The organism is Acinetobacter sp. AOR34_HL, from assembly GCF_027854795.1.
GTDB classification, from domain to species: Bacteria; Pseudomonadota; Gammaproteobacteria; order Pseudomonadales; family Moraxellaceae; genus Acinetobacter; species Acinetobacter junii.
Genome location: NZ_JAKTID010000034.1, coordinates 1 through 53,868, shown reverse-complemented (window position 1 = coordinate 53,868; position 53,868 = coordinate 1). Strand labels below are relative to the sequence as shown.

The following is a 53,868-nucleotide window of genomic DNA, read 5'->3' as shown; positions in this document are numbered from 1 at the left end:
TGGTGATTCATACGATAATGCTTTGGCTGAAACAGTGAATGGCTTATACAAAACAGAGGTGATTGAATATTTAAAAGCAGATTGGCAAGGTTTAGCGGATGTACAGCTTGCGACACTAAACTGGGTAGATTGGTTCAACAAAAAGCGTGTACACAGTGCACTGGGTTATGTATCGCCTTTTGAGTTTGAAGCAATGTACTATGATAAGATTAACCCGTTAGGTCAGGTGGCCTAACTTAAATAAAAAGTCTCCGACAAACCCGGTACGGTTCATTAGATAGAGAAATTAGTGCTTTCATCGGCCAAGAGGCTATGCATTCAAAAGAACATCATGCTTTTCGTATTAGCGCTCAACAACATGGCCTGAACCCTGAATCTTTGGAAAAAGTTACTGGTATTGTTCTCAAAGGTCTTGAAAAAATATTTAGTAAAAAGTGGAATTTACTTGTTACTGTAGGTTTAGAGCATTACACAGCTGTACTAGTCGTAAGTATGATGGAAACTGTAAATGAGTATATGACGGATAAAACTATACGAGATTTATGGTTATGGCATAGTGTTGAAGAAACTGAGCATAAAGCAGTAGCTTTTGATTTATATGAATATTTATATGGAAATGGATTAAATGCTTACCTTCCTCGGGTCACAATTTTCACTTTAAGCCTGATTCTTATTACTGGACTTTCAACAATCTACCAAATAGTTTTAATGAAACGAGATAAACAATTATCAAATCTTAAAACATGGCAAAACTTCTTTAATTTTGCAGCTAAGCAATATAAAACATTTATTCCCAAATTCTTTGAATACTATAGATATGACTTTCACCCTAACCAGACTAATGAAAAAAATTTAGTTGCAACCACGAAAATAAAACTTGGAATAAAAGATACACCTGCTTTGGTATCTTAAAATAAAAAAAGCCCATTCACACTTGGGCTTTATTCCTTAAATTCCTTAGCTTGAACGCTGAACAAGAAAATAATCTGAAATAAGTCGTGCTGACCAAGATGAAGTTTGCCAGCCTTCATAAAATCCACAGTGGCTTCCTTTTTTCGTTGTAATCACAGCAATATTATCCATTTGCTCTATAGCAGATTTATATGGATGAAAGTTTTTGATCGAGCACACAGGATCATCTTCAGAGTTTAGAATCATCAATGGAATTTTTATATTTTGAAAAACATATATCGGATTAATCGCTTTACAGTAGCTCTCATAATCTCTAAAACCTGCCATTTCAAAATAGACTTTTTCAAACTCTTCAAGAGTTGTTGATGCTAAAACCTTTTCTAATGAATCAAGCTGTTTCCATGTAGATTGGTAAGGATAAATAAAATGCTTAAACAATTTTTTCGTCATTAACTTTGTGTAAAACGGATGAACATTTTTGAATCCAATTTCGGTGTTATAACCAGGACACATCGCAAATGCAGCTTTAAAAGGCGTGTCTAGACCTTGTTCACCCAAATAACGCACTAATAATCCAGTTCCAGCAGAAGAACCAACAGCATACAAATCAGACTCAGGAAATATATGTTGAATATGCGCAAGTTGTTCTTTCAAATCATCTGTCGATCCAAAAAGTGAAATGCGAGGTACAGGCATTGGTAAACCAGCGTGTCCACGACGTAAACATAGCGCGATTCTCCATCCTGTGTATTGATGCAAATCTTTTACTAGTTCTCGCATACTTTCAGGTGAACCCGTAATGGTATGCATAATAACAATCGTCGGTGTTTGCTTAGGCAAGTCGTATCCATACCATGCTATTCCTGTAACACCACCATCCTGCATAGTGAGTTGTTCAATACGATCATATTGAAGCTTTATCGTCTTTTTTCTAATAACATCAAAATACAACAGATGCATGTGATTGTTAGACAACCAAGGTGTTGGGCGGTACTTCTGTTTTAGCTGAGGCAATTTCTCTAAGATATTTTTAATCTTTCCATTTGGTGAATAATATGTCTTTGGTTTCTCTGCACCAACCACAAGATCAAATAACTCTAAGCCCAAAACTTTAATTTTATTTAAAGTAGAAATACCCATAGATGACAATAGCCTTAAATTATGAGGTGAAGAATTCTCGCACTAACGACGCGACCTGTTTCCCCCAGATCTCGTAAATTTCTTTACTTGGATGAAACCCATCTATAGCCATGGGTAGATTCATCTCTTGAAAATGTTCAAGATCAAATTCAATAAACTTAAATATTGGTTCAGTTGATAAATAGCCTTGTAATTTTTTATTCATTTGTTGAGCATGTTTTCCAAATATCCAAGCAAGTGGATGAGGTAAAGCTGGAAAATGCTGCATAGGTGGAACACCAGTTACAATAATCAATTTTGGATCAAATTTCTTCCGTAATTCGGTAAACAATTGTTTTTGCTGCTTTATCCACAAGCGAGTTGAGGTAAGTTTAGTCACGTCATTTACCCCTATTGAAGTGACGATCACATCATAAACTTGCGGCTCTAAAGCATTAATTGCATCAATGACTTGTCTAGTATTATTACCAGTTTTAGCATGTAAAGCCCATGTCAGTTTATATTCATTCATAAGCTGTGAAAGCAATACGCCTGAAAGAGCTTGATGCTGATATTCAACACCAACTCCTGCAGCAGCAGAATCACCTAAAATAAGCAATGATAATGGCCGACCAAAACCTACAATTCCTTGACGTTCTCCAATTGGCTCTAGAAGTTTTGGCGTACGTTGTTTAACAACAATTCCTTGAGCAACTATGATTGGCATTAGGAATAATGTCGATATTTTTAACCACATTTTAATTCAAACTTACTTAGGCTATTTTTAATATTAAGTAGCTTGATATTGGGCGATTCTTTGACCCATTTGCTCTGCTAAGGCAGCCAAACCACTCATTGGCCGAATCATCACTTCAAAATCAATAATTTGCCCTCGATCATTGAAGCGAATCATATCGATACCTTTTAATGATTTACCACTCACATTCGCACTAAATTCTAGCACTACATTTTCACCATCTTCCGTAAAGAACTCACGATGATAAGTAAAGTCCTGAAAAACTTGGATAACATTGGTCAAAATAAAGAAAACAACCTGTTTCCCTTCATACGGTTTATAAGCGACAGGTGATCTAAATACCACTTCATCTGCTAATAAATCATTTAAGATGGACATGTCATTGTTTTCTAACATTTGATGCCATTTTTTGATTGATATTTGAGTTGTTGCAAGTGTCATTTTTATTGTCCTATTAAATTTATATGGTCTTGAAAAGGGCATTTTCTTAAAATAGAAAACACCCTTTTATTTATTATAGAATTGCCGCTAGTTCAGCACCTTGACGAATTGCACGCTTGGCATCTAACTCGCCTGCTTCTTTTGCACCACCGATAAGATGAACATTTTTACCATCAGCTTTGAGTTGATCATACATCGCTGTATATGATTCTTGGCCTGCACAAATTACAACGTTATCAACTTCTAATACTGTTGTTTTTCCATCAACAGTAATATGTAAACCTAGATCATCTACTTTGTCATAACTTGCACCTGCGATCATTTTTACATCGCGGTGTTTTAAGCCTGTGCGGTGAATCCAGCCAGTTGTTTTACCCAGACCTGCACCTACTGCCGAAGCTTTACGTTGTAATAAATAAATTTCTCGTTCAGATTTTTCAAGTTCAGGTTGTTTCAGACCACCAACATGCTCGTACGCTGTATCAATACCCCATTCTGCATAGAATTTTTCAGGGTTTAAGCTACCGCTTTCACCTTCGTGACTTAAATACTCAGCAGTATCAAAACCAATACCACCAGCACCAATAATCGCTACACGTTTTCCTACTGGTACACGCTCTTTAAGTACTTGGATATAACTTAGAACTTTTGGATGATGAATGCCTTCAAATTGTAATTGACGTGGTGTTACACCAGTAGCTACAACAATTTCATCATAGTTTGCTTTGCTTAACTCTTCATAAGTTACTGTATGGTTTAGCACCAACTCAATATTTGGTTGTAATTCGATTTGACGCTTGAAGTAGCGCAGTGTCTCGTAAAACTCTTCTTTACCGGGAATCGTTTTAGCGATATTAAACTGTCCACCAATCTGATTACTTGAATCAAAGATTTTAACTTTATGACCACGGCTAGCTGCATAAGTTGCAAAACTCAACCCTGCAGGCCCTGCACCAATTACTGCAATATTTTTTACGGCATTTGTTTCCTTGAAAATTAGTTCAGTTTCATAACATGCACGCGGATTGACTAAACATGTCGCAATCTTCATAGAGAAAATATGGTCTAAACATGCTTGGTTACAACCAATACAGGTATTGATTTCATCACTGCGATTTTCTTTAGCTTTTAATACAAATTCTGCATCCGCCAACATAGGACGAGCCATTGAAATCATATCAGCATGACCTGATGCTAAAACATGCTCAGCCATTTCAGGTGTGTTAATACGATTCGAAGTGATTAATGGAATAGATACACTTCCTTTAAGTTTTTCCGTTACCCAAGTGAATGCAGCACGAGGTACTTTTGTAGCAATCGTTGGAATACGTGCTTCATGCCAGCCGATCCCTGTATTAATAATTGTTGCACCCGCTTTTTCAATTTCTTTAGCAAGGTGAATCACTTCTTCTAAGCTAGAACCACCTTCTACCAAATCGAGCATAGATAAACGATAAATAATAATAAAGTTCTCGCCCACTAAATCACGCGTACGTTTAACAATTTCGATTGGAAAACGGATACGATTTTCGTAGCTACCACCCCACTCATCATCACGATGGTTGGTACGTGCGGCAATAAACTCATTAATCAGGTAGCCTTCTGAGCCCATGATTTCTACGCCATCATAACCTGCATATTGTGCTAATTTTGCACAATTCGCAAAGTCATCAATGGTTTGTTGAACTTCTGCAGAACTTAATGCTTTTGGCTTAATTGGGTTGATTGGAGCCTGAATTGCAGAAGGTGCAACGTTATTTGCTTGATAAGAATAGCGACCAGTATGAAGAATTTGCATAGCAATCTTACCACCTGCATCATGTACAGCTTGGGTAATCACTTTATGTTTTTCTGCTTCTTCGATTGAATCTAATTTTGTTCCATGCGCAAAAACAACACCATCATCGTTTGGAGATACACCACCTGTAACAATTAATCCAACCTCACCTTTCGCACGTTCAGCATAGAATGCTGCCATGCGTTCATAGCCTTGTGGCGCTTCTTCTAAACCAATATGCATAGACCCCATAAGCACGCGGTTTTTTAAAGTCGTAAAGCCTAAATCAAGTGGCTGAAGTAAATGTGGATAAGCTGACATAAATTCTCCTATGGCTAGCAATCTGCTTGCTAATGCAACTTGTTGCATAAAGTTATAAACAATATTTGATTTTTATGCAACATTTTGCATAATCTTCATAGTCACATTTTATTTTTGGATGTTTATGTCTCTTGCCCATGTTTTATTGACGAGTTTATTAGAAAAACCAAGCACTGGTTTCGAACTTGCTCGTCGTTTTGATCGCTCTATGGGCTTCTTTTGGAACGCGACACATCAACAAATTTATCGTGAACTCAATGGAATGCTCAAAAAAGGTTGGATATCAACCATTGAAGAAGAAACAACAAACAGTCGTAAAAAAACATATCAAGTCGAACAATTAGGTCGCATACAATTAGCTGCATGGATCGAGAAACAAAGTGAACCTGCGCAACTAAGAGATGATTTGATGGTTAGGTTGAGGGCTGAAGCACAATTAGGTGGCAATACGATATTACCTGAATTGATTCGCCACTTAGAGTTACACAAAGAGAAGTTAAAATTGTACCAAGCCATTCATGACAAAGACTTTAAAAATAACGAGCCAACAAATCGTATTTTATTTATTCATAAAATGATTCTTGAACTCGGTATTATTAAAGAAAATGAATGGATAAAATGGTTACAGAAAATGATCCCTCAGCTCAAAAAGTTTGAGGAAGCGGACAAGATTGGAGAAAAATAATGCCGTTTTACACCATGCCTGATAAAGAAAAATTATTTGTACGACGTGTTGGCGAAGGAGAACCTGTACTCGTCTTATCAGGACTTGGTATGCAAAGCTGGCAATGGCTACCTTTTTTATTTTCCAATCGCAATCAATATGAATTTATTATCCCAGATTGGAGAGGATTCGGCGGCTCTAAAAATTGTGGAATTCCATCAATGGATGCTATCTCAAGCCATTGAAATGATGTAGATGCACTCATCAAACTGCTTAATTTAGACCAGTTTATCCTGATGGGATATTCTATGGGTGCAACAACCGCTATGCATGGAATGAAACATGGTGATTTAGCTAAAAAAATTAAAGCCTACCTCCATATTGATCAAACACCCAAAATTGCTGTTGATGATACTTGGCAATATGATCTATTTGGAACAAAGTATTCTCAATTCAAAAGTTTACTTCTCGATATTCAAACACTTTTATTGGATTATAAGTCTGCAAAAAGGCTTGAAAATTTACCTAAAGACATTCGATATCAACTTGTAAGTCTTTGGGGTGCATTTATTGAGTTACAAAGCAATAATGCTTATAGTCCAAAAATCTTTAAACTGGCATTAAATCGACCAGTTTTACAAAAGTATTTACTACCTATTCAACGACTAGACTATTTACTTTGGTATGTTGAAAATTATCTGAATCATGATGAAGATTACCGTGATGCCATCAGTCAATTAGAGTGTCCAACAACCTTCTTTATTGGTCGTGACTCTACACTTTATCCTGAAACTGGACAAACTTTAGTTGCTAATAGTCTAGCAAATGCTAAAACAATCTATTTTGAACGTTCAGGGCATACTCCCTTAATTACTGAACCAAGAAAATTCTCTCAAGAAATTGGGCGTTTTCTTATTAGCAATTCATTGGATGCTGCATAAAAAATACAATAAAAAAGCCAATCAACAAGATTGGCTTTTTTATGATCAATCAGGATCTCATTTGCTCAGCGATTTCCAAGAGAACTTGTTCAGTTTTATCCCAACCTAAACAACCATCCGTTACCGACTGACCGTAAGTCATATTACATGAAATCTTTTGATTTCCATCAACCAAGTGGCTTTCGATCATCACACCACGTACTTTGGATTCTGCACGTTCTGCAATAATTTGTTTTAGTACATTTGGTTGCTGTAATGGATCTTTACCACTATTACCATGACTACAATCAATTACTAATGCAGGCAAATGTTTATGCTTGAAGTGCATCGCTTGAATTGAAGCCAAATCATAATTTGTATCATGGTTTGAACCACGCAAAATTAAATGCGGTAAAGGGTTACCATTGCTATGCAAAATAGCAGGTAAACCTTGCTGAGTCATTCCAAGGAATTGATGACCATTTAAAGCAGATTGAATTGCATCCAAAGCAATCTGAATCGAACCATCAGTACCATTTTTAAAACCAATACTATATGGCATATGGCTTGCGATCTCACGATGAATCTGAGATTCACTTGTACGTGCCCCAATAGCTCCCCAAGCCAACAAGTCATCAAAATAACCTGTTGCCATCGGACTTAAAATTTCACTCGCGATCGGCAAACCTTTTTCAATAAGCTGAATATATAGCTCACGAGATTTTTCTAATCCCAATTGTAAATCTGATGATCCATCTAGGTTTGGATCATATAAAAAACCCTTCCAGCCAACTGTTGTACGTGGTTTTTCAATATAAGCGCGCATTACAAGAAATATTTGATCTTTAACTTTTTCTTGGAGTTTTTGTAGGCGATCAGCATATTCAAGTACTGCGATAGGATCATGAATCGAGCATGGACCTGTAATCACCATAAGTCGAGGATCATGACCAGATAAAATATTCTGAATCGTTTGACGATGTTTTGAAATTTGCTGCGCTAAATTTGCAGACAATGGATACTGCGCTTTGAGTTGTGATGGCAAGCTAAGCATTGATTCTTTTATTTGCGTTTGTGATGATTGTTTCAAAGCCGTATTTAAAGCATTCATTTTCATTTCCTTTGGACTGAAATCAGCCCGAGTATTTATTTGAGCAAGAGTGATCTAAGTGATGTTGATTTTTTTGCAAAGTAAAACCAAGAAATCTTGCTAAAATATGAAATGTTTGATGTATACATGGTATTTCTCCTAAATTAATGAATCTTAAAGCATAAAAAAACCTGATCGGTGTTGCCGATCAGGTATTAACTGGTTGGGCAACCTTTTCGCTGCCCGAAACGCATCAGGCAACTAGATATATTGCCAAAAGTAAAAGTATGCGTTCGTGTTTACAGTATGCTTTAACATGTTTATTTCAAATATCTTAAAAACTGTTCCTTAGTTCTAAGTTACGCACTATTTCTGCATTTGACAAGCACTTTTTATGTTTTTTTAATTTTATCTAAAAAATAGACAGTAATTGATCTTTTAGTGATGCTCCAATAAAATAGCACAAAAATCCATCACCACGAGTATACGCCAATGAAGTAAGTCCTATTTTACATCATCAAATTCAATTTCTTTTTTGATGTGCAAAATAGACTTATCTATGGTTGAACCACTCATATTCTAAAACTGATTTCGATCTATTTTTGCATATCCTGTTTATGAGGTTTCTTATGACTCAACAGGCATGTGTCGTTTCAAATTTATCGCTAGAACTAGCACAAAGCAAACTATTTACTAATTTATCTTTCCAACTTCCAATTGGACAATTCACTGGTTTAATTGGAAGAAATGGACAAGGCAAATCTCTTCTGATGTCTATTCTTGATGGAGAAAAAACAACTCTACCCTATTCAGGTAAAATATCTTGGTTACACCCACATCAACATCTTCACCAGTTTCAACGTATCCAATCAGCGACTATTGCTGAGACACTGGAAATAGAAGACTTATATTTTTGTTTTGAACGCATTAATAATGGGACTGCAACATTGACTGATTTTGATCAAGTTGAACATCTTTGGCATTTACCTTCTGAATGGCAACAACTATTAGAAAGTGCAGACTTACCCACTGATCTAGGTAAAAGTACAAATCAATTAAGTGAAGGACAAAAGACTAAACTTGCACTATGTCGTTTATTCTTACTTAAAGATCATTATTTATTACTAGATGAACCGAGTAATCATTTGGATACGCAAGGAAGAAAATGGCTCGTTCAGCAAATGGAACTACATCCAACAGGCGGATTCATAATTAGTCATGACCGCCTACTACTCGCTCATGTAGAAGGTATTTTCAATTTAAACCACTTAGGTTTGCACTACTATGGAGGAAATTATGATCTATATCACCGACAACATCAGTTGCAAATACAAGCATTATCTCATTCAGTTCTACAAGAAAAGCGTGATTTGAAACAACTTAAAGAGCAACAACATCAAAGCCAAATGAAAGCACAAAAAAGAAAGAAAACAGGTGAGAAATTAAGAGCATCAGGATCTCAAGCGACAATATTACTTGATGCAAAAAAGGAGCAATCTGAACAATCACTTTCTCAACTAAAAAAACAACAGATCAAACAGCTTACTCAAGCGAAAGATGAGTTACAGCATAAACAACATCAACTGGAATATTACAAATCACAATCTTTTGAGTTTACACAACCTACAAAAATATCAGGAGAAATATTACGCTGTTATGAATTAAAAATAGCTTACGCCAGTACAAATCCAATTCAGCTTGCGATTAAAGCAGGAGAAAAAATACATTTGAGGGGTGTAAATGGTTGCGGTAAATCGACTTTTCTTAAAACTATTCAAGGTTTAATCAAACCTATAGCTGGAGAAATCTATTCAAATGCGAAATTAGTATATTTAGATCAGAATTTTTGTTTACTCAATCAAAATATATCCGCTTATGAGTTTCTTAAAAGTATTGACTCAAATCTATCTGAGCAACAAATACGAACAGCTTTAGGAAATCTACAAATTCGTAGAGAAAAATCATTTGCTCCAATAAGCTCTCTAAGTGGTGGTGAGCGATTAAAGATCGCTTTAGTTGCTTTGAAATTCCAAACAGTTGAACTTTTACTCTTAGATGAGCCAGACAATCATTTAGATATAGAATCACGAGAACTTTTAGCTCGTGCTATACGTTCATTTCATGGCTCCGTCATCTTAGTTTCTCATGATGAGCTCTTTGTAAAAGAATGCGGCATAGAAGAAAGTTATTTATTGAATTAATCTTAAATCAGCATGGCAAATGAATTTGTCATGCTGATGATTAGCGAACTAAACCTTGTGGTTGTAAAATAATAATTGCCGCACCACATAACACGATAAGTACACCTAAAATATCCCAACGGGATAACATCACTTGATCGACGTAACGTAACCACAACAGTGCTGTAAAAATATATATCCCGCCATATGCCGCATAAATACGACCTGAAGCTACTGGATGTAATGTAAGCAGCCATACAAAAATAGCTAAACTTAATGCTGTGGGTATCCACAACCAATGTGACTTTCCTTGATTCAAAATCAAGTATGGAAAATAGCAACCTAAAATTTCAGCAATAGCTGTAATGAAAAATAACCCAAACACTTTGAGTATTTGGGTTATAGAAGATGACAATTCAAGCATTAAGCAGGTTCAGCACTCGGATTAATATGATCTTCAAATACCTCTAGTTTCAGACCAACATCTTTACCATCTTCAGTTTTCACAGAAACGGCAACGTTACCACCATGCTCAGCAAGCTCTCCGAACAAGATCATCTCAGCAAGCGGCTTTTTCAGATGCTCTTGAATTAAACGTTGCATTGGGCGAGCACCCATGAGACGGTCATAACCATTGGTTGACAACCAATCTCGTGCACTTTGATCAACTTCAAGAACAACTTGCTTTTCATCCAACTGTGCTTGTAACTCAGTTAAGAATTTATCAACTACTGATTCAATCACAGTCGTAGGAAGTGCTTTAAACTGAATCACACCATCTAAACGGTTACGGAACTCAGGAGAAAATGCTCGTTTCATTGCATCTTGGTTGTCTGCACTGTGATCTTGCTCTGTAAAGCCGATACTTGCGCGAGAAATGCTTTCTGCACCAATATTTGTCGTGAGTACAATTATTACGTTTCTAAAATCAGACTTACGACCATTGTTATCAGTTAAAGCACCATGATCCATTACTTGTAATAACAAGTTGAATACATCTGGATGTGCTTTCTCAATTTCGTCAAGCAACAGTACACAATGTGGATTTTTATGAATCGCATCAGTCAGTAAACCACCTTGATCATAACCAACATAACCTGGAGGCGCACCGATTAAACGCGACACAGCATGACGCTCCATATATTCAGACATATCAAAGCGTACTAACTCAACACCTAGTAATTTAGCAAGTTGTTTAGTGACCTCTGTTTTACCTACACCTGTAGGCCCAGCAAATACAAAACTACCGACAGGCTTATCAGGTGCTTTTAAACCTGCGCGTGACAACTTAATTGCTGAAGCAAGTGCTGTGATCGCCTCATCTTGACCAAATACAACTCGTTTTAAATCTCGCTCTAAATTCTCTAAAACAGTCTTATCATCTTTAGAAACAGTCTTAGGTGGAATACGCGCAATCTTAGAAACAATATCTTCAATGTTTTCTACAGAAATCATTGATCCATCAGCTTCAGCTTTAAGACGACGTTGAGCACCAGCTTCATCAATTACGTCAATTGCTTTATCTGGTAAGAAACGATCATGAATAAACTTAGCTGACAACTCTACTGCTGCAACAAGAGCTTTGTCTTCGTATTCAACGTGATGAAAATCCTCAAACTTACTTTTTAAGCCACGAAGTATTTCGATTGTTTCGCCCACACTCGGCTCATTCACATCAATTTTTTGGAATCGACGTGATAATGCATGATCTTTTTCAAATACTTGACGGTATTCTTGGAATGTAGTCGAACCAATACAACGTAAACTACCATTAGCCAAAGCTGGTTTGATTAAGTTCGATGCATCCATAGTGCTACCCATACTTGAGCCTGCACCAATAATCATATGAATTTCATCAATGAATAAAATCGCGTTCGGATTCTTTTTCAAAGCATTTAACAATTGTTTTAAACGTTTTTCAAAGTCACCACGATACTTTGTACCTGCAACCAAAGCACCGATGTCTAAGCTATAAACTTCAGCGTTAGCAAGCGGTTTTGGTGCTTTACCATTCACAATCAACCATGCCAAACCTTCTGCAATAGATGTTTTACCAACACCTGGATCACCAACTAACAGCGGATTGTTTTTACGGCGACGGCATAAAATTTGTGCAGCGCGCTCAATTTCCTTCTCACGCCCAATTAATGGATCTGTTTTACCCTTTTGTGCTTCAATATTAAGATTAAGCGTATATTGTTCTAAAGGGCCAGCATTCGCAGAGGCTGCATTTTCACCTTCAATATCTTCCACTTCTTCTTCAACTTGAATCTCATCTTTGCGAGTTCCATGAGACAAGTACTGAGTTAAAGTAAGACGATTGATTTGATGGCGTTTTAATAAATAAACCGCAAAAGAGTCTCGTTCAGAATACATCGCAACGAGTACATCAGCGCCTTCTACAGTACGATCACCACCACTCGATTGCACGTGGAAAATCGCTCTTTGTAGAATACGATCAAAGCTCTCTGTTGGATGAGGAGCTTGCTCGTTATTATCACCAAGTTTTGGGGTATGTTGCTCTACATATTCCTCTAATTCTTTACGCAAAGTAACGATATCTGCACCACATGCTTTTAAAGCATTTACGGCAGAGTCATTATCTAGCAAGGCAAGCAACAAATGTTCAACTGTCAAAAACTCATGTCTCTTTTGACGAGCCATGCTAACAGCCAAACGTAACGATACTTCTAATTGACGACTGAGCATGTAACCCCCTTATCTCTTGGGCTCTTCCATTCCGAAATATATGAATTTTCATGAAAGAGCTAATTATGGATTTAATCCGCTTGAGCTGCTGTAATCGCAATGAAATTTGGCGGCTACTATACTCTTTGCTTCATAATCTACTGTTAGCATTAGTTGAGCATCTTGGTCAAGATTCAAAACAGCATATTGTTGTAAAAATTCAATTACAAACAGCATAAAAGTCAATCAACTGTTTAAATTGACAGCAAATCTATTTTTTAATTCTAAATTTATAGAAAATTATGCTTTTGGCTCAATTTGACAAAGTAATGGATGACCCTGCGATCGAGCATAATTATTTACCTGATTCGCCTTGGTTTCAGCAATATCTCTTGGATATACGCCCGCAGTGCCTTTACCTTCGTAATGAACGGTCAACATCACTTGACTCGCTTGATCAAAATCCATCCCAAAATAACTTTGTAAAATCTCAATGACAAAGTCCATTGGCGTGTAATCATCATTCAGCAAAACAACTGCGTATAAAGGTGGGCGTTTTAATTCAGGAGGAGCTGTTTGCACAACAACCTCTCCTTCATGATCCTCATGCGAGTCACTCAAACGTGGACCTAAGTGCCAATCAATTAATCCTGACTGCTGAAAAGAACTTTTCACTTCACTTAAACTCATCTGACGTTTATATCTTCGCATATTGGTTACTTGATCTACTAAATTATTGGGCATTTGCTTCGGCTTGTGGAATTTCAGAAACAAATGCAGAGCTTACATCTACTGGTTGACCACGCTGCCAACTAAATCTCTTAATCACAGGTGTAGCACCACTTGATAATCTTACTTCAATAAACTGAGGGACAAAACCTTTTGGCATTGTCCAACGGCCAGTCAATCGTTCAAAATCATCAAAATTAAAGTTCTTGTCTTCTAATGGCACTACAAGTATTTCTGTATCTTTAATCAATCGCAACTCAACTGTACCTACAGCACGACGCTTGCTTGGACTTACTTGGATTAAATCAATTTGATACTCATAAGCATTTTCAGGAAGTGATTTAACGGCTAGATTCTGAATTGTTAAACTAACGCCGCCACGCTGTCTCAATTTCTCACGATAAATTGCATTCATTGTTTCAAATTGAGTTTTATCAGCATTTGCTTGATTTATCGCTTTAAACAGCTCATCAGCATTTCCTACAGCCATATCTCTTTCTTGAACAGCTGCATTTAAGCTTTTGCTAACTGAATCTAAAGCAGTCTTTTGCTTTTGTACAACTTCAACTAACTGCTCTGCATCTGCATCATAACCAACAACTGTTAATCCTTGACGATGACCTACGGTATAACCAAGCATAAAGCTGCCACCGATTAATACTGTAGCAGCAATCACTAAAGGTAAATTCGTTTTGAGAAAGTTATTTTTGTTAGCGGAACTATCTGGTGAAATAGTCGGATCAACGTTATCCATCATCATCTCTATCGTTATGACTTACATCAAAACACACATTTAAATCGAAATTTAAATGTGTGTGAAGTACAAAACCGTTTTTTATGGTAATAAACCAATACATTCTAAGCCAGCAGCTTCATCAAAATTAAACATTAAGTTCATATTTTGAATCGCTTGACCAGCGGCACCTTTAACCAAGTTATCTTGAGCGACAAGTATAATCAGCTTATTTTCTTGCAAACGATATAAAGCGATACGTAATTCGTTCGCTCCGCGTACGCTACGAGTTTCAGGTGAACTATTAGCAGGCATAACATCAACAAATCTTTCATTTTTATAAAAATCTTCATACAGAGCTTGGATATCCAACTTCTGACCTTGCGCTGTTAAATCTACATATATAGTGCTTAGCATGCCACGAATCATCGGCACTAAATGTGGCACAAATAAAATTTGATTGAATTGCCCTTTTTGCCCAGAAATATTTTCAAGCGCTTCAACTATCTCTGGATGATGTCGGTGACCTGCAACTCCATATGCTTTGAAGTTATCTGCATTTTCACTATAAATCATGCCAAGACTTGCTTTTCGTCCAGCACCCGATACACCTGATTTCGCATCAATAATGATATTTTGAGTATTGATAAGGGTTGTATCATTTTTTAGAAGCGGAGCCAAACCCAATTGAACTGTTGTCGGGTAGCATCCTGGATTACCAATTACTCTCGCATTTTTGATTTTTTCGCGATTAAGCTCTGTCAAACCATAAACCGATTCAGTTAAAACAGTTGGACAGCTGTGTTGCATACCATACCATTTTTCAAATTCAGCAAGATTCTGCAAACGAAAGTCCGCAGCTAGATCAATAACTTTAGTATCAGCATCAATCAATTCTTGAGCATGTTGCATTGCTACACCGTGTGGAGTTGCAAAGAAAACAACATCACATTGTTTGAGACGATCTAGATCAAGATCAGAAAACTCTAATTCAGTGTGTCCACGAAGACTTGGAAACATATCAGCTACACGTTTTCCTGCTTCTGTACGTGATGTTAAAACATCAACTCGGGCTTGCGGATGTCTTAATAAAAGACGTAATAATTCAACGCCTGTATATCCAGTTCCCCCAACAATACCAACAGAAATCACGTGCAGCACCTCAATACTTGAATTTGTTGGCTAGTATGGCAGTTTGACTCATATTTCTCAATCTATAAGTCTGCACCACGTATGAAGATTTCTATAAGAAAACTAAATTCAAGTATCATTAAATAATTGTCATGGGATGGCTTAATTGCACAGAACAAGTCAAACTTAAGCATCTAATTTATAAAAAATGATACCAAACGACCATTGATCATGAATTTCTATTGAATGAATAGGATATTCGCATAGAATAAAACCCAAGCGGAAATAATAATTTTCATGGATGCAGAATTTTGGAGAGCTGGAATGCCTTCTTTGAGAACAAAACAAAGATTAAATCAATTTTTATGTCTTGGTGTTAGCACTTTACTAATCAGTACAGCCTTGGTTGGTTGTGGTAGTGGTGAAAGTGAAGCAAAAAATGACCCAGCACCTATAGTGACTGTTCCTAAACCAAAGAATTTCGATATCAAAGTTCCGGTTGAGATGCGTGATGTAGTCGTTAAGTTATATGATAACTTTGACAACACACTCGTCTTAGAGCAACAAGCGAGCACGACATCTAATCTTACAGTTACACTACCTTCTGTTTTAAACACTAAACGTCTTTATAGAATTGAATTATCAACAAAACCTAGTTCTTTGGTTTTTGATTTTCTAAGTGGTCTATACAAACCGTTGAATATTACACAACATGCATTGATCGAAGTAGATACTAGCAATTTAACACAACCAATCTTCATCAATCCAAGTTCTGAGGCTATCTACCAGCGTGCGTTAATCCGGTCTGGTCATTTACCAAATGAGACAGTAGATCCAACTCAAATTAGTGAGCTACATTTATCTTTAGCCACTCAAGATGTAAACACAGCACTTCTAAGAGCATTTCACCGCAATGACTTTCCTAATTTAAATACTTCTAACCAACTTAATGTGTTCACACAACAGGATATTGTTTCTCGACTTGCACTATATATAAACACTTACTTTAGTTTTGGTTATATTCAACAATGGGCAAATGTATATCCAACAAATTCATATGATGAATTTACCAAGAACATTGCACTGGATTTAAAAGATGGTTATTTGGATTCAAAACTTATTCGCGGGGACAATAGTGTCTTAAAAACATTAGTGGTAACCCCACCCGATAATGTTGATCCTGCAAAAAACAATCTTATTGATATTGCCAAGAATCAAGAGAACACCAGAAATTTATTCGCATCTTCTTTAAAACAAGCGGTTTTGAAACTTGCAAACAATTACCAACAAGCGACTGTTAATCCTGATGGCTATCGTCAATTAGAGGATAAATTGTATGCTGGTGAGGAACCTAGATTTAACTCCTCACAAGTATTCAGAGTGTCTGGTGCTGGAGACTATCGCCGAGCTGTTGGTTTCATAGATAGTACTGAGACTTGTAATGGGTCATTATTTGCCTGCAAACAAGGATTAACTGGCGTTAACAATCTAAACCCCAACTTGCCCTCTATTGAATATTTAATTGGTAGTTATAAAGACAATACGAATAACTGCACACTCAATATACGTGCTAATGGTGCGGTTGAACTTATCAAAGGAACTCAAATTTATCGTTCAGTACTTGATGCAGACAGTACAGATAATCTTTTACAAGTCAACAAAACGACAAGAGAATATATTCTAAATAGTAGCTCAACTGAACCAAATAATGTTTCATTAGAATATGCTTTCCTTCAAGTAAAAATTAAGGAAAATCAAGTTCAAAGTGCTAGTTATGGTTTAGATGTGCGAAAGGCACCTGATCAATTATCAAAAACACAACTTGAATGTAAGTTTATTTAACATACCACCACGCAGGTAATTGATTATTTTTCAGTTGCCTGCGGTTCTCCAAATAATTTGGGTCATGTTTTTCAACTTCAGCCCAAAAAACTGCACTATGGTCAAAGTGAACCGTATGAACCAATTCATGTATACATACAGATCGAACTAAATATTCAGGCATAAGTACTAGACCTGCATTTAGCATGATGTCATGCTGCGAACTACAACTACCCCATCGTGTTTTTGGTTTTCGAATTGAACAGTCCCTAAAACTCAACCCAATTTCTCTACTGATCTCATTTAGGAATATGGGTAAAAATTCTTTACTGTAAGATAAAACAGCAGATTGTAGTGCTCTTTCAATCTGATCATTTTTAACATGCAATATGTTATTTTCCCAATCAAATTTAAAAATCATACGTTGAGATTGTTGAATTACAGAAAATGGTTTTGAATGATAAAACAATTGTAAGTGCTCAGGAAATTCTGAATACTTGGGACTTTGCTTTTGTTGTTTTTCCCATGTCTCAATCAACCATTGTTCTGATTGATTGAGAAACATCTGAATTTGTCGCTGTGAACAAAATAAAGGCACGGTCAGACGAATTCCAGTTGGATCCACACGCAGGCGTAAATTCTTAGCTCTTGCGTGTCGAACCATTTTAATTTCTGGTAGTTTCTCGTCTGATTTTACAGATTGCATTATTGAGCAGTACGTTCTTCGATACCATTATTGGTAGCTACGATTGCAATAGAAGCTGCATTTAAAGCAAAAATTCCATTTGTCACAACACCAGGAATATTATTGAGTGCTTTCTCTAACTCAATCGCATTTAAAATATTTAAGTTATAAACATCCAAAATTACGTTTCCGTTATCTGTCACAACACCTTCACGATAAACAGGATCACCGCCTAAAGCTACAATTTTACGTGCAACAGCTGATCGCGCCATTGGAATGACTTCAACAGGTAAAGGAAAATCACGACCTAATTGCTCAACCCACTTTGAGTCATCAACAATACATACAAATTTTTTCGCAATTGAAGCAACAATTTTCTCACGAGTTAAAGCAGCACCGCCACCTTTGATCATGTGCATATGACGATCAATTTCATCTGCACCATCAACATAAGCATCTAGACTACCTACTGAATTCATATCTACAACTTCGATGCCAAGTTTTTTTAAGCGTTCTGCTGTCGCATTTGAACTCGCAACTGCAGCTTCTAATTGCAATTCAGGTAATAAATCAATTAAAAAATTAACGGTACTTCCTGTTCCTACGCCCAAAATGCCGCCTTTAGGCAAATGCTTTAAAGCTGCTTTTGCCGCAGCTTGTTTTTTTTCATCTTGGGTTGCATATAGACTCATGACTTCACTCAACTATTTTGACATTTGCTGCAAGAAAACAGCGCAAATGCACAGGGGTTTGCTACAATGACTGACTATTTTAAACTGTTATAGGGAAGATGAACATGCTGTCTCGTGTGGTACGACAAATTTTACAAGCAACTGTTTATGATGTTGCAATTGAAACACCGCTTGAAGCAGCTCCACGAATTAGTCAAAAAATTAATAATAATATTCGATTTAAACGTGAAGATTTACAGCCTGTATTCTCTTTCAAATTACGCGGTGCTTATAACAGAATTAGTCAATTACCAAAAGATCAATTGGAACGTGGTGTTATCTGCGCATCTGCGGGTAATCATGCTCAAGGTGTTGCACTGTCAGGAAAAAAACTAGGAATTCATGCGATCATTGTTATGCCTAGTACGACACCTGATATCAAAGTTCAGGCTGTTAAAAATCTTGGTGGTCAGGTCGTTTTACACGGCGATAGCTTTGATGTCGCGAACAAATATGCCAAACAACGCGCAGAAGATGAAGGTTTAGTTTTCATTCCACCTTACGATGATGAATTGGTCATTGCAGGTCAAGGAACCATAGCAAATGAAATATTGCGTCAATGGCGTGATGTTGAATATGTTTTTGTTGCTGTTGGTGGTGGTGGCTTGATTGCTGGAGTTGCAGCATATCTAGGTGAAGTTGCACCACATGTTAAAGTTGTTGGTGTTGAATACGAAGAATCAGCTTGTTTAAAAGCAGCACTAGAATCAAATGAACGTGTAATTCTACCTCATGTTGGCTTATTTGCGGATGGTACAGCAGTAGCACAAATAGGCGAATTACCTTTCGAAATGGTTCGTCTACGCAAGTCTGATAATTCAGGACCTATCGTAGAGCCTGATATCGTGACAGTAAATACAGATGAAATCTGCGCTGCCATTAAAGATACTTTTGATGAAAACCGTAGTATTGTTGAACCATCTGGTGCAATGGCTTTAGCTGGTATCAAAAAGTATGTAGCTGAACACCAATTAAATAATAAGAACATGGTTTCAATTGTGTGTGGCGCGAATATGAACTTTGATCGCTTACGCTATATTGCTGAGCGCACCGAACTCGGTGAACGTCGTGAAGCAATTTACGCTGTTACGATTCCAGAACAGAAAGGTGCTTTTTTGAATTTCTGCCGTTCATTGCAAGGACGTAACATTACTGAGTTCAACTATCGTGCAAGTGATAGCAATCAAGCTCAAGTGTTTGTCGGAATCAGCTTGAAAGGTGGTGAAATTGAACGCCATGAAATTCATGAAATGCTGAAACAGCAATATGAAGTAGATGATTTATCTGATGATGAAGTAGCCAAACTTCACATCCGTTATTTGATCGGTGGACATGCTAACATTGAAAATGAACGTCTATTCCGTGTTGAATTTCCTGAGCGACCTGGAGCACTATTAACCTTCCTTGAGCGTCTCGGTCCAACCCACAACATCACTTTATTCCATTATCGTAATCATGGTGCAGCCGAAGGTCGTGTTTTGGTTGGTTTAGAAGCAACTGATGCGAAGCAAAATCCAGATGGGCTGATTGAAACCTTAGAGCAAATCACATATCCATATGCCGAAATTAGCGATAATATTGGATATAAACGTTTCCTCAAATAAGTAAATCTGATCTGATTTAAAACCGACAAATATGTCGGTTTTATTTTGAATATTGTCTTTTTATAAGTTGATTTTCTTTGCACACAAATGATTACACACGCTCAAATTATTCCGTCTTAAAATAGTTAAAAAGATATTTTTTTCATTTAGTTAAGGATTGTTATGGCACAGTTTGCAGTCATTGGTTTAGGAAGTTTTGGGGCGACTGTTGCATTAGAACTCACTAAACTGAATCATGATGTTATTGGAATTGATACGATCAAGCGCAATGTGGAAAATTTGGCTGATCAAATCACTCATGCCGTTATTGCTGACGCTACAGATGAGCACGTACTAGAAGAATTGAATATTCAAAATTGTGATGCCGTTGTTGTTGCAATTGGTGAAGATATTGAAGCAAGTATTTTGTGTGTATTAAACCTCAAAAATTTGGGTGTAGAAAAAATCTTAGTAAAAGCTAAAACCAAAGCTCATCACACAATTCTTTCTCACTTAAATATCACTAAAATTATTCATCCTGAAGAAGACATGGGGGTTCGAGTTGCACAAGCGCTTAACTATCCTATGGTTAGCCGTTACATGGCACTCGATCATGATCATTACATCATTAAAGTGCCTGTGCATGAGAAACTAAACAAGGTAAATCTATCAGGCATTCTCAAACAAGAACCTCATATCAAACTTTTACTACTTAAACGTGATGAACAAATTATTTATGAAATCGACTCTAGTTTTACCTTACAAACAGGTGACGTACTCATATTAGAAGGATTACTCACCCATCTAAAAAAATTATCGGGATGCTTCCTCTAAATGACCATAAAAATAAATTCGCAAAAGATATTTAATCTTAGCCCACCGACATTGCTCGCGATTGGGTTCTTAAGCTTTATCATTATTGGAACATTACTGCTTAAACTTCCGATTGCAAACAAAGGAAACTTAAGCTGGATGGATGCTTTGTTTACTGCAACTTCAGCGGTCACGATTACTGGTCTATCTGTGGTGAATTTAAATGAATCATTTAACCATCTCGGACAAGTTATAATTTTATTATTGATTCAATCTGGTGGTTTAGGTTTTATGACCTTCGCGATTTTGGCTGCTCTCAGTTTGGCACCCAAATTAGGTCTTAAACAACAAATGATGGCTCAAGACAGTCTAGGGCAAACAAGCTTATCTAAAGTTACATTCGTAGCAAAAGGCGTTGTACTTTATACCTTATTATTTGAATTGATTGGTGTAATCATCCTGAGTACATCATTTATTCCAATGTACGGTGTAGGGCGAGGATTGTATTATTCGATTTTCTACAGTATTTCCGCTTTCAACAATGCAGGCTTTTCTTTATTTGACAATAGTTTAATCAACTTTCAAAGTCATTATTTGATCTGCTTAACGATTAGTATGCTTTATACGCTGGGTGGTATCGGCTTTCTAGTACTAATTGATGTAAAACAGAATAAGAAATGGAGTAAATTAACACCGAATAGCAAACTTATACTCAGTACTATTCTTGTTTTAAATCTTATCGCTTTTATTCTTATTTGGCTTTTAGAATCAAATAACCCATTAACACTTGGTCCAATGACATTAGGTGAACAAGCGATGAACTCTTGGTTTCAGGCTACTGTTCCTCGTTCATCAGGTTTTAATACCATCAATACCAGTGCAATGGAGCATAGTACCGCGCTACTTACTATGCTATTGATGTTTATTGGTGGTGGTTCTTTAAGTACTGCAGGCGGTATAAAAGTTGGAACATTTGTGATCTTATTACTTACTGTTGTTTCATTTTTACGACGTAACGAAGAAATTCGTATTTTTAATCACTCTGTTTCTCATGAAACGACCTATAAAGCTTTAGCCGTAGCTGCGATTACAGGCATGTTAGTATTTATTGGGTGTTTTACGCTTTTTCTGCTTGAACCAAAATTAGATGTTTTAGATTTGATGTTTGAAGTCGTCTCAGCTGCTTGTACGGTTGGACTTTCTCGTGGTGTGACAGGCGAATTACATGACGGTAGTTTATTTGTATTAAGCTTGCTTATGTATACAGGACGACTAGGTCCACTCACCCTTGCATATCTCATAGCAACCCCTAAAAAGAGCCGCTTGAAACATGCAAATGCGAATATTCAGATTGGATAAAAGTTTAAAGGCTGCTCGACCACGATAGCTTGCTGACAAATTTCATCAGCTTGGTATTGTTGCTCGAATACAGCCTTTGACATAACCTCAAAATGATCACAAAAACTAATTTCTTGCTCATCAATAGAATAGATCAACGACTGATTTCCCGCCCCATCTAATGTGTCATAAAACACAATAACGAATTTGCCATCTTCATAGGCTTGCTGAATCTTCTCATACGTCAAAGCAGGTCTAATTGGGATCTGAAGTTGCTTCGCCTCTAAGTAAATTTTCTTTTCAATTTCATCAATATCAGGGTCAGGAGCGGTATAGAATGAGACTTCAAATCCTAACTTTTTCAATGCCACAGCCAAAGCAATTGTAAAGGTTCCTTCGTTGTAATCATGCCGACATAATTGAATAAGCTCAGCAATATCAATATTTGATTGATATTGCTTTAGAATCAACCATACTGCAAAAACCCCACAATTTGCCTCAAGCTGCAATAATGGATCAGGAATGTCTAAACTCATTTAGTACCAGTTCATCAAAGAAACGCCAAGTCCGACATATGTTGCTCGATGATTATAGTCGATCAAGCTCTCACCATAGCCTTCAAACAGTTGTAGATGACCACGTAACTTACCTTTGATTGGAAATGCCCAATCAAACTGCACAGCCCCATGTGACTTATCACCACCTTTCAGTGAATGGCGCAACATAAGTGAAAAATCATTTTCCTTGTGTCGGTAGAAAGCTGTCAAATCTCCGCGCCCAATATAATCTTTAATATCAGGGTTGTTATCATCTTTCACATCTTCTTCAATTCGATACCAAGGACGCAGCATCAAAGCAAAATTATCTTTCTCAAAACCAAGATTGAAGATAACTCGATTCCAACTTCTTGATAATGGATCTGAACGACCATTTGATTGGTGATTCAGCGTCACACCTAATAAGCGTGCATTTAACCCTAGAAGTTCATAATTTGTTCTAAACATTAAACTCGCTTCTGGCTCATAGTTGGTTTCTCGAAATGGACGAGACTCCTCTGAGTTATAAACTTGCCAGCGTGATGATTGCGTATAACCCAACCATAGATCACCATTATTTCCGAAAATATTTTCCCAAGCTTTGGTTTTTAAGGAAATCTGGAATTTAGCTTCAGAAGAAGTCAAATTTTGCTTATCTGTCACTGTGTTATTTGGATTCGGACTCTCTGGATATTCGTTTTTATCACTTGTCCAAAAAACTGGCAGTAAATAAACAGGCTGATACGCACGAATATTCCAAACACCCAGTTTACTCTCTTCAGATAACTCCCAACGTCGATCTAGTAAAGATACATTTGGATCAAATTTCGGAGCAGCGCCAATCAGATTCAAATCACTGACTTTTTGAACCACTTTATCTTTTAAACTTTCAGGTGAGCTTTTTTCTAACTCTTTTGATTTAACGGGAGGTGCAGCCGCTACCATTGGTTCTGTAACCTGCGGCTCAATGACGGTTGGAGCTTTAAATATGCTGTCATAGCAAGCCAAGCGGTCTGCACTTGAGCTTAATGCAACACATGCTTCGACAGTAGCTGGAGTGGCAGGTTCTGCGACTTGTGCAAAGGTGTTTGATGCAGCAAAAGAACTAAGTATAGCCAGTATACTTAGTTCCAATTGAGCACGTTCAATTTTTTTGAACGTCATAGCGGTCTCCAATTTTTTCTTTTAATTGACTTGCTGAATTTCAAAACCTAAGTTTTGTAACTCCTCACGTTTAGCAAATGGAGCCACTACTGCTCTCACAGGTTTTTGCTCCAATAGATATTCTTTAGCAACTCTTTGTAAATCAGCTAAAGTAACATGCAATAATCGTTCGCGTAGAAGTTTACGGAACTTTGGTGTGCGTGCATGTAGTAATGCATAACATGCCGTTATTGCCTCTCCAGCAGGTGACCCAGGCTTATCCATACCAGACACCAGTCCAAGAATTGCTTCTTCGAGTTGATGTTCTTTTTGTTCAGCATTTAATAACCAATGGATACTCGCTTCAAAATCATTAAAGGTTTCTGCTAAACGTGGGTCACGATAGCTATAGAAACGGAAAGCACAGGCATTGCCATCATAGCTTGCTCCACCACCATACGCCCCACCTTTTTCACGAATAGCACTATGCAAATAGCCATTACGTAAATATGCTGCTAATACCATGAGTGGAGCTGCATCAACATGTGCAACATCTACAGCTTGATAAGCGGATGCACAGAACTGAACATTTGACTGAATTAACCAAGCTTCATCATAATTTGTATCTACGTGGTCCACAGTAGTTAATGTTACGGGTTCTTTGCTGACATCTAACTTATCCCAGACATTTTGGATTTCTTCCACTAAACGATCTGAATGATGTTCTTCACAAACCAATAAGAACTGTTTTGGTGCTTGTAAAAGTTTTCGGTGAATCGCCTTAAGCTCATCAATTAATGCCTTATAAGCTGTATCATCATTATCGATTTTAGCCACTAAATCACTTAACCAGTTTAATGCACCTAAACCCGTATTGTGATAATCACGGCGTGCTAATGCACTCATTTGACGTGAAGCAGTCTGCATAGCATAACTATGGCCAGATCCTGATAAACGAGACTGCCAGCGAGTTTTACGTTGTTGTAACAGCTCTATGATTCGATCTTTTTCATCAAATCTTAGTTTCTCAAATGCTAACTTCAACAATTGAATCGCATCTAATTTTTGCGTAAGTGATTTGGTCGTTAAAGTTAACCATGCACTGATACGATCTTTATCATCAACTTTGCTTCGTAATGAAGCTCCCATACCCAAACCTCCACTGACGGCTGTTTGAATTTGTTGAAGTTCTAAATAATCATATTCTCCTGCACCAACCTCGCCCATCAAAATTGAAAGCAAATTAAAATATGGCGATTGCACAATTTCATTTGGGATTTGGATTAAAACTTGTTGATAGTAAATACCATTGGTTCCAGCATGATAAAGATTCAATGGAGTGTCTAATCCATTTGAAATGATCTCACGTAATTGACCTTGTACAATTTGCAACTCTGCTGGAATATCTTCCAAACCAACTTTTGGTAATAAATCTAAATCATCAGGTGTATCCTGACGTTGCTTTAAAGCTTCAGTTTGCTTTTGTATCTCAATCTTCTGTTCATCATTTAGATTTGCAGTGATTTCAGCTAAACGCGCTTGTTCAGCTTGTTGTTCTTTGATTGATTTAGTGGCATCTGGCACCAGCGTCATTTGTACACGATGTGGATTATCTAACAAATGCGTTTGAATTAAATTAGATAGCCACATTGGATCTTTGAGTTCTTCTTTGACTTGTTCTATCGCAGAATCGACATCCCAAACGTGAACAGGATCATTATGATGAATAACACTACCTAAACCATTTAAGATCAAGCTAAGTCCGTATGGTGTTCCATCACCATTAATTTCACGTTGATGCAATTCGATTTGATGCAATATCGCGTCGACTAAATCCGTATCAACTGGTTTAGCAGCAACATCATTCAAAACTTTTAACACACCATTACGGAATTCATTTGCGTGTTCTGGATTTGAGCCTTGAACACCACAATAGAAAGTCATTTCAAAGTTACTATCATCAACGCCCATCAACGGACCAGTTGATTGTGCATATCCGCAAGTTTCCAAATAGTGACGTAATGGTGAAGCAGAATTTTCAAGAAGAATACCTTCAACCAAACGCATACCTAAACGTAATTTAATGTCACTTGTTTCAGGCAATAACCAAGATAAAACATGATAAGTTTTATCTTTTAAATCCTCACTATCAACCGCGTAATTCTCAATCACTTCAAGAGGAGCTGTGAGTCGCTTTTCTGGTTTTGAATATAAAGTTGTACCTTTAGAAAACTTATGAAGCGCTAAAGTTTCAAATTGCTCTTGTAAATCATAAGCACTTTGATTACCAAAGGTCATAAATACAGCATTACTTGGGTGATAATGAGTTTTGTAGAAATCAACCAACTGATCATACGTCAGATCAGGAATATCCTTTGGATCACCACCAGAGTTGTAATGATAGGTAGTTTCAGGGAATAAATGATGAGCTAGTTGATGGTAAAGTTGATCTGTAGGTGAGCTCATTGCACCTTTCATTTCATTAAAGACTACACCTTTGTAAACTGCCTGATCATTTTCCAACTCAATACGAATACCCTCTTGCGCAAAATCTAAAGGATTTAAATTTGCAGCAAATGTAGCATCCAAATAAACAGACAATAAGTTTTGGAAGTCCTTTTTATTCTGAGTGGCAAATGGATATGCTGTCCAATCTGCGGCTGTAAATGCATTCATAAATGTATTTAATGAGCGACGGATCATTAAAAAGAATGGGTCACGTACAGGAAATTTTTCTGAACCGCATAATGCAGTATGTTCAAGAATATGTGCAGCGCCTTTGGAATCCATTGGCTGAGTTCTAAACGCAACTAAAAAGACATTTTCGTCGTGAGAAGTCGCCAAATGGTAATGAATTGCGCCTGTCACTTTGTGTTTATATTCAGATACTTGAATATCAAGTGCTTCTACATGGTGTTGACGTAATAGCTGAAACGCAGGATGAGTAGTTTGTTTAATGCTTTCAGAAACATCGACAGTCATGAGTTCTCCAATTATCTAATAAAATGATTACAATTTATGATACTGAGTCTACCGAACAATCCCTACAGATATCCATGTAAATTACTATGTTTTTGTAGAAAAATGCAGCGAGTGACATAAAATTGATGTCAGATATTTTTTAATTCCAGTCCTTGAACATTAAAAATAATAAGCATAGAAAGCTCACCGTAAATGAAGTGAATTTTCTTCAACAAACTACTGTAATCTTTAGCATTCGTGTAAACTTCATGTTTTGATTTTTAACTGTGATGACAAACATGGCAACTGTTGATCTTTTTTCAATTGGTAATGCGCTCATTGACCAAGAATTTAAAGTTTCGTATGAGTTCTTAACAGAACATGCTTTGCAAAAAGGTACGATGCAGTTGACCAATGGTGAAACACAAACAGCTCTTTTTCAACAGCTACAAAAAACGCAAACTTATAAAGGTCAGGCAAGTGGTGGTTCTGCAGCAAATACAACTGTAGCCTTCAGTGCATTAGGTGGTTCAGCTTTTTATGGCTGCCGTGTAGGTAACGATGAATTAGGTTCTATTTATTTAAATGGACTAAATGAAGCTGGGATCACAACAACAAGTAAGTCAATCAGCAATGGTGTTACAGGTACCTGCATGGTACTGATCAGCCCTGATTCTGAACGTACAATGCACACTTTTCTTGGCATCACAGCAGAATTGACTTCTGAACAAATAGATTTCGAACCATTAAAAACTGCTAAATGGCTATATATCGAAGGTTATTTATCTACGAGCGACACAGCAAGAGCAGCTGTCAAACAAGCTCGTGCTCTTGCTAAAGAACATGGTGTTAAAATCGCCCTTTCTCTTTCAGATCCTGCGATGGTGCAATATGCACGTCAAGGTCTCGAAGAGTTAATGGATGATGGTGTAGATTTATTATTCTGTAATGAACAAGAAGCACTTATGTTCACGAACACTGAAACGCTCGATGCAGCAATTGAGGTTTTAAAATCTAACAACCAACATATCGTGATTACTCAAGGGACAAATGGCGCAGTCATTATTGATCCTGCAAATCAATTTCATGTTGCAGGTCGCCATGTGAATGCTGTAGACACAAATGGTGCTGGTGATGCCTTTGCGGGTGCGTTTTTATATGCAATTAACGCTGGACTTTCACTGGATGCAGCAGCACAGCTCGCAATCTTGATATCAAGTGAAGTTGTCGCTCAATTTGGTCCTCGTTTAAGTGTAGAAAACTACGCTAAACTTTTTGAACAATTTAAAAATGCTCAACAGGAATGTGCTTAAGATGGAAAAAATTTGCATGACTGAGGAAGTCCCAGAACGTGAGTCACGTACATTTGACACCATGAAGGGAACAACCATTTTTATTACACAAAAAGATGGAAGTTTTTATGCATATCAAAACATTTGTCCTCACTTACAAACTGAACTGGAATACTTAGAAAATCAATTCTTGGATCAAGATCGTGAATACATTCAATGCTCAACCCATGGAGCTTTGTTTTCAGTTGAAACTGGCGAATGTATTTCAGGTCCATGCCTAGGTGAACATCTTCAGAAGGTAAATTTGGAAGTCCACTCTGATGGTGGTATTTATATTGATTAATACGCAATAAGACTTCTGCTATGACTGAGTTTTTTCTTAATTATTATCTTATGCCATTTCACATGAGTGTTGTGGCTCTGATTTTTCTCAGCATAGCGGAAACTATTGGGATTTTTATAGGTTTACGTCCAAGTTCTTTAGTTAAGAAATTAACACCAGAATGGTTACTGAACTCACCTCTTTTAGATGTTAAATTCTCAAAATATTTAATCGTAGTGTTCCTACTGATTAACTTTAGTTTTGCCGGCTACTTTCTTGAACTATCCTTTTTTGCACTTCAACACTATTTTATTTCACCTTACTATTTATTCATTCCAGCTTTAGTCATCGACATATTCTTTACCGTTTTTATGATTCACTGTCTGGATCAGGTCATCAAACCCAAGGTTACCCACACTCATTCAAATCTTATTGGTCGCTTAGCAACCATTTCAACAGGGAACGCGCGTCCTGGTTTTTCAGCACAAGCGCGTGTAAGAGATGAATTTGGACAACTTTATTATGTTCAGGTTGAGCCAGAATACGGTGAACTGGAGTTACAGTCTCAGGTTCTACTCATTAGCCGAAAATCCAACTCTCATTATTTGGCAAAAAAAATATCTATTTCGAACAAACTTTTTACGCCTGATTAATTTTTCATTCTTATCAAAAGCAAAACGCTCACCAAACGATCAAATATTACAAACAGTTACAAAAAGAGTAACAATATTTGTCGTTTAGATCAGCCCTCCTATCACTCTACTTTAGCTAAAAGTACATATAGCGAATTGCATCACAATTTCAACAATAAACTCTACAATTACACTAGGTTTTAGTACTGTTTCATCATTAATTTTATTTATTTATGTAAGTGACTTTATAAGCATATGTAAATACTAGATATTTTATTATCATACTATTTTACTTGGTTTTAGATTAAATTAATTAAAATTAAATCAAACCTTTTTAATCGGAATAAAATTATTAAATCACAACTGTTTTAATCAAGTTTAAAATAATAAAAACCAATTAATTTAGTTGGATAATAATTAGAATTAAAATTAATCAACAATACACATAAATAGTTGTTTTTGATAATTTTTATTGTTTATTTTTATTTAAACTATCCTAAAGGTTTATTTTTAATAAATTTTATTTAATAATGTTTTATATCTTTTAAATATGAGGCTAAGTTCTATGAACACGAGTTCTCAAGATCCTAATCGGAAATTAATCCGTGAAATCACAATCATTCTTATTATTAAAGTTGTGATTTTGCTTGTGATTAAAAACATCTGGTTTGATGCCCCAACAATTCCCAAAGATTTTAACAATGAAGTCGCTGAGCGTATTGCTGGCGACATGTCCAACAATCAGGAGACACGTTGATGATTTCTGAAAGCGTGGTCGATCTTTCGCGGTTCCAATTCGCAATGACCGCAATGTATCACTTTCTTTTCGTCCCTCTAACTTTAGGTCTTGCGTTTATTCTTGCCATTATGGAAACCACATATGTGATTTCAGGCAAAGAGATTTATAAAGATATGACCAAATTCTGGGGAAAACTCTTCGGGATTAACTTTGCCTTAGGTGTTACCACTGGTTTAACAATGGAGTTTCAGTTTGGTACGAACTGGGCATATTACTCTCACTATGTAGGTGACATTTTTGGTGCACCACTTGCCATCGAAGGCCTAATGGCTTTCTTTCTTGAATCCACTTTTATCGGTCTGTTTTTCTTTGGATGGGATCGTTTATCTAAAGTCCAGCATTTAGGTGTAACTTGGTTAGTGGCGATCGGTTCAAATATGTCTGCGCTGTGGATTCTGATCGCAAATGGTTGGATGCAAAATCCTGTTGGTGCAGCGTTTAACTACGAAACCATGCGTATGGAATTGGTTGATTTCGGCGCTTTGATTTTCAACCCAGTTGCTCAAGTAAAATTTGTACATACTGTTTCTGCTGGTTATGTCACTGGCGCAATCTTTGTATTGGCAATCTCAAGCTATTACTTATTAAAGAAACGTGATTTACCATTTGCACGTCGTTCATTCGCTATTGCTGCGATCTTCGGTCTAGCATCTACACTCTCAGTCATCTTACTTGGTGATGAGTCAGGCTATGAGTTGGGTGACGTTCAAAAAACTAAACTCGCAGCGATTGAGGCTGAATGGCATACAGAACCTGCACCTGCTGCTTTCACTCTATTTGGTATCCCGAACCAAGCAGAGATGCGTACAGACTATGCAATTAAAATCCCGTATGTGATGGGTATCATTGCGACTCGTTCTACGGATAAACAGGTTACAGGCTTACATGACCTCATGAAAGAACATGAAGTCCGTATCCGTAATGGTATGGTTGCTTACAGCGAGTTGGAAAAGTTACGAGCTGGTGATCGCTCTCCAGAATTGCTAGCGTCTTTTGAGCAAAATCAAAAAGATCTTGGCTACGGTCTATTATTGAAAAAATATACACCAAACGTTGTTGATGCAACTGAAGCTCATATTCAGGCTGCAACAAAAGACACTATTCCAAACGTAGCAGCACTGTTCTTCTCATTCCGTGCAATGGTTGCTTCAGGCTTCCTAATGCTCTTGCTCTTCATTCTTGCAACTTGGGCTGTGGCTAAACGTAATGCAGAGAATAAACCTTGGTTACTTAAATTTGCATTATTTGCTTTACCACTACCTTGGATCGCAGCACAAACGGGTTGGTATGTCGCAGAAGGTGGTCGTCAACCGTGGTCAATTGGTGAAATCTTACCTACACATCTTTCTGCTTCTAGTGTGAGTGCTGGTGATGTATGGGGTTCAATTATCGCCCTAGCTGCTTTCTATACTGTATTGCTCATTATCGAGATGTACTTAATGATCAAATTTGCACGTTTAGGTCCAAGTTCTTTGCATACTGGTAAATATCACTTTGAGAAACTAGCTGCAAACACTAAGGAGGCTCAATCATGATCGAATATGAACTCCTAAAAATTATTTGGTGGGTTTTGGTTGGTGTACTACTCATTGGCTTTGCCCTCACCGATGGTTTTGATATGGGCTCTATGGCATTAATGCCATTTGTAGGAAAAAATGATTCAGAACGCCGCGCTGCGATCAATACGATTGCGCCACACTGGGATGGCAATCAGGTTTGGTTTATTACAGCTGGTGGTGCGCTCTTTGCTGCATGGCCGATGGTATATGCTGTCGCATTCTCAGGAATGTATTGGGCGCTATTATTAGTACTATTTGCCTTGTTCCTCAGACCCGTTGGATTTGATTATCGCTCTAAGTTAGAAAACACCCAATGGCGTAACTCTTGGGACTGGGGATTGTGTATTGGTGGGGCTGTTCCAGCGCTAGTATTTGGTGTTGCATTTGGTAATTTATTCTTAGGTGTACCATTCACACTAGATGAAACTCTACGTTCTCAATATACAGGTAGTTTCTTTGCATTATTGAATCCATTTGCACTTATTTGTGGTTTAGTGAGTTTAAGCATGCTGTCTGCACATGGCGGTGCATGGTTAATGTTGCGTACAGATGGTGATCTTCACAATCGCTCAGCCAAAGCAACTCAAATCATGGCAATTGTATTCCTAGTATGCTTTTTGGCTGCAGGTGCATGGTTATTCTTTGGAAATATCTCAGGCTATAGTTATGCAGTGGCAGTAGATACAAATGCGGCATTAAACCCACTTGCAAAAGATGTAGTTACAAATGCCAATCATGGTTGGTTAAATAATTATTCAACTTACCCAATCACGATGGCAGCACCTATTGCAGCAATTCTTGGAGCCTTACTAGTCATTATTAGCGCAGCAAAACATAGAGCAGCAACTAGTTTTACAGGTACAAGCCTCATGATTGTTGGTGCAATTTTAACAGCAGGTTTCTCATTGTTCCCATTCTTATTACCGTCAAGTATTGATCCAACATCAAGCTTAACCATGTGGGATGCTGTTTCTAGTCATAAAACACTGGGTGTGATGACAGTAGCTGCTTGTATTTTCGTACCTATCATTTTGATCTATACCTCTTGGTCTTACTACAAAATGTGGGGTGTCATCACCAACAAACATATTGAAGAAAACTCTCATAGTTTGTATTAATCAGGAGATGTGAAATGTGGTATTTTGCATGGATTCTAGGCGTTCTGATGGCATGTTTTGCTGGGGTACTTAGTGCACTCTATATTGAACATCACCAAGACTTAGATGAGGAATAATAAAATGGCTCAAGTCATGTCAACACCAAAGAATAGTAAAGCGCAAATTGTTGCAATGACCGTTTCCTTTTTGTTGGCATTGCCTCTTGCTGCAATTTTATTAGTTCATCCTGCACTCATGCTAGATGAAAATGGTCACTATAATCACAGCATACTCATGTTAGTCATGATTGGGATTTCAGGTGGTTTTATTCATGGTGTAGGATTTGTACCTAGATTTTGGTTGTGGAAATGGTTATTTAGCCCTTTTATCGCATGGCCTTTAATGCTTTTGGGATATTTTATTTGGTTAGGTAATTAATTTATCAATATTAAAAGAGGAAGTTCATACTTCCTCTTTTTTTACACAACGTAATTACAATTAAATTACTTTACACACACAAACCAATCACCTAATTTTTTAGTCATTTCAACTAGACTTAATGGGATTAATGGTATTCCTACCTCCCCAGTTATTGGATAATCATCAACAACACCAGTGCGATTAAATCCTCTACGTTCATAATATTCAATAAGTTCTTTACGCACACTAAGTACATAAAGATTAATATTCAAAACATCGGCATAAGTGTCACGTATATATTTTTCAGCAAAACTCAACATTCGTTGCCCTATGCCTAAATTTTGTAGATCGGGATCAATTGCAAATGTCCCTATTTCTACAAATTCACGCATAAGGGTCAGTCCAATGCAAGCAATTATTTTTTCTTCAAATTGGGCTGTATACAACTCAAAATTTTTATTATTAAGATCAGAAATTAATTGCTGCTTAGATATACGTGCACCCTTTACGTAGTCTTTGCCTGTTGTCCAACTTCGACCAAATTGATTTCGATAAGCCGCATTAATGACTTAAACCAAACGATCTATATCTTCAATTCTTGCTTTTCTTATATCTAAGTACATTTTAATAATCATGAGCCAATAAAAAACCGATGATAACATCGGTTTTTTAAACATATACTAAAAAATTAATTAGTTTGACCTGCCAACCAAGCCATAAACTTTTGTCGTTCAGCTTTAGAGGCTTTCTGCCATAAATCAACCAATTGCTGATCTGTAGATTTGATCGAATTTGTACTCGCAACAGTTGGAATCGGCGCTTCGATAACTTGATTAGTTGCTGCTGCACCATAAACTGGTGCTGGTTGATTTACTGCATTATTTTTATTCTTACTAGTTAAATCTAGAGTACGACTAATTAAATTACTACCAGTGAACCATGGTTGAGCTTCATTATTCGCACCCGTTTGCTGTACAACTAATTTTTTGTTTTGATCATACAAAGCCACTGTTGGTTGTTCAGCGTATTTCTTTGCAGCTTCAAAACTTTTAGGCGCATTCACTAATCCAAGTACATAAGACTGGTTATCCTTAAGTTCTGTAGCTTGTAAAGTTACAACGCCAGATTTAACGATGTCATGCTCACCATTTAAATGCTCAAAATATTCACGATAGCGCACATTGATCGTCAAATTACCAGGATCAACTTGATAGTTATTCTTTTTTGATGCGAGAAGACCATTATTTATTTCTTGACCGTTTACAGCAAGAATGACAATTTCTTCTGGTGCAGTGATTGTAACTGCTGAAAAAACTGAACCACTTAAAAATAAACCTAAAGCAGCAACACCAACTCTTAAAGACATTAGACTCTTCTCGATATAAACTATTTATGAAACCGTATGCACTATGCTACGAGATTGTGACTATTTTATGACAATAAACCAAACCGACCGTGCTTACAATTCGGCTTTTATTAGATATACATCTTTTTTGGTAATATAAAAAATAGAACTTTAGACGAACCCATTACTTCAAAACAAAAAAGAGCACTTGAAAGTGCTCTTTTTTTAATAATCTTGAAAACTTAGTTAAAAGTTTTGAAACGTGCAGCGTCATCCATAAATGGTTTATCGCCTGCTGGCGCTTCAATTGAACCAAATACTAACTGAGCACGTAATTTCCAATTTGCAGGAATATCATAAGTCTCAGCAACTTCCGCATCTACAATCGGATTATAGTGCTGTAATGATGCACCGATACCAATTTCAGAAAGCGCCGTCCAAGTTGCAAACTGAGCAATCGCACTTGAATGTTCAGACCATACTGGGAAATTATCAGCATATAAAGCAAACTGTTCTTGTAAACCTTTTACAACATCTTGATCTTCATAAAATAATGCAGTCCCGAAACCTGCTGAGAAGCTATCAATTTTTTGATTTGTGCCTTCAAATGCTTCAGCTGGTACGATTTTACGTAAAGTCTCACGAACGATGTTCCAGAAATTTGTATGTGATTCACCATAAAGCGTCACAACTCGAGATGTTTGTGAGTTAAATGCTGAAGGGCTTTGTTTTACTGCTTCGCAAATCGTTTCTTCAATTTTCGCTTGATCTACTGTCACGTTTTTGCCAATTGCATAAATCGTACGACGAGCTTTGATGCTGTTTAAAAAGTTACTCATGTTGTTATTCCTCTTTTACCCTTTGGGTGTTATCTTGGATTGAATGTAGTGTATAACGGCTTATTTTTTATTAGTAGACCAAAAAATATAACAGATCGTTTTATTTTTGAAACGACCATAAATGGTTGCCTATTTTTAGATTACAATAAAACTGTAGATTTACCTTAATTTCCTTTCATTGCTTTGAATATAAAAAAGAGGCTCTAAGAACCTCTTTTTAAAAGAATAAGCTAAATAATTAAAAATTATTTCTCAGTCTCGAACAAAGCAGCAACAAATGATTTAGCTGAGAAAGGACGCAAATCGTCAATTTTTTCCCCAATACCGATATAACGAATCGGCACATGAGTACGACTTGCGATATTGAATAAGACACCACCTTTAGCAGTACCATCTAACTTAGTAATTGTAATACCAGTCAAGCCAACAGCCTCATCAAAAAGCTGTACTTGATTGATCGCATTCTGCCCTGTACCAGCATCCACAATAAGCATAATTTCATGTGGTGCAGTCGCATCTATCTTTTGCATTACGCGCTTAACTTTTTTTAACTCTTCCATTAAGTTAGATTTGTTTTGCAAACGCCCTGCCGTGTCGGCAATGAGAACATCGATGCCTTTTGCACGGGCACTTTCGAATGCATCAAAAATCACAGAAGCACTGTCTGCACCATGACCCTGTGCAACAACTGGGATATCGTTACGCTCGCCCCAGATCTGCAGTTGTTCAGTCGCTGCGGCACGGAAAGTATCACCAGCGGCAAGCATGACCTTCTTTCCTTCAGCCTGTAAACGTTTTGCAAGCTTACCAATGGTTGTTGTCTTACCAACACCATTTACACCTACCATTAAAATGACATAAGGAGACTTGTTAGGATCAATATGTAGTGGCTTCACACGAGGAGCCAATAATGCTACCAATTCTTCTTGCAATACTTTATACAAAGCATGCGAATAGATCAAATCTCCACGTGCTGTACGCTCTGTCAGATTTGCGATAATTGTTTTTGTTGCCTCAACACCGATATCTGCAATCAAAAGTTGTTCTTCAACTTCTTCTAATAGCTCATCATCGATTTCTTTACCACCAATCAAAATATTGACCATACCATCGGTAAAACTACGACGAGTTTTGATTAATCCATCCTTCATACGTCCAAAGAAACCTGTTGATTTGGTTTCTTCTTCCTCTTCTGAAGATACTGATTGATGTTGCTCAGTTATTTCGACGTTAGTAGCTGGCGCAGGTGTTGTTTCAACTGTTGTTTTTACAGCTGGCTCAATAATGGGAACATCGACAGCAGGTAAACTCGGTAATGTGACATCATCATCGCCGATATCAGCATCTATCAAGAATTTATTTTGCATATTCGATTGCTGTTGCATGTCAATTCCTTGAGAATAAAGCAGCTTTTTAAAAAGATGGTCAGTCTAGCATAAATAGATTTTATTTTCCCGACTGCTACAAATCCCTCATTTATAAATAAATTACTTTGATTAAAACTCATTCATCATCGAGCGAAAGTGCAGGATATTCTTGGATACGTGTAGATTCAAATTGAAACGCATTTAATAGTTTTAAATATTCGACCCGACGAATTTTTTGAGCTTGTAAAACATTCAAAGCCATAGCCTGCGTTTTGGGATGACTAGCTTGTTCAGCCAATTGCATAACCTTCAGATATTGATCCTGATTCACTGGTCGTAGTAGAGCATTAAATGCAAGAATAAAAATGGCTATTAGAATAAATATCACTAAATAGACATTAAACTGATCTAATTTATGCCCTAATTTTAGCTCTAAGATTTTATGTTTTAAATGTTTAGACAGCATGACTAACCTCAATATTAGAAGTAGTGTATGTGCCTACGTAACTCAGTACAAGACTCACGTTCAATAAGCCGCCAAAATATCGTTTATTGAACGTGATGGTTATAGGTCAACTCACTAATGTACGTACAAAGGCGAAGTAAAGGATAAATGCAATAATCACTAAACTAACAAATACAGCAAACATTCCCACACCACTTTCTGCATCTGCTGGATGTAAATCATCATCATCTGCTATACGGCGCAGCTCTCCGTTATAAATTTCATAAAAACGATCTTTTTGCTCTGGGCTAAGCGTACTCGCAAAATCATAAACCCTTTTACGCTGAGCTAAACAATAATCACCCAAATGAATTTCTTGATGGAAAATAGCCTCATCAAGTAATTTTCGATGATGATGTGCCAATTCAATAATTTGATTTTCAGATGGTGGAACATCAAAGGTTAAACCATCGATTACGTTTGACATGTTATTCTCCTTTTCTATTATTTTCACTTTGATTTTACTTAAAATTATTTGCTAGAAATGTTTAATCGTGTAAGCTTTTATTTATAGAAAGACACTCGATATATTTGACAATTCCATTATTTTTGTCATAATAATTTAACAATTCAAAGTTAAATTAGCTTATATTCAAAGTAAAGTGTCTTTGGATAGAATTTGCGGTAATCATAATTAAAATAAGGAGTTATATATGATTCAACATTTCACACAACACGAACTAGAGCATGTGTATGCAAATGCGGTTAATACCATTCAATCGCAAAAAAACTTTCAAGATGCAGTGAAAGAACTTGAAGAAGTAGCAAAAGCAGGACATGGTAAAGCAGCATTGTTTCTAGCAGAATTGTATTATCAAGGTTTCCGAGTAGAGCGTGATTCACTTAAAGCTCAATACTGGCAAAAGATGGCAACCTTACAAGCATAAAAAGACGTCACCTAGGTGGCGTTTTTTTATGCCTGCAACAAAGATAAAAAGTTATCTTTATCTGAGTTAAAAAATGTAATTTCTTTAGCATCTAAAATTTAATTAGAGCTTACATTTTTCAATAAATGTGATGCAGATTACGCTTTATTGAAATAATTAGAATATTTGCTTACGATTTTGATGAATTGATTAAACATAAATGCAAAGTATATTTCTTATAATAAAACATGAGTTTATAACTATATAAGTTTAAGAATATGTATCGGTTTAACCATTTTCAACCTGTTTCTCGTGAGTTGATGATTAAAATTTCAATCCTAAAAACAATGATGTATTGTGGTGTACTTTGGGGTCTTTATCATCAAGGTTGGGCAATCAAATCTGATCAAGATGGTCACGTATTCCCTTTTTGGCTAAATGGCGTCCAAGCACACCGTTATGCAAAATCACATTGGAAACATTACCAACCACGTAAAATCACACCTAAAGACTTTCACGAATCGTTGCTGCCTACTTTGACCCGATTACAAGTTGAACCTGCTTTATTTAATTCTTCGCACAGAAAATTCAAACTTTCTACTCAACAAATGCAGCACTTTTTCTTTATGCCAAAAGACACTGTAATGCCAGCAGTATAAAGCGTCTAATCAATGACGACTTTTTAAGCACTTACATTAAAAAGTCGTCATCGAAGATAAATTAGGGCTTTGCATTTAAAAAAAATACCGTTAAGTTAAATGAAAATGACAATACAACACAGGTGGATAAATAATGACAATCGTTGCTCAAGTCATCAAGAATAAAGCTGTACAATCTATTTTTACGATTTCACCAAATGCGACTGTACTTGAAGCAATTAAAATCATGGCAGATAAAGGTGTTGGTGCTTTAGTCGTTGCAGAAGATGAAAAAGTGGTTGGAATTTTCTCTGAGCGTGACTATACACGTAAAATCGCCTTGATGGAGCGCTCTTCAAATAATACGCTTGTTTCTGACATTATGACTTCAAAAGTGATTTCTGTAAGCTTAAACAATACAGTTGAAGAATGCTTAAACTTAATGACAGATCGTCATTTACGCCATTTACCTGTCCTAGAGAATGAAAAATTAGTTGGTTTTATTTCAATTGGTGATTTAGTCAAAGCTGCTATGGAAGATCAGCGCGTTTTAATTGAACAGTTACAACAGTATATTTCTGGCTAATTGATTAATATAAAAAAAGGGCAATTTAATTGCCCTTTTTTTATTTACAAAAATCAATCTTTCAAGAAATTCTGAATGGCTGGTACAAGACGCTTAAGAAGATCGTCTGCTTGTTCTTGTGTCATGTTTAATGGAGGAAGTAAACGAACCACTGAACCTGCGGTTACGTTAACAATTAATTTGTATTCATCGCGAGCGATTGCAACAATTTCAGCACAATCTTTAGGTAATTGAATACCAATCATCATACCAAAACCACGAACTTGAACATTCAAATCATTTAAATGCACTTTGAGCTGTTCAACTATGTATGCACCCACTTTAGCCGCATTTTCTACTGCATTTTCATTTTGAAGTGTGTCAATCACTGTGTAAACAACACGTGAACCTAAAACAGTTCCACCATAAGTAGAACCATGACTACCAGCACCCAATAGTCCAACTGCTTTACCTTGAGTCATAACCGCACCAACAGGAAAACCATTTCCTAAACCTTTTGCAGTTGTCATCACATCAGGAACTATATTGGTGTGTTGGTATGCAAAATATTTACCTGTACGACCATTACCAGTTTGGATTTCATCAAGCATCATCAACCAATTGTGCTGATTACAAAGTGCGCGAACTTCTTCTAAATAGCTGAAGCCTTGTGGAGCGGTATTGACACCACCTTCACCTTGAATTGGCTCAATCAAGATAGCAACAATGTCTGGATGATTGATCGCAGCTTCTTGGATTGCCTCAACATCACCAAATGGAACTCGAATAAACCCTTCAACTAATGGCGCAAAACCTTCCTGAACTTTTTTATTCCCTGTTGCAGACAAGGTTGCCAAAGTACGACCATGAAAAGATTGTTCAGCAACGATAATTTTAGGATTACTCACACCTTGCTGCGCACCAAATTTACGAGCAATTTTAATTGCACCTTCATTTGACTCAGCACCGCTATTTGAAAAAAAGATTTCTTCCATTCCTGAAACTTCAGCAAGTTTCTGCGCAGCAGCTGTCTGCCAAGGAATTTCAAATAAGTTACTGGTGTGTACTAATGTTGCAGCTTGCTCTGCAATTGCTTCTGCAATCACAGGATGAGCATGACCTAAACCACATACAGCAATACCTGTCAAAGCATCTAAATATTCAGTACCATCTGCTGTGTACAGATACGCCCCTCGTCCTCGAACAAAACTGATCGCTTGGCGACCATAAGTAGCCATAAGATGTGAAGGTTGATCAGGTTGCACAGGAGCAAGAGTGATATTAGTCATAACAAACTCAATCTATCGTTAGTTGTGTTGAAAAAGGTTATATAAGCAAAAACCTGTGTAGATTGAAAGCTTAAACTCACATTTATACAAGAAAAATCTTTAGCAATAGCCCGCAGCTAATTTTTCGGTATATAATTTGGGAAGATTAGTTGAGGATCTATCTATGACGGAACAAGCGCGTGATACAGTAGCGTTAATTCGTGATCAAATTGCGAAACACCCTGTTTTACTTTACATGAAAGGCACTCCACAATTCCCGCAATGTGGTTTTTCAGCTCGTGCAGTTGAAGCACTTAGTCAAATTGGTCGTCCATTTGCCTATGTAAATATCTTAGAAAACCAAGATATTCGTGCAACATTACCTCAAATTGCAAACTGGCCTACTTTCCCACAGTTATGGGTAAATGGTGAGCTTATTGGTGGTAGCGATATCATGCTTGAGATGTTCCAAAATGGTGAATTAAAACCATTAGTTGAGCAATATAGCCCAGCACCTGAAGCATAAGTTTAAAAAGCCAATCTCTTGATTGGCTTTTTTATTACTTACAACTTAAACCGATATAACGAAACATCCCTTCGACGCCCAAATCTGATTTTAAAATAATTACATCTTCATATGTTGACTTTGAAATACTAGAAAAGATATTCATATTGGCATCTTCATGAATTTCATCAACAGATTGTGACAAAGTTTCTTCAAAACGATCTGCTATATATTCAAATCCCAAGTCCATAGCGATAAATAACGTATGATCACATGGTTGGATATATTGCTCTTGTTCCCAATCTAGTACAGCTTGTTGACAATATGGGCAGACAATATTTTGAGTTGAATCGGCAATATTAATAAGTTGATAAGACATGATGATAAAGCTTAAGAAATTAAAAACAGTTTAAAAGAATATCCTAATCAAAGCTATTCTCAGCTCAGGAGTATTTAGCACATGGTCTCTATAGAACAAGCTATCGCTTTTGCCGCTACAAAGCATATGGGACAAGTCGATAAGGCGAATGCCCCTTATATATTACATCCTTTACGCGTCATGATGAACGTCTCAACGATTCAGCAAAAAATTGTAGCCGTGTTACATGATGTTCTCGAAGATACTAATACTACTGTAGATGAACTATATGAATTAGGATGTGATAACGATATTGTTGAAGCAATTCTAGCATTGACTAAACTAAAGGGTGAATCTCGAACTGAGGCTGCAAAACGCACCCTTCAAAACCCTATAGCACGTGTTGTGAAAATTGCAGATATCAATGACAATATGGACTTATCGAGGATTCATTCACCTACAGATAAAGATTTTGAACGAATTAAAGAATATCAACTGGTTCGCGATATTTTGACACAAAGTATTTAATCAATCGGTTTATACTAACCTAGAACTTATAAAAGCTGGAGTTTATGGCAGAATGCTAACGGATTTAGATGATTTTTACTGCTTTGCACTGGTTGTAGAATATGGTGGTTTTAGCGCAGCCGAACGTGCAACTGAAATCCCAAAATCTAAGCTTAGCCGTAGGGTCTATAATTTAGAAGAACAATTAGGCGTTCGCCTCATTCAACGTAGTTCACGACATTTTGCTGTCACTGATATCGGTATGGATGTCTATAGACACGCACAAGTCATGATGAATGCCGCGCAAGCAGCACATGATGTGGTTAATCACTTAAGTAGCGAACCTCGTGGCGTGATCAAAGTGAGCGTTCCTGTCGACATCGCCCAAAACCAAATGGCCAAAATACTACCCGCTTTTTTGAAGAAATATCCCGAAGTACGCGTGCAAATGATGGTCAGTAACCGTCGTGTTGATGTTATTAATGAAGGTATTGATCTAGCTTTAAGGGTTCGTTCTAAATTAGATGATGACCCCAATCTCGTATTGAGAGAGTTTGAAGCAATAGAACAACGTCTTTTTGCCAGTCAAGCATATCTTAATGAATTTGGACACCTAAATACACCTGAAGAACTGAGCAAACACCGTATTATTAGTATGTCAGAAGATCATCTCGATCAACAATTCTTATTAAGTGGCCCAAATAATCAACAACAAAAAATTAAAGTTAACCCAGTGATTATGGCTTCCAATCTTTTAATGTTGGCACAACTTGCAAGCCAAAATTGCGGTATCGCTTTATTACCAGATAGTATTGCTCAAGATTTTGTAAAATCAGGACAATTAGTAAAAGTATTACCAGAGTGGACTGCACCTCATGGTATTTTTCACGCTGTATATCCATCGAGAAGAGGTTTGCTACCTGCCGTACGTGTATTTATTGATTATCTGGTTGAACAACTAACGATGTGCTCTACAAGAAAAAGGCCTGATTTTTAATCAAGCCTTGATGATTCGAAACCCTTTAAATTGAAGGATAATGTCCAGTTCCATTTGGCCATGGCGTCAATAACTCAAAACCATCATCAGTCACAGCAACCATGTGTTCCCATTGCGCTGACCAAGATTTATCCTGAGTAACAACCGTCCAACCATCACTCAACTCTTTAACAAATGGTTTCCCAGCATTAACCATGGGTTCAATCGTAAATACCATGCCTTTCTTCAGCACCATACCCTGACCTTTTTGCCCGTAGTGCAAAATGTTTGGCTGTTCATGATATACGCGCCCAATTCCATGACCACAATACTCTCGGACAATACTATAGCCTTCACGCTGTGCTACAGATTGAATTGCATGACCAATATCACCTAAAGTCGCACCGGGTCTTACAGTATGAATACCAGCAAGCATCGCTTCGTAGGTTGTTTCTACTAATTTTTTTGCTTCAGGAGTAGGTTCACCCACAAAGTACATTCTACTGGTATCACCAAAGTAACCATCTTTGATGACAGCTACATCAATATTTAAAATATCACCTTCTTTTAAAATCTTCTTTGCAGAAGGAATTGCATGACAAACCTCTTCATTGACGGAGATACACGTAGTCTTTGTAAAACCATGGTAGCCAACATTGGCAGGTATCACTTGCAGCGTATTTACAATGTAATCATTACAGATATCATCTAGGTATTCTGTACTTACGCCAGGCTTAATAAACTCGCCTATCATTTCTAAAACTTGTGCCGCTAAACGTCCTGAGATTCTTAACTTCTCAATATCTTGTTCCGTTTTGATGGTCACAGTAGAAGCTCTCATTCGAGATATTCCTTATTAAAAAATAATAAAATCAAAAAATAATGCATAGGCGTTGCATTCATCATTTCTATAGTTTTACGCCTTAGCTTTCAAATGTTCAATCCTTTTATGGACAAACACCAATTAATTGTACATTTAATTTAGATTTTTATCATAATATCATCATGTTTAATCCATTTTTTCACTTTTAAAATCATTTCAAACAATTATGTTTACCAATCCTAATTATATGATTTACAAGCTTTCTTTTTAGTCAAAAATCAATCAATTTTCACATAAAATTAGTTTCAAAAGAGAACATTTTTGGTCTAGAATTCGCACTTTTATTTTAAACCTCCCATTTTATGAATCATCTTCGTACAGGAGATATTATTGCCTTAGGTTTTATGACCTTCGCACTGTTTATTGGTGCAGGTAATATTATTTTCCCACCTATTGTCGCACAACAAGCAGGTGAACATGTTTGGCTTGCTGCTTTTGGTTTTTTAATCACTGCAGTTGGTTTACCAGTGCTTACCATTATGGCTTTATCGCGAATGCAAGGCTCAATCGAGATTATTAGTTCTCCTTTAGGTCGATTTGCTAGCCTTTTATTAACAATTGTTTGTTATCTCTCTGTTGGTCCATTATTCGCTACTCCACGGACTGCGACAGTTTCATATGAAATTGGTTTTGCTCCTTATTTTGGAACTTCGAGTAGTAGTTTATTTATATATAGTGTGATTTATTTTGCTCTAGTGACTGCTGTATCACTCTACCCAAATAAGCTGTTAGACACTGTAGGGCATGTTCTTGCGCCTTTAAAAATTATTGCACTTGCAATTTTAGGTATTGCAGCAATTGTTATTCCGACTGGTTATATCTCACCGCCGATCAACAACTATGTGAGTAGTCCAGTATCTGAAGGCTTTATTAATGGTTATCTCACCATGGACACGCTTGGTGCATTGGTCTTTGGTATCGTAATTATTCAAGCAATACAATCACGTGGTGTGACAGACTCAAAACTGATAACTAAATATGCAATAATTGCAAGTTTAATTGCAGGTGTTGGACTTACACTCGTATATATCAGCCTATTCAAACTTGGTTTGGGTAGTCATGAAGTTGCTGCAAATGCTGACAATGGTGCTATTATTTTGCATGCATATGTTCAACACGCATTTGGCGACTTAGGTTCTATCTTCCTGACTGGATTAATTTTTTTAGCATGTATGGTGACTGCTATTGGGCTAACCTGTGCTTGTGCTGAATACTTTACTGAATTGACTGGTCTACCATATAAATTTCTTGTTTTTATCTTGATCGGTTTTTCATTGGTCATTTCGAATCTAGGCTTGACTAAACTTATTGCATTTTCAGTACCAGTGCTTAGTGCTATCTACCCACCAGCTATCGTGGTCATTATGTTGAGTTTTTTCTGGAAATTCTGGAATAAACCATCATTGGTTGTTGGATCAGTTACTACGGTTGCTTTCATTTTCGGAATTATCGAAGCGGTAAAAGCTGCGGGATTCAACGAATATTTACCAGTTTTCATTCAACATCTACCTTTGAATGAACAAAATTTAGCATGGCTACTTCCATCTCTTATCGTACTGGTGGTAACTACTGCTATTGATCGAATGCGTAAAGAAAAAATTTAAAATGATTTGTCGTTAAAATGATGTTTTACCCAGACATGATTTTAGCTATACAGAAAATGTTCTTTTATCCAACGTTCATTTTTTGTTTACGACAAATCTTTTTAACTGTTAAATTAATGATTTATGGTTTTATTATTTTCTATTTCTAAATGTAAAAAAACCAACAATATCATAATTAAAAATAGCAACAATCACCAAATAAAATAATATTTTCATATATAAATCAATACATTCTAAAATTTATTTTCAAAATAGTCTTTTTACCTATTGAAATCCCTAAAAATAAGCAGTAAAACTCTAAATTCAATTCTGACAAAAACGATTAGGTTTCTGTCATCACGACTCAAGGAGGGATGGAGATGTTATCATTACATTTCAACAAGCAAGTCTTCATTAACACTCTGAAGGCAAACGATTCGATCGTATATGCAATCACAACACTCGCACTTATGGCTACGTTGTTATTACAAGGCACAATTAAAGGTAATTTGAAACCTGAATATTTCGCCTATGCACTGATCGTTTCACTAGCCTTTTGTACGTGGGGTATTGTGGACCGAAAGTTTCGACAGATGAGTGCTGAGCGTCAAAAAAATTAATTTACTAAAATGGATGAGTCATCATCCATTTTTTATTGGAAATAAATTATTGTTCCGTAAAGCAATATAGCTGTTGCACCCAGCTCAACCACTATCAAACTAAACATTATAAAACTCATACACCAACTTGGTAGTGTCCAATGTCCCAATTGATGAGGTTGTTTAAATTGGTTGGTTGTGTCTTTTAAAAAACCATGGATTATGTAAGTTAGGATCGACATCGAGAAAAAGAACAGATTCGCAACAACGCAAAATAATTTTGTAGTTTCACTTAACATACTGAAATAACTTAAACATGCCAAAATTAAACTGGCACTCGCATATAACAAACTACTACGATGCGCAATATCTACATAATAATGAGCTCTTGATTGTTGAGATCTTCGAATTTGATAATATTTCCAAACGCCTGTTAACATTCCTACCCAAAGAAAAATTCCACTAAAAATTATTGCTAATTCCATTGCTTGGTTAAATTCCACAACTATATCCATTTGATTTGTTTAATTAATAATCTTGATTCTACCTTTATTTGACTTTTTAGTCATTTTTTATATAAGTTTCTTTTTGGAACTTGTGTAAAGTAATTAGAGATAGTATTGAGTTCTCCGTTATGAATACCTATAAATCTTTTTGGATCAGCTGTAAAGATGGTTATCAACTTTCAGCTCGATACTACGCTTCTGAAAATAATACAAAACAGTTTCCAATTCTGGTTTGTTCAGCAACTGGCATTACTCAGAACTTTTACAATTCATTTGCACAATGGCTGAATCAACAAGGTTATCAAGTTCTCACCTTTGATTTCAGAGGAATTGGTGAGTCATTACATGGCAAATTAAAAGATTCTACAGCAAGTATTGATGATTGGGGTTTATTGGATATACCAGCTGCAATTGACTTACTAATCAACAAAACCCACGCACAACAGGTGATTATTATTGGTCATAGTGCTGGCGGGCAGTTGCTTGGTATCAACCCTTCTTATGAAAAAGTTGCCAAGGTATTAGCTATTGCGGGTTCTACAGGTCACATCAAAGGTCTAAAGGGAAAAACTAAGTTATTAGCTCCTGTTATGTTCAACATTATTTTCCCTGTTTCAAGTTTATTTAAAGGATACGGTGCGACACAATTCATCGGCATGGGTGAAAACCTACCGAAAAATGTTGCAAGACAATGGGCTGAGTTTTGTAGTAAACCTGGTTATGTAATGAATACGATTGGTAAAACTATTTTTAATGACTATCATCAGCAGATTAAGTGTCCTATCGTTTCGTTTTGGGCTACAGACGATGAAATCGCCACAGAAGCGAATGTCAAAGATTTATTACGACTGTATCCAAACGCTGAAACCAAACTAGTTCAACTTGATCCAAAGAAACATGGTTTTAATGAGATCGGGCATATGTCGATGTTTAAAAAGAGCCATAAACAACTATGGTCAATCATTGAAAAAGAAATCAACTTCTAATAAATAAGTACCCTCTTCACTTTACGCATTTAAATATGTAATCCTGTTTAGATGCGTCTTTTTAATAACATCAAATTCCACCTTTCATCATTCCAAAATTAATTAATCAAACTAAATTGACCGCCAAATTTATTAAATTTTCTACATCTGTATATTTTATTGATCAAAAAACAGCATAAAAATGTGATAAAGAATGTATTAATTCATCTTTTTAGATTATTTATTCTAGTTATTTTTTAACCATATGTTTAACCCAATTATCTGTATTTGATAGTATTTATTATATAAATATATTGATTTCTATATTTTATGACATTTGAGACATAAGTTTTTGCCTTTAAAGTCACGTCAAATATTGTATTTATTTTCTACAATAGCAATGTTCTTGAGATAGACTGATTTATAGAAAAACTGTCTATCTGAAAGAGTGTGTAGAATAGATAAAACCATCATAAATAACATTTTTATATGTTTTTTCGATGATTTTTTATTCAAAATAAAGATAGCTGTAGAGCTTCTTTAAGGAAGATTTGTTATAAATGAAATGGTGGAAAATTCAATCAATCTTGGATTTTTCAGCAAGTCGTGAAGACACTTCATGGAATTCAAGAGTTGGTTAACCAATTCACAGTAACAAGCATAGGAAATAAGTAAATGCCTAAAAAATATGCGCGTTTTTTACCTACAGCCGAATCATTTAACTTAGAAGACTTTCCATATTACTGGATTTCTCAAGTAAATGCTCAGTACGTTCAAAACATCGACAACGTACTTAAAAAGTATGGTTTAGACAATTCTCGCCGTCGTATTTTACTTGCATTGAATGTAAAACCTCATGCCAGCGTATCAGAACTATCAGATATGGTCATTTCAAAGATGTCTACGACCACTAAAATCGTTTATCGCCTGAAAGATGAAGGCTATATCGAAACTTACTCTTGCAAAGAAGATGGTCGTATTACGCGAGTTTTTCTGACAGACAAAGGTAAAGAAATGATTGTTAAAATTAATGACCTGACTTCAGTCATTTTAGAACAATCTTTCGATGGTTTAACTCCATTGCAAATAGAAAAAACAATGGAAATCTTAAAACATATGTTTAAGAATTTATCACGTTGATTTAATCAAATTTAAAAAAAGCTTCCTATAAAGGAAGCTTTTTTATTTTCGAATCTAAAATAAATCAAACATATTGAGCTGGGGTGTGATTTTCTCAATTTTAGGTTTTGGTACATGTAAACATTCAAATTCATCTACAGGAAAACCATTCATAAAATTAATTAATTGATACGGCTGTTTTAATGTTAACCACTCTTCTAATTGTTCATGAGGAATAATAACAACTGATCTTTTGACATCACCAGGTTCATGGAAATCCTTCATCATCGGATGATCTATAGCATCCATGGTTAACATCGCAGCTGAACGAATTATTTTGTCATTTAATTTTCTAATCTCATAAAGTGCAGCAATATAAAATGCCCGCCCATCTTTACGCTTTACAGCCCAGCGTTGTGGCTTGTTATCTATATATTTGCTTTCATAAAACTCAGTTACAGGGATTACGCCAAACTTACATTTGTAGGCAGATTCTTGAAAACTTGGTTTCTGAAAAATAGTTTCGTGACGTGCATTATAAGTATGTTTTGAAATATTAATATCTTCTGCCCATTTGGGTACTAAACCAAACAGAACCTCCCTCCACACCAAACCTTGTTCAGATTTAAACAATAATGGAGTTTTATAACTTGGATAAACCTCTTCTTCATAGGCAAAAGATACAAGCGGCAATTCAAGTTGCTTTACTCGTTCCAGTGTGATGGGTTTAAAGTTAGCACACATAAAAATGATCTTCAAAATAATAAAAGCCTCCGAAGAGGCTTTTATTTTAGATGAAATTAATCACCTGTATAACCTTTAAGTTTTAAACGTGCAGCATGTAACAATGGCTCTGTATAACCAGATGGTTGCTCAGCGCCTTTGAAAATTAAATCAGAAGCAGCTTGGAAAGCGATGCCATCAAAGTTTGGTGCCATTGGCGTATAAAGTGGATCATTCGCATTTTGTTGATCTACAATTACAGCCATACGTTTCAATACCTCTTCAACTTGTTCACGCGTTACGATACTGTGACGTAACCAGTTTGCAACATGTTGAGAAGAAATACGTAATGTTGCACGGTCTTCCATCAAACCAACGTTGTTGATATCTGGAACTTTAGAACATCCAACACCTAAATCAACCCAACGAACAACATAACCCAAGATACCTTGACAGTTATTTTCAAGTTCGTTGTTTAGTTCTTCTGCTGTCCAGTTAGTTTCTGTAGCAAAAGGAGGTGTTAACAAATCATCTAAAGTCAACATATCTTGAGATGCTAATTCATCTTGACGAGCTTTTACATTGATTTGGTGATAATGCATTGCGTGAAGTACCGCACCTGTTGGTGATGGAACCCATGCACATGATGCACCCGCATTTGGATGTGCAATCTTAGTCGCCAACATATCTTTCATGCTGTCAGGTTTTGGCCACATACCTTTACCGATCTGTGCTTTACCTTGTAAACCGCACTCTAAACCAATCGCAACGTTTCGATTTTCGTAAGCAGCAATCCATTTTTGAGTTTTAACAGCTTCTTTACGAACAACTGGTGCAGCTTCCATAGAAGTATGGATTTCATCACCAGTACGATCCATGAAACCTGTGTTAATGAAAATTGTACGGTCTTTTGCAGCTGCGATACAGTTTTTCAAGTTTACAGATGTACGACGCTCTTCATCCATAATACCGATTTTAAGTGTTTTAGCAGGCAAACCAAGAGCTTGTTCAGCGCGTTCAAACAACTCAACCGCAAATGCAACTTCTTCTGGACCATGCATTTTTGGTTTAACGATATACATCGAACCTTTACGAGAGTTATGGTTTTCGTTTTCACCACGGATATCTACAATACTTAGTAACGGAGTTACTAAAGCATCCATAATACCTTCGAAAATTTCTTCACCTTCAACAAGGATGGCTGGGTTTGTCATCAAGTGACCAACGTTACGAAGAAGCATCAATGAACGACCATGTAAAGTTGTCGTTCCACCGATCAAGTTTTTAACAGTACGATCTTTATTAAGAGCACGAGTAACTGTTTTACCGTTCTTCTCGATTGATTCTTGTAAATCACCCTTCATTAAGCCTAACCAGTTACGGTAGCCTTCTACTTTTTCTTCAGCATCTACAGCTGCTACAGAATCTTCCAAATCTTGAATAGTTGTAATTGCTGCTTCAAGTGTTAAATCTTTAACGCCTGCTGCATCAGTTTTACCAATTGGGCTATTCGCATCGATATCGATAATTACATGCAAGCCATTGTTTAATAAAACAACCTCTGTAGGGTTTTCTGCTTCACCATTAAAGCCAACGAATTGTGACTCATGAGCTAAAGAAGTAGTAGAACCATCTTTCAACGTAACAACTAAACGGTTATGTTCGATTGCGTATTTAGTCGCATCAGCATGTGAACCTTGTGCCAATGGGAAAGTTTGATTTAAGAAATCTTTAGCAAAAGCAATAACTTTGTCGCCACGAACAGGGTTATAACCCTTGCCTTTTTCAGCGCCGTTTTCTTCAGAAATTACATCAGTACCATAAAGTGCATCGTATAATGAACCCCAACGTGCATTTGCAGCATTTAAGCAATAACGTGCATTACGTACAGGTACAACAAGCTGTGGACCAGCTAATAATGCGATTTCTTCATCAACATTTTCAGTTGTAACTTTGAAGTCTTCAACTTCAGGAACAAGATAACCAATTTCAGTTAAGAATGCCTTATAAGCATTTAACTCAAATTTATTATTGCGGTGCCATTCATCAATTTTAGCTTGTAGCTCTTCACGCTTCGCTAATAATGCTTTGTTCTTAGGGCTAAGATCGACAACGACTTGCTCGAAATTTTTCCAGTAAGTTTCACTATCTAAACCAGAACCTGGTAAAGCTTCATTTTCGATGAAATCGTAAAGTTCTTTAGCAATCGCTAGCTTGCCTTTTTGAATACGTACAGTCATTGTCTTTCCTGATGGTGCTAACTTTTTATAACAAGAATCCTAGTATACTGATTTATACTAGCCTGAATAGTAATATCACATTCCTAAATAGTAAGCATTTTCTCAATTAGAAGTATTGACAACTACGAGATTTAGTAAATCAAAACTTTAAATTAAAATTTTACTTATTCTATGAGGATGTAATGATCTCACAGTCTTAAAAACACATTTAGTTATAACAAAAATCAACCAAGAATAAAGCTTTCTCAGTATCAAAATATAAAAAAAAGCATTCCGAAGAATGCCTTTATAAGTTATGAAGTTTTAGCCATATCAATTTGGCGATGTTCAGAGTGCAGATATGCATCTGATTGCATTTCTAACAATCTGGAACGTGTACGTTCAATTTCAAATGCTAATTTAGATCCTTCATATAACTCAATAATCGAATCTTCTGAAGTAATCAATAATTTAACGCCTCTGTCATAGAATTCATCGACCAAATAAATAAAGCGACGAGTTCCTTCCGAAAGGAAATCTGTTAAATGTGGAACATTACTAACTAACACAGTGTTGTAGATATTTGCGATTTCAATAAAATCAGCGGGGCTTCTCGGTTTAAAACATAATTCTGAGAATTCACACCATAAAACATCTTCTGTATGCCCGAGTGTTTCAACTACACGATTATTAATCATAATCGGTGAGTTTGACTTCACTTGAGTCTGAGTTAATGCATTGAAACGCTCTAACATCCATACTTGAGCATCAGCACTCAATGGATATTTAAACAATTGAGCTTGCTTCAATACACGTAGTCTGTAATCAATTCCTGCATCAACATTTAATACTGTGCAATTTTTTTGTACACATTCAATCGTTGGCATGAAACGGTCACGATGGATACCATTTTTATATAAGCCTTCGGGTGCAATGTTTGAAGTTGCAACCAGTGTGATACCACGTTCAAATAGTTTTTGAAACAAATCACTCAGGATCATGGCATCCGTAACATTCGATACAAAAAACTCATCAAAACAAATTACAACAGCATCTTTATAAATCTGATCTGCAACCATATCCAAAGGATTGCGCTGACCAGAAAGTTTATTTAACTCTTTATGCACGTGCTGCATAAAGTGATGAAAATGCAGACGTATCTTGCGGCGGAAAGGCACAGATTCATAGAATTGATCCATCAACCATGTCTTACCACGACCAACACCTCCCCACATATAAACACCTTTTGGGTATGTTTGTCTGCGGAAACGTCGAAATGCTTTTTTTGAAGCTTTATAGCGAGTGAGTAACTCTTTCCATACTCGATCTAACTCTTGCACTGCCTGCGCTTGAGCTTCATCAGGCATAAATTGCCCTGACTCAAGAGCTTGAGCATAGCGCTCAGCAGGCGATGTTGGTGTATATGCAGTGCTATGTGAGTCTGGTTTAGAATTTAACATAAGGCGTTATTGCAATTTTAATTGGTGAAAATTATATCGAACATTGAGTTCAAAGACATTAGATTTTAGGCTTAATTATCATAGAGTTTAAACATCATAATGTACCATTTTTAAGCATTTAGTTTTTTCGATGATATTGTCGAGGACTTCGTCCAAACCAACGTTTAAATGCATGGTTAAAGGCTGCTGGCTCTGAATACCCCAACATTTCTGCAACCTGCTCGATCGAATAGGCACTATTTTCGATAAATTTAATGGCTTTTTGTTTAATTAATCGCTCTCTAATTTCTTTATAACTGGTTTGTAGCTGTTGCAGTTGATGCCTTAATGTTCGTTCAGGAATATTGAGTGCGCATGCTGTTTCTGACATCGTGGGAATTACCCCATTTTGCATTTCAAGATACCCTTCTACGTACTCTACGATTGTTAAAATACCATCAGAGCTTTTTTCGAATTTCTCGATATCTTGTAAGCACTTTTCCTCATAAATTCGATAAGTTAATACATCTGCTGTGGACTGCTCCCAGTATCCTAGACATGAGACCGCCTCATTTTGAAGCTGTCTCAAATGCTTCTGGGCTCATCCCATCGAGATGCGAATGACGCCTGATTCGATTGTAAAACATCTCGATATAATCAAACACATCCGCACGGGCCATTTCTCGTGTTTTATAGATCCTCTTTTTAATTCTTTCCTTCTTTAAACTACTAAAAAAGGATTCAGCAACAGCATTGTCCCAACAGTTTCCACGACGACTCATACTCGGAACTAAATTATGCTTTTGACAGAATTTCTGCCAGTCTCCGCTACTGTATTGTGAGCCTTGGTCTGAGTGTATGATCACAGGTTCATTGGGTCTGCGTCGCCATACCGCCAT

The 53,868-nt window shown here is 36.5% G+C and carries 55 protein-coding genes and 3 pseudogenes; 28 read left to right on the top strand and 30 right to left on the bottom strand.

Translation table 11 applies throughout. From position 1 onward, the window contains the following. Together MKL32_RS05395 and MKL32_RS05390 are read left to right on the top strand one after the other, a co-directional pair. Window positions 1–235: integrase core domain-containing protein (locus MKL32_RS05395; RefSeq protein WP_002122586.1), on the top strand; the 235-nt coding region annotated here is incomplete at its 5' end. Window positions 236–273: 38 nt separating this feature from the next. Continuing rightward, window positions 274–912 (top strand): annotated as a pseudogene (locus MKL32_RS05390) (metal-dependent hydrolase); the annotation flags it as partial. Window positions 913–957: 45 nt separating this feature from the next. On the opposite strand, the gene MKL32_RS05385 reads toward MKL32_RS05390, so the two are convergent. The 4 genes from MKL32_RS05385 to MKL32_RS05370 form a co-directional block, all read right to left on the bottom strand. After that, the gene (locus MKL32_RS05385) at window positions 958–2,052 is read right to left on the bottom strand and encodes a YheT family hydrolase (RefSeq protein ID WP_005402587.1); all 1,095 of its coding nucleotides are present in this window, start codon (window positions 2,050–2,052) and stop codon (window positions 958–960) included. A gap of 19 nt (window positions 2,053–2,071) precedes the next feature. Next, window positions 2,072–2,788 carry an SGNH/GDSL hydrolase family protein gene (locus tag MKL32_RS05380; protein WP_005402586.1) on the bottom strand — a complete coding sequence of 239 codons (717 nt, stop codon included), beginning with the start codon at window positions 2,786–2,788 and terminating at the stop codon, window positions 2,072–2,074. Between the two features lie 33 nt (window positions 2,789–2,821). Continuing rightward, window positions 2,822–3,229 (bottom strand): nuclear transport factor 2 family protein, encoded by a 408-nt coding sequence (locus MKL32_RS05375; RefSeq protein WP_270900291.1) that lies wholly within the window; start codon window positions 3,227–3,229, stop codon window positions 2,822–2,824. 73 nt (window positions 3,230–3,302) lie between these two features. Next, the gene (locus tag MKL32_RS05370; protein WP_005402584.1) at window positions 3,303–5,327 is read right to left on the bottom strand and encodes an NADPH-dependent 2,4-dienoyl-CoA reductase; all 2,025 of its coding nucleotides are present in this window, start codon (window positions 5,325–5,327) and stop codon (window positions 3,303–3,305) included. A gap of 124 nt (window positions 5,328–5,451) precedes the next feature. Between MKL32_RS05370 and MKL32_RS05365 the strand changes: the two genes are divergently transcribed. Further along, window positions 5,452–6,012 (top strand): PadR family transcriptional regulator, encoded by a 561-nt coding sequence (locus tag MKL32_RS05365; RefSeq protein ID WP_270900290.1) that lies wholly within the window; start codon window positions 5,452–5,454, stop codon window positions 6,010–6,012. Continuing rightward, a pseudogene (locus tag MKL32_RS05360) lies at window positions 6,012–6,932 on the top strand (alpha/beta fold hydrolase). Before MKL32_RS05365 ends, MKL32_RS05360 begins: the two are co-directional and overlap by 1 nt. A gap of 49 nt (window positions 6,933–6,981) precedes the next feature. On the opposite strand, the gene MKL32_RS05355 reads toward MKL32_RS05360, so the two are convergent. Next, window positions 6,982–8,022, bottom strand: coding sequence for a 3-deoxy-7-phosphoheptulonate synthase (locus tag MKL32_RS05355; protein ID WP_005402582.1), 1,041 nt, complete (start codon window positions 8,020–8,022; stop codon window positions 6,982–6,984). Between the two features lie 608 nt (window positions 8,023–8,630). Here MKL32_RS05355 and MKL32_RS05350 point away from each other — a divergent pair. Beyond that, window positions 8,631–10,202, top strand: coding sequence for an ATP-binding cassette domain-containing protein (locus MKL32_RS05350; RefSeq protein ID WP_005402581.1), 1,572 nt, complete (start codon window positions 8,631–8,633; stop codon window positions 10,200–10,202). A gap of 40 nt (window positions 10,203–10,242) precedes the next feature. Here the strand turns inward: MKL32_RS05350 and MKL32_RS05345 are convergent, their stop codons facing one another. Both MKL32_RS05345 and clpA read right to left on the bottom strand, forming a co-directional pair. After that, on the bottom strand, window positions 10,243–10,605 hold the full coding sequence (locus tag MKL32_RS05345) for a YnfA family protein (RefSeq protein ID WP_005402580.1): 363 nt from the start codon (window positions 10,603–10,605) through the stop codon (window positions 10,243–10,245). Next, the gene (gene clpA, locus MKL32_RS05340) at window positions 10,605–12,890 is read right to left on the bottom strand and encodes an ATP-dependent Clp protease ATP-binding subunit ClpA (RefSeq protein ID WP_004962073.1); all 2,286 of its coding nucleotides are present in this window, start codon (window positions 12,888–12,890) and stop codon (window positions 10,605–10,607) included. Before clpA ends, MKL32_RS05345 begins: the two co-directional genes overlap by 1 nt. A gap of 50 nt (window positions 12,891–12,940) precedes the next feature. On the opposite strand from clpA, the gene MKL32_RS16190 reads away from it, so the two are divergent. Further along, the gene (locus MKL32_RS16190) at window positions 12,941–13,108 is read left to right on the top strand and encodes a hypothetical protein (protein WP_017397588.1); all 168 of its coding nucleotides are present in this window, start codon (window positions 12,941–12,943) and stop codon (window positions 13,106–13,108) included. 61 nt (window positions 13,109–13,169) lie between these two features. On the opposite strand, the gene clpS is transcribed toward MKL32_RS16190, so the two are convergent. From clpS to argC, 3 genes are all read right to left on the bottom strand, one after another. Then, window positions 13,170–13,580 carry an ATP-dependent Clp protease adapter ClpS gene (gene clpS, locus MKL32_RS05330; RefSeq protein WP_005402579.1) on the bottom strand — a complete coding sequence of 137 codons (411 nt, stop codon included), beginning with the start codon at window positions 13,578–13,580 and terminating at the stop codon, window positions 13,170–13,172. A gap of 22 nt (window positions 13,581–13,602) precedes the next feature. Next, window positions 13,603–14,352 (bottom strand): DUF6776 family protein, encoded by a 750-nt coding sequence (locus MKL32_RS05325; protein ID WP_039907935.1) that lies wholly within the window; start codon window positions 14,350–14,352, stop codon window positions 13,603–13,605. 81 nt (window positions 14,353–14,433) lie between these two features. Beyond that, a complete protein-coding gene (gene argC / locus MKL32_RS05320; RefSeq protein ID WP_262578829.1) occupies window positions 14,434–15,489 on the bottom strand; it encodes an N-acetyl-gamma-glutamyl-phosphate reductase in 1,056 nt (351 codons plus the stop codon). A gap of 297 nt (window positions 15,490–15,786) precedes the next feature. On the opposite strand from argC, the gene MKL32_RS05315 reads away from it, so the two are divergent. Further along, a complete protein-coding gene (locus tag MKL32_RS05315) occupies window positions 15,787–17,304 on the top strand; it encodes a hypothetical protein (protein ID WP_262578825.1) in 1,518 nt (505 codons plus the stop codon). Here MKL32_RS05315 and MKL32_RS05310 read toward each other — a convergent pair. Then, entirely contained in the window at window positions 17,297–17,989 is a 693-nt protein-coding gene (locus MKL32_RS05310; RefSeq protein WP_262578826.1) for a M48 family metallopeptidase, read from the bottom strand. The genes MKL32_RS05315 and MKL32_RS05310 overlap by 8 nt on opposite strands. Next, window positions 17,989–18,660, bottom strand: a complete 672-nt coding sequence (gene rpiA, locus MKL32_RS05305) for a ribose-5-phosphate isomerase RpiA (protein WP_262578827.1) — start codon at window positions 18,658–18,660, stop codon at window positions 17,989–17,991. The genes MKL32_RS05310 and rpiA overlap by 1 nt, the downstream gene beginning before the upstream one ends. A gap of 98 nt (window positions 18,661–18,758) precedes the next feature. Between rpiA and ilvA the strand changes: the two genes are divergently transcribed. The 3 genes from ilvA to MKL32_RS05290 all read left to right on the top strand — a co-directional run bounded on the left by ilvA (window position 18,759) and on the right by MKL32_RS05290 (window position 22,454). Further along, window positions 18,759–20,303: a threonine ammonia-lyase, biosynthetic gene (gene ilvA, locus MKL32_RS05300; protein ID WP_171457196.1), complete on the top strand. Its 1,545-nt coding sequence runs from the start codon at window positions 18,759–18,761 to the stop codon at window positions 20,301–20,303. A gap of 162 nt (window positions 20,304–20,465) precedes the next feature. Then, complete coding sequence (locus MKL32_RS05295) at window positions 20,466–21,116, top strand: potassium channel family protein (RefSeq protein WP_004911349.1); 651 nt, start codon at window positions 20,466–20,468, stop codon at window positions 21,114–21,116. Continuing rightward, entirely contained in the window at window positions 21,117–22,454 is a 1,338-nt protein-coding gene (locus tag MKL32_RS05290; RefSeq protein ID WP_005402573.1) for a TrkH family potassium uptake protein, read from the top strand. Here the strand turns inward: MKL32_RS05290 and MKL32_RS05285 are convergent. Genes MKL32_RS05285 through MKL32_RS05275 form a run of 3 tightly spaced genes read right to left on the bottom strand, consistent with a single transcriptional unit; the run spans window position 22,442 to window position 27,094 of the window. Beyond that, window positions 22,442–22,969 carry a cysteine peptidase family C39 domain-containing protein gene (locus MKL32_RS05285; protein WP_004962096.1) on the bottom strand — a complete coding sequence of 176 codons (528 nt, stop codon included), beginning with the start codon at window positions 22,967–22,969 and terminating at the stop codon, window positions 22,442–22,444. The two genes, MKL32_RS05290 and MKL32_RS05285, sit on opposite strands and share 13 nt — an antisense overlap. Beyond that, window positions 22,970–24,133: a phospholipase A gene (locus MKL32_RS05280; RefSeq protein WP_005402572.1), complete on the bottom strand. Its 1,164-nt coding sequence runs from the start codon at window positions 24,131–24,133 to the stop codon at window positions 22,970–22,972. Window positions 24,134–24,154: 21 nt separating this feature from the next. Further along, window positions 24,155–27,094, bottom strand: coding sequence for an insulinase family protein (locus MKL32_RS05275; protein ID WP_005402571.1), 2,940 nt, complete (start codon window positions 27,092–27,094; stop codon window positions 24,155–24,157). A gap of 278 nt (window positions 27,095–27,372) precedes the next feature. Between MKL32_RS05275 and MKL32_RS05270 the strand changes: the two genes are divergently transcribed. The 8 genes from MKL32_RS05270 (at window position 27,373) to MKL32_RS05235 (ending at window position 33,212) form a co-directional block, all read left to right on the top strand. Continuing rightward, entirely contained in the window at window positions 27,373–28,386 is a 1,014-nt protein-coding gene (locus MKL32_RS05270) for an adenosine kinase (protein WP_005402570.1), read from the top strand. 16 nt (window positions 28,387–28,402) lie between these two features. Further along, on the top strand, window positions 28,403–28,708 hold the full coding sequence (locus tag MKL32_RS05265; protein ID WP_005402569.1) for a Rieske (2Fe-2S) protein: 306 nt from the start codon (window positions 28,403–28,405) through the stop codon (window positions 28,706–28,708). 20 nt (window positions 28,709–28,728) lie between these two features. Continuing rightward, complete coding sequence (locus MKL32_RS05260; protein ID WP_270900289.1) at window positions 28,729–29,340, top strand: OB-fold-containig protein; 612 nt, start codon at window positions 28,729–28,731, stop codon at window positions 29,338–29,340. A 544-nt stretch (window positions 29,341–29,884) separates the two neighbouring features. Continuing rightward, on the top strand, window positions 29,885–30,076 hold the full coding sequence (gene cydP / locus MKL32_RS05255; RefSeq protein WP_004911375.1) for a cytochrome oxidase putative small subunit CydP: 192 nt from the start codon (window positions 29,885–29,887) through the stop codon (window positions 30,074–30,076). After that, window positions 30,076–31,653 carry a cytochrome ubiquinol oxidase subunit I gene (locus MKL32_RS05250; RefSeq protein ID WP_004911377.1) on the top strand — a complete coding sequence of 526 codons (1,578 nt, stop codon included), beginning with the start codon at window positions 30,076–30,078 and terminating at the stop codon, window positions 31,651–31,653. The genes cydP and MKL32_RS05250 overlap by 1 nt, the downstream gene beginning before the upstream one ends. Next, window positions 31,650–32,795 carry a cytochrome d ubiquinol oxidase subunit II gene (cydB, locus tag MKL32_RS05245; RefSeq protein ID WP_270900288.1) on the top strand — a complete coding sequence of 382 codons (1,146 nt, stop codon included), beginning with the start codon at window positions 31,650–31,652 and terminating at the stop codon, window positions 32,793–32,795. The genes MKL32_RS05250 and cydB overlap by 4 nt, the downstream gene beginning before the upstream one ends. 14 nt (window positions 32,796–32,809) lie before the next feature. Further along, the gene (gene cydX, locus MKL32_RS05240) at window positions 32,810–32,911 is read left to right on the top strand and encodes a cytochrome bd-I oxidase subunit CydX (RefSeq protein WP_004653762.1); all 102 of its coding nucleotides are present in this window, start codon (window positions 32,810–32,812) and stop codon (window positions 32,909–32,911) included. A 4-nt stretch (window positions 32,912–32,915) separates the two neighbouring features. Further along, window positions 32,916–33,212, top strand: a complete 297-nt coding sequence (locus tag MKL32_RS05235; RefSeq protein ID WP_004911382.1) for a cyd operon YbgE family protein — start codon at window positions 32,916–32,918, stop codon at window positions 33,210–33,212. Window positions 33,213–33,277: 65 nt separating this feature from the next. Here the strand turns inward: MKL32_RS05235 and MKL32_RS05230 are convergent, their stop codons facing one another. From MKL32_RS05230 to MKL32_RS05205, 6 genes are all read right to left on the bottom strand, one after another. Continuing rightward, on the bottom strand, window positions 33,278–33,760 hold the full coding sequence (locus MKL32_RS05230) for a GNAT family N-acetyltransferase (protein WP_270900292.1): 483 nt from the start codon (window positions 33,758–33,760) through the stop codon (window positions 33,278–33,280). Window positions 33,761–33,882: 122 nt separating this feature from the next. Then, window positions 33,883–34,560, bottom strand: a complete 678-nt coding sequence (locus tag MKL32_RS05225) for a YccT family protein (RefSeq protein ID WP_270900287.1) — start codon at window positions 34,558–34,560, stop codon at window positions 33,883–33,885. A gap of 221 nt (window positions 34,561–34,781) precedes the next feature. Then, window positions 34,782–35,378: a nitroreductase family protein gene (locus tag MKL32_RS05220; RefSeq protein ID WP_005402562.1), complete on the bottom strand. Its 597-nt coding sequence runs from the start codon at window positions 35,376–35,378 to the stop codon at window positions 34,782–34,784. Between the two features lie 245 nt (window positions 35,379–35,623). Beyond that, complete coding sequence (gene ftsY, locus MKL32_RS05215) at window positions 35,624–36,763, bottom strand: signal recognition particle-docking protein FtsY (protein ID WP_005402561.1); 1,140 nt, start codon at window positions 36,761–36,763, stop codon at window positions 35,624–35,626. Window positions 36,764–36,881: 118 nt separating this feature from the next. Continuing rightward, window positions 36,882–37,211 (bottom strand): hypothetical protein, encoded by a 330-nt coding sequence (locus MKL32_RS05210; protein ID WP_004962130.1) that lies wholly within the window; start codon window positions 37,209–37,211, stop codon window positions 36,882–36,884. Window positions 37,212–37,317: 106 nt separating this feature from the next. Next, a complete protein-coding gene (locus tag MKL32_RS05205; protein ID WP_004954146.1) occupies window positions 37,318–37,677 on the bottom strand; it encodes a hypothetical protein in 360 nt (119 codons plus the stop codon). 226 nt (window positions 37,678–37,903) lie between these two features. On the opposite strand from MKL32_RS05205, the gene MKL32_RS05200 reads away from it, so the two are divergent. The 3 genes from MKL32_RS05200 to MKL32_RS05190 all read left to right on the top strand — a co-directional run bounded on the left by MKL32_RS05200 (window position 37,904) and on the right by MKL32_RS05190 (window position 39,340). Continuing rightward, the gene (locus MKL32_RS05200) at window positions 37,904–38,137 is read left to right on the top strand and encodes a hypothetical protein (protein WP_004911406.1); all 234 of its coding nucleotides are present in this window, start codon (window positions 37,904–37,906) and stop codon (window positions 38,135–38,137) included. A gap of 257 nt (window positions 38,138–38,394) precedes the next feature. After that, the gene (locus MKL32_RS05195; RefSeq protein ID WP_004911409.1) at window positions 38,395–38,775 is read left to right on the top strand and encodes a DUF2750 domain-containing protein; all 381 of its coding nucleotides are present in this window, start codon (window positions 38,395–38,397) and stop codon (window positions 38,773–38,775) included. A gap of 133 nt (window positions 38,776–38,908) precedes the next feature. Further along, on the top strand, window positions 38,909–39,340 hold the full coding sequence (locus MKL32_RS05190) for a CBS domain-containing protein (RefSeq protein WP_004911413.1): 432 nt from the start codon (window positions 38,909–38,911) through the stop codon (window positions 39,338–39,340). Window positions 39,341–39,393: 53 nt separating this feature from the next. Here the strand turns inward: MKL32_RS05190 and MKL32_RS05185 are convergent, their stop codons facing one another. Beyond that, window positions 39,394–40,608 carry an aspartate aminotransferase family protein gene (locus MKL32_RS05185; RefSeq protein WP_005402559.1) on the bottom strand — a complete coding sequence of 405 codons (1,215 nt, stop codon included), beginning with the start codon at window positions 40,606–40,608 and terminating at the stop codon, window positions 39,394–39,396. Window positions 40,609–40,771: 163 nt separating this feature from the next. Here MKL32_RS05185 and grxD point away from each other — a divergent pair, with 163 nt between their 5' ends. Then, on the top strand, window positions 40,772–41,113 hold the full coding sequence (gene grxD / locus MKL32_RS05180; RefSeq protein WP_004772459.1) for a Grx4 family monothiol glutaredoxin: 342 nt from the start codon (window positions 40,772–40,774) through the stop codon (window positions 41,111–41,113). A 34-nt stretch (window positions 41,114–41,147) separates the two neighbouring features. On the opposite strand, the gene MKL32_RS05175 is transcribed toward grxD, so the two are convergent. Beyond that, on the bottom strand, window positions 41,148–41,471 hold the full coding sequence (locus MKL32_RS05175) for a hypothetical protein (RefSeq protein ID WP_004911419.1): 324 nt from the start codon (window positions 41,469–41,471) through the stop codon (window positions 41,148–41,150). A gap of 81 nt (window positions 41,472–41,552) precedes the next feature. On the opposite strand from MKL32_RS05175, the gene MKL32_RS05170 reads away from it, so the two are divergent. Together MKL32_RS05170 and MKL32_RS05165 are read left to right on the top strand one after the other, a co-directional pair. Continuing rightward, a complete protein-coding gene (locus MKL32_RS05170; protein ID WP_004911422.1) occupies window positions 41,553–41,978 on the top strand; it encodes an HD domain-containing protein in 426 nt (141 codons plus the stop codon). Between the two features lie 52 nt (window positions 41,979–42,030). Beyond that, window positions 42,031–42,954, top strand: coding sequence for a LysR family transcriptional regulator (locus tag MKL32_RS05165; protein ID WP_005402558.1), 924 nt, complete (start codon window positions 42,031–42,033; stop codon window positions 42,952–42,954). Window positions 42,955–42,979: 25 nt separating this feature from the next. Here MKL32_RS05165 and map read toward each other — a convergent pair whose 3' ends face one another. Continuing rightward, window positions 42,980–43,774: a type I methionyl aminopeptidase gene (gene map, locus MKL32_RS05160; RefSeq protein WP_004911430.1), complete on the bottom strand. Its 795-nt coding sequence runs from the start codon at window positions 43,772–43,774 to the stop codon at window positions 42,980–42,982. Window positions 43,775–44,118: 344 nt separating this feature from the next. On the opposite strand from map, the gene brnQ reads away from it, so the two are divergent. Next, entirely contained in the window at window positions 44,119–45,420 is a 1,302-nt protein-coding gene (gene brnQ, locus MKL32_RS05155; protein WP_005402557.1) for a branched-chain amino acid transport system II carrier protein, read from the top strand. A 359-nt stretch (window positions 45,421–45,779) separates the two neighbouring features. Next, window positions 45,780–46,019 (top strand): hypothetical protein, encoded by a 240-nt coding sequence (locus tag MKL32_RS05150; protein WP_004911434.1) that lies wholly within the window; start codon window positions 45,780–45,782, stop codon window positions 46,017–46,019. A gap of 32 nt (window positions 46,020–46,051) precedes the next feature. Here the strand turns inward: MKL32_RS05150 and MKL32_RS05145 are convergent, their stop codons facing one another. Beyond that, window positions 46,052–46,513 carry a hypothetical protein gene (locus MKL32_RS05145; RefSeq protein ID WP_004954119.1) on the bottom strand — a complete coding sequence of 154 codons (462 nt, stop codon included), beginning with the start codon at window positions 46,511–46,513 and terminating at the stop codon, window positions 46,052–46,054. A 119-nt stretch (window positions 46,514–46,632) separates the two neighbouring features. On the opposite strand from MKL32_RS05145, the gene MKL32_RS05140 reads away from it, so the two are divergent. Both MKL32_RS05140 and MKL32_RS05135 read left to right on the top strand, forming a co-directional pair. Further along, window positions 46,633–47,490, top strand: a complete 858-nt coding sequence (locus MKL32_RS05140; RefSeq protein ID WP_005402554.1) for an alpha/beta hydrolase family protein — start codon at window positions 46,633–46,635, stop codon at window positions 47,488–47,490. A gap of 654 nt (window positions 47,491–48,144) precedes the next feature. Then, window positions 48,145–48,609 (top strand): MarR family winged helix-turn-helix transcriptional regulator, encoded by a 465-nt coding sequence (locus MKL32_RS05135; RefSeq protein WP_004911447.1) that lies wholly within the window; start codon window positions 48,145–48,147, stop codon window positions 48,607–48,609. A 54-nt stretch (window positions 48,610–48,663) separates the two neighbouring features. On the opposite strand, the gene MKL32_RS05130 is transcribed toward MKL32_RS05135, so the two are convergent. The 5 genes and pseudogenes from MKL32_RS05130 to MKL32_RS05110 all read right to left on the bottom strand — a co-directional run. Continuing rightward, entirely contained in the window at window positions 48,664–49,332 is a 669-nt protein-coding gene (locus MKL32_RS05130; RefSeq protein ID WP_212388839.1) for an SOS response-associated peptidase family protein, read from the bottom strand. A gap of 56 nt (window positions 49,333–49,388) precedes the next feature. Next, window positions 49,389–51,551, bottom strand: coding sequence for a malate synthase G (locus MKL32_RS05125; protein ID WP_125272333.1), 2,163 nt, complete (start codon window positions 51,549–51,551; stop codon window positions 49,389–49,391). A 293-nt stretch (window positions 51,552–51,844) separates the two neighbouring features. Next, entirely contained in the window at window positions 51,845–52,990 is a 1,146-nt protein-coding gene (zapE, locus tag MKL32_RS05120; RefSeq protein ID WP_039047976.1) for a cell division protein ZapE, read from the bottom strand. A gap of 118 nt (window positions 52,991–53,108) precedes the next feature. Continuing rightward, a pseudogene (locus MKL32_RS05115) lies at window positions 53,109–53,504 on the bottom strand (helix-turn-helix domain-containing protein); the annotation flags it as partial. 34 nt (window positions 53,505–53,538) lie between these two features. Then, on the bottom strand, window positions 53,539–53,868 hold a 330-nt coding region (locus tag MKL32_RS05110; RefSeq protein WP_270900281.1), incomplete at its 5' end, for an IS3 family transposase.

What these genes read in the sequence shown, in the direction of transcription:
- cydB (WP_270900288.1), top strand. Translation starts at nt 31,650, where the DNA reads ATGATCGAATATGAACTCCTAAAAATTATTTGGTGGGTTTTGGTTGGT.
- MKL32_RS05325 (WP_039907935.1), bottom strand. Translation starts at nt 14,352, where the DNA reads ATGGATAACGTTGATCCGACTATTTCACCAGATAGTTCCGCTAACAAA.
- MKL32_RS16190 (WP_017397588.1), top strand. Translation starts at nt 12,941, where the DNA reads ATGAAAGAGCTAATTATGGATTTAATCCGCTTGAGCTGCTGTAATCGC.
- cydX (WP_004653762.1), top strand. Translation starts at nt 32,810, where the DNA reads ATGTGGTATTTTGCATGGATTCTAGGCGTTCTGATGGCATGTTTTGCT.
- MKL32_RS05280 (WP_005402572.1), bottom strand. Translation starts at nt 24,133, where the DNA reads ATGACGTTCAAAAAAATTGAACGTGCTCAATTGGAACTAAGTATACTG.
- MKL32_RS05250 (WP_004911377.1), top strand. Translation starts at nt 30,076, where the DNA reads ATGATTTCTGAAAGCGTGGTCGATCTTTCGCGGTTCCAATTCGCAATG.
- MKL32_RS05355 (WP_005402582.1), bottom strand. Translation starts at nt 8,022, where the DNA reads ATGAATGCTTTAAATACGGCTTTGAAACAATCATCACAAACGCAAATA.
- MKL32_RS05140 (WP_005402554.1), top strand. Translation starts at nt 46,633, where the DNA reads ATGAATACCTATAAATCTTTTTGGATCAGCTGTAAAGATGGTTATCAA.
- MKL32_RS05310 (WP_262578826.1), bottom strand. Translation starts at nt 17,989, where the DNA reads ATGCAATCTGTAAAATCAGACGAGAAACTACCAGAAATTAAAATGGTT.
- MKL32_RS05195 (WP_004911409.1), top strand. Translation starts at nt 38,395, where the DNA reads ATGTATCGGTTTAACCATTTTCAACCTGTTTCTCGTGAGTTGATGATT.
- MKL32_RS05150 (WP_004911434.1), top strand. Translation starts at nt 45,780, where the DNA reads ATGTTATCATTACATTTCAACAAGCAAGTCTTCATTAACACTCTGAAG.
- MKL32_RS05170 (WP_004911422.1), top strand. Translation starts at nt 41,553, where the DNA reads ATGGTCTCTATAGAACAAGCTATCGCTTTTGCCGCTACAAAGCATATG.
- MKL32_RS05185 (WP_005402559.1), bottom strand. Translation starts at nt 40,608, where the DNA reads ATGACTAATATCACTCTTGCTCCTGTGCAACCTGATCAACCTTCACAT.
- MKL32_RS05235 (WP_004911382.1), top strand. Translation starts at nt 32,916, where the DNA reads ATGGCTCAAGTCATGTCAACACCAAAGAATAGTAAAGCGCAAATTGTT.
- MKL32_RS05205 (WP_004954146.1), bottom strand. Translation starts at nt 37,677, where the DNA reads ATGTCAAACGTAATCGATGGTTTAACCTTTGATGTTCCACCATCTGAA.
- MKL32_RS05270 (WP_005402570.1), top strand. Translation starts at nt 27,373, where the DNA reads ATGGCAACTGTTGATCTTTTTTCAATTGGTAATGCGCTCATTGACCAA.
- cydP (WP_004911375.1), top strand. Translation starts at nt 29,885, where the DNA reads ATGAACACGAGTTCTCAAGATCCTAATCGGAAATTAATCCGTGAAATC.
- MKL32_RS05225 (WP_270900287.1), bottom strand. Translation starts at nt 34,560, where the DNA reads ATGTCTTTAAGAGTTGGTGTTGCTGCTTTAGGTTTATTTTTAAGTGGT.
- MKL32_RS05365 (WP_270900290.1), top strand. Translation starts at nt 5,452, where the DNA reads ATGTCTCTTGCCCATGTTTTATTGACGAGTTTATTAGAAAAACCAAGC.
- MKL32_RS05190 (WP_004911413.1), top strand. Translation starts at nt 38,909, where the DNA reads ATGACAATCGTTGCTCAAGTCATCAAGAATAAAGCTGTACAATCTATT.
- MKL32_RS05125 (WP_125272333.1), bottom strand. Translation starts at nt 51,551, where the DNA reads ATGACTGTACGTATTCAAAAAGGCAAGCTAGCGATTGCTAAAGAACTT.
- MKL32_RS05275 (WP_005402571.1), bottom strand. Translation starts at nt 27,094, where the DNA reads ATGACTGTCGATGTTTCTGAAAGCATTAAACAAACTACTCATCCTGCG.
- map (WP_004911430.1), bottom strand. Translation starts at nt 43,774, where the DNA reads ATGAGAGCTTCTACTGTGACCATCAAAACGGAACAAGATATTGAGAAG.
- MKL32_RS05290 (WP_005402573.1), top strand. Translation starts at nt 21,117, where the DNA reads ATGACCATAAAAATAAATTCGCAAAAGATATTTAATCTTAGCCCACCG.
- MKL32_RS05165 (WP_005402558.1), top strand. Translation starts at nt 42,031, where the DNA reads ATGCTAACGGATTTAGATGATTTTTACTGCTTTGCACTGGTTGTAGAA.
- MKL32_RS05260 (WP_270900289.1), top strand. Translation starts at nt 28,729, where the DNA reads ATGACTGAGTTTTTTCTTAATTATTATCTTATGCCATTTCACATGAGT.
- MKL32_RS05350 (WP_005402581.1), top strand. Translation starts at nt 8,631, where the DNA reads ATGACTCAACAGGCATGTGTCGTTTCAAATTTATCGCTAGAACTAGCA.
- ilvA (WP_171457196.1), top strand. Translation starts at nt 18,759, where the DNA reads ATGAACATGCTGTCTCGTGTGGTACGACAAATTTTACAAGCAACTGTT.
- MKL32_RS05385 (WP_005402587.1), bottom strand. Translation starts at nt 2,052, where the DNA reads ATGGGTATTTCTACTTTAAATAAAATTAAAGTTTTGGGCTTAGAGTTA.
- MKL32_RS05295 (WP_004911349.1), top strand. Translation starts at nt 20,466, where the DNA reads ATGGCACAGTTTGCAGTCATTGGTTTAGGAAGTTTTGGGGCGACTGTT.
- ftsY (WP_005402561.1), bottom strand. Translation starts at nt 36,763, where the DNA reads ATGCAACAGCAATCGAATATGCAAAATAAATTCTTGATAGATGCTGAT.
- clpS (WP_005402579.1), bottom strand. Translation starts at nt 13,580, where the DNA reads ATGCGAAGATATAAACGTCAGATGAGTTTAAGTGAAGTGAAAAGTTCT.
- MKL32_RS05135 (WP_004911447.1), top strand. Translation starts at nt 48,145, where the DNA reads ATGCCTAAAAAATATGCGCGTTTTTTACCTACAGCCGAATCATTTAAC.
- MKL32_RS05145 (WP_004954119.1), bottom strand. Translation starts at nt 46,513, where the DNA reads ATGGATATAGTTGTGGAATTTAACCAAGCAATGGAATTAGCAATAATT.
- grxD (WP_004772459.1), top strand. Translation starts at nt 40,772, where the DNA reads ATGACGGAACAAGCGCGTGATACAGTAGCGTTAATTCGTGATCAAATT.
- clpA (WP_004962073.1), bottom strand. Translation starts at nt 12,890, where the DNA reads ATGCTCAGTCGTCAATTAGAAGTATCGTTACGTTTGGCTGTTAGCATG.
- MKL32_RS05265 (WP_005402569.1), top strand. Translation starts at nt 28,403, where the DNA reads ATGACTGAGGAAGTCCCAGAACGTGAGTCACGTACATTTGACACCATG.
- MKL32_RS05210 (WP_004962130.1), bottom strand. Translation starts at nt 37,211, where the DNA reads ATGCTGTCTAAACATTTAAAACATAAAATCTTAGAGCTAAAATTAGGG.
- MKL32_RS05375 (WP_270900291.1), bottom strand. Translation starts at nt 3,229, where the DNA reads ATGACACTTGCAACAACTCAAATATCAATCAAAAAATGGCATCAAATG.
- MKL32_RS05220 (WP_005402562.1), bottom strand. Translation starts at nt 35,378, where the DNA reads ATGAGTAACTTTTTAAACAGCATCAAAGCTCGTCGTACGATTTATGCA.
- zapE (WP_039047976.1), bottom strand. Translation starts at nt 52,990, where the DNA reads ATGTTAAATTCTAAACCAGACTCACATAGCACTGCATATACACCAACA.
- MKL32_RS05370 (WP_005402584.1), bottom strand. Translation starts at nt 5,327, where the DNA reads ATGTCAGCTTATCCACATTTACTTCAGCCACTTGATTTAGGCTTTACG.
- MKL32_RS05285 (WP_004962096.1), bottom strand. Translation starts at nt 22,969, where the DNA reads ATGAGTTTAGACATTCCTGATCCATTATTGCAGCTTGAGGCAAATTGT.
- brnQ (WP_005402557.1), top strand. Translation starts at nt 44,119, where the DNA reads ATGAATCATCTTCGTACAGGAGATATTATTGCCTTAGGTTTTATGACC.
- MKL32_RS05345 (WP_005402580.1), bottom strand. Translation starts at nt 10,605, where the DNA reads ATGCTTGAATTGTCATCTTCTATAACCCAAATACTCAAAGTGTTTGGG.
- MKL32_RS05200 (WP_004911406.1), top strand. Translation starts at nt 37,904, where the DNA reads ATGATTCAACATTTCACACAACACGAACTAGAGCATGTGTATGCAAAT.
- MKL32_RS05315 (WP_262578825.1), top strand. Translation starts at nt 15,787, where the DNA reads ATGCCTTCTTTGAGAACAAAACAAAGATTAAATCAATTTTTATGTCTT.
- MKL32_RS05175 (WP_004911419.1), bottom strand. Translation starts at nt 41,471, where the DNA reads ATGTCTTATCAACTTATTAATATTGCCGATTCAACTCAAAATATTGTC.
- rpiA (WP_262578827.1), bottom strand. Translation starts at nt 18,660, where the DNA reads ATGAGTCTATATGCAACCCAAGATGAAAAAAAACAAGCTGCGGCAAAA.
- MKL32_RS05380 (WP_005402586.1), bottom strand. Translation starts at nt 2,788, where the DNA reads ATGTGGTTAAAAATATCGACATTATTCCTAATGCCAATCATAGTTGCT.
- MKL32_RS05130 (WP_212388839.1), bottom strand. Translation starts at nt 49,332, where the DNA reads ATGTGTGCTAACTTTAAACCCATCACACTGGAACGAGTAAAGCAACTT.